This is a genomic window from Mesorhizobium atlanticum, from assembly GCF_003289965.1.
Taxonomy (GTDB): domain Bacteria; phylum Pseudomonadota; class Alphaproteobacteria; order Rhizobiales; family Rhizobiaceae; genus Mesorhizobium; species Mesorhizobium atlanticum.
In genome coordinates this window covers 1-56,677 of record NZ_QMBQ01000002.1, presented here as the reverse complement: position 1 = coordinate 56,677, position 56,677 = coordinate 1, and the positions used below count along the sequence as shown (strand labels likewise).

The following is a 56,677-nucleotide window of genomic DNA, read 5'->3' as shown; positions in this document are numbered from 1 at the left end:
CAAAGCGCACGGCCTGTTCGATCGCAACATCGGTCCTGGCCGGCACGGTGGCGCGCAGCATGGTATCGCCGACCCTGAGCGTCAGGATCTTTTCCACGCCATGGTTCTCGACATCGTGGACCCGCGCCTCGACCGGCGCGCCGCTCTCCAGATGGACATCCTCCGGGCGGATGCCGAAGACGAGTGGCCGACCATCGGTCGCGCCACTCGTCCTGCCCCCGCCAAAAGTGTTGCCCGCAGTTGAAAGCGGCAGTTCGAAATTCATCGGCGCCATCACCGCGCGATCGTTGACCAGTTTGCCGTCGATCAGGTTCATCGGCGGTGAGCCGACGAAGCTCGCGACATAGGTGTCGCGCGGATTGTTGTATATCTCCTGAGGCGTGCCGGTCTGGACGATGCGGCCATGGTTGAGCACGCCGACCTTGTCGCCCATCGACATGGCCTCGATCTGGTCATGCGTGACGAACAGGAAAGTGGCGCCGAGCTGCATCTGCAAATTCTTCAGCTCCGTGCGCAGCGCCTCGCGCAGCTTGGCATCGAGCGCCGACAACGGCTCGTCCATAAGGAAGACGCGCGGCTTGCGCACGATGGCACGACCGATCGAGACGCGCTGCATCTCGCCGCCGGAAAGCCGGTCGGTCTTGCGGTCGAGCAGATGCTCGATACGAAGCGTTCGAGCGGCGCGCGCGACACGATCCTTGATCTCGGCATCCGGCAACCGGCGGATCTTCGGCTTCAGTGGGAATTCGAGGTTCTCGCGCACCGTGTAGCGCGGATAGAGCGAATATTGCTGCAGCACCAGCGCCACGTCGCGCTCCGCAGCACCCCAGCCGGCAACGTCGACGCCGTCGATCAGAACCTGACCCTCGGTCGGCTTGTCCAGCCCGGCGATCAGGCGCAGCGTCGTCGTTTTACCGGCGCCGGTTTCGCCGAGCAGCACGAAGAACTCGCCGTCGGCAATGTCGAGGTTGAGGCCGGTCAGCGCGGTGTGGCCGCCGAACTTTTTGGTGATGTTCTTGAGTTCGATATGGGCCATTACAGCCTTACTCCGAGTGACTTGCCGCTTGCCGTGTCGAAGAAATGCGCCTGCTCCGGATCGATGCGGACATGAACCCTCTCGCCGGGACCCGAGACGTAGCCGGCCTTGGTGCGCGCCCGCAGCATCGTGGAGCCGACCTTGAGGTCGACGATGTCGAAGGATCCCAACGGCTCGATGATGCTCGCCTCGACCGGCATGTAGCCGGGCGCCGCATCGTGCCGGACGAGCACGCCCTCCGGCCGGATGCCAAGCGTCAGGCCACCGCTGGAATGCCCATTGAGCTTGGACAGGAGTTGGTGGGGGAACTCGAAGCCCGCCGGCGCCTCGCCGACCGTCACCGAAGCGGCGCCGGCCTGATCCGCGACGCGGGCCTCGGCGATGTTCATCACCGGGCTGCCGACGAACTGCGCCACGAACAAGTTCGCCGGGTGCGAATAGACCTCGTCCGGCGTGCCGACCTGCTGAATGAAGCCCTCGTGCATGATGACGATGCGGTCGGCGAGGCTCATCGCCTCGATCTGGTCGTGGGTGACGTATATCGTTGTCGACCCCTGCTTCACATGCAGGCGCTTGATCTCGGCCCGCATCTCCTCGCGCAGCTTGGCGTCCAGGGCGCCGATCGGCTCGTCCATCAGCATCGCCTTCGGCCGCCGCACCAGCGCCCGGCCGATCGCCACCCGCTGCATGTCGCCGCCCGAAAGCGCCGACGGCCGCTTGTCGAGCAGGTCGGTGATACGCAGGACCCGGGCGACCTCGCGCACGGACTTGTCGACCTCGCCGCTGCTCATGCGCGTGGCGCGCAGCGGAAAGGCGACGTTCTCGAACACCGTCATATGCGGGTAGAGCGAGAAGGACTGGAACACCATGGCGATGTCGCGGTCGGCGGCCTTGAGGTGCTGCACCGGCTTGCCGTCGATCAGGATGTCGCCCTTGTCGATCGTCTCCAGCCCCGCGACCGCGCGCAGCGTGGTTGTCTTGCCGCAGCCGGACTGGCCGAGCAGCACGATGAACTCGTTGTCTGCGATGGCGAGGTTCAAATTGTGGATGACCTGGACGGCACCGAAGAATTTCTCGATGCCGCGAAGTTCGATCTGCGTCACTGCCGGGCTCCCTCATGCGTCGCGGCGCCGGTTTCCTCGCTCTGCTCAGGCGCGATCTTGGACGTGATGTTGAAGCCGATCAGCCCGATTAGGATGATCGTCACGCCGTAGGAATGCAGGTTGAGGCTCCATGGCTGGCAGAGCGCGACGATGCCGAGCACCATCAGGATCTGCGAGGCCGGCAATAGGTACTTCTCGTTGACCGCTCGAAAACTCATTTGCGGATCGCCCCGAACGTCACGCCGCGAAGCAGATGGTTGCGCAGCAGGAAGGTGAAGATCGCGACGGGCAGCAGGAACAGGAAGGTGCCGGCTGCGATCGTGGTCCAATCCGGCAGACCGGAGCCGATCTGCGACGGGATGAAGGGCGGCGCCGTCTGGGCGCGCCGGTTGGTCATGATCAGCGCGAAGGCGTACTCGTTCCAGGCGGTGATGAAGCAGAACACGGCTGTCGCCGCGATGCCGGTCGCCGCCTCCGGCAGCACGATCTTGAAGAAGGCCTGCATGCGCGTGTAGCCGTCGACGAGCGCCGCTTCCTCATATTCCTTCGGGATCTCGTCCATGAAGCCTTTCATCAGCCAGACCGAGAAGGACAGGTTGAAGGCGACGTAGAGGATGATCAGCCCGATATGCGAGTCGTTGAGGCCGACCATCCGGTACATCAGGAACATCGGGATGGCGACCACGACCGGCGGCAGCATGCGCGTCGACAGAATGAAGAACAAAAGATCCGCCTCGCCGGCGATCTTGAAGCGGGAGAAGCCATAGGCGGTGAAGGTTCCCATGCCGACCGCCAGCACCGTGCTGATCACCGCCACGATCAGGCTGTTCATGAACCGGTCGGGATATTGCGAGAGCTGAACGTCCTTGCCGACCTTCAGCACCCGCTCGCCACCGTCATAGATGCGTTTTTCCCACCACGGCGCGGCCTCGTAGACTTGCGGGTCGACGGCCTTCTGCATCTGCACGCGCTTGGTGAAGAGACGCACGAACGGCGTCACCTCCGGCTCGAACAGCACGGTCGGCGGCACGCTGACGGCGAGCTCCTTCGGCTTGAAGGCCGTCGAGGCGATCCAGTAGATCGGCGCCAGGAAGATCAGCGTCGCGACCAGCACCGCGGCAATGGCGATACGGTTGAAAGCGACCTCGGAAGAAGTGCGGACGGCGGCCATGTCAGCGCTCCTTCACCTTGTTGAGATACTTCACGTAGAGGTTGGTGATGGCCAGCACCATGATCAGCACGATGTAGGCCAGCGCGCAGGACTTGCCCGTATCCCACTGCTGGAAGGCCTGCTTGTAGAGCCGGATCGCGATCAGTTCGGCGGTCGGCTGGGTCGTCATCGTGTAGGCGATGTCGAAGGTCTTGAAGGCTTCCATGGTGCGGAAGATCAGCGCGATCAGAAGGATCGGCGAGACCAGCGGCAAGGTGATGCGCGTGAAGGTATACCACCATCCGGCGCGGTCGATCGCGGCGGCCTCGTAGAGATGCTGCGGCACCGCCGACAGGCCGGCGAGCGACAAAAGCATCACGAAGGGCGACCACATCCATATGTCGGTGATCGCGACCGCGTAGAGCGCGCTGTCGGGATTGGACAGCCAGGCGAAGTCGCCAAGCCCGAAGACATAGTTGATCGGGCCCCAGGACGGGCTGTAGAGCAGCTGCCAGAACAGGCCGACGACCGCCGCCGACATCATCATCGGCAACAAAAGCAGCGTGGTGATCAGGCCCTTCATCGGAAAGGAGCGGTTGAGCAGAAGCGCAAGGCCGAAGCCGACGACCATCTGCCCCGCCACCGAAACGATGACGTATTTCGCCGTGATGACGAAGTTGGACCAGATGTGGTCGTCGCTGAGCAGCTCGCGATAATTCTGCAGGCCGACGAATTGCCAGGGCTCCGCGCGGTTCGCGGCAAAATTGGTGAAGGAATAGCCGAGCGAATAGATCAGCGGGAAAATGTTGAAGACGATCAGAAAGACCAGCGTCGGGATGATGAACAGGTTGCGGATGGTGAGATCCGACCAGCCGCGAGCGGCAGCCCTGGACGCGGGATCGAGATTGGTGAGGGCTACCGAAGCCAACTTTGTCTCCTGAAAACAGGAATGCCGGAGGGGAAACCCTCCTCCGGCATTCTGACTGCGATACTTTACTTGTAGCGGTTGTACTTGGTGAAGGTCGCCTTCCAGTCGGCGGCGGTCTTGTCGAGCGCCTCCTGGGCGGTGCCCTTTCCGCCGACCACGAACGGATAGATGTTCTGGTTCAGCTGATCGAGCACTTCGGCGTATTCAGGCGTCGCCCAGAAGTCCTTGACCATGAACATCGTGTCGTAGAACGCCTTGTTGTAGGGCGTTGCGTTCTGGAAGGCTTCCGACTTCAGCACGGCCTGGCTGCAGGTATAGCCGCCGAGCTCGGCCCACTTCTTCTGGGTCTCGTCCTTGATGAACCACTCCAGGAACTTCATCGCCTCGTCCTTGTTCTTCGAGTACGAGATGACGGAGATGCCCTGGCCGCCGAGAGCGGCGAAGCGCTTGCCGTCCGGGCCGGCCGGGTTGGCGAAGAAGCCGGTGACGTCGGCATAGGGGTTGGTGGCCTTGTTCACCAGCGGCGGGAAGAAGGCGAAGAAGTTCATGCTCATCGCGGCGAGACCGCCGGTGATCGCCTGGTTGTCTTCCACGAAGAAGGTCTTGCCCCAGCCTGGAGGGGTGAACTTGTAGAGCTGCTTGTACATGTCGAGGCCGGCGGCGGCCTCCTTGGAGTTGGTGATGCCGTCGACCTTGTAGGTTGCGTAATCGCCGAGATCGCCGCCATAGCTGAAGATGGCGCTTTCGACGCCCATCGCCATCGCGTCATAGGAATTGTCGGTGTAGATGGCGATGCCGTATTTCTTCTGGTCTGGCCGGTGGAAGAACTCCGCTATGTCGCGCAGTTGCGCATAGGTCGTCGGCACGGCGAGATCGTAGCCATACTTCGCCTTGAAGGCTTCCTTTTCCTTCGGGTCCTCGAACCAGTCCTTGCGGTAGGACCAGCCGATCGCGTCGCCCTCGAGCGGGATCGCCCAGTACTTGCCGGACCCGCCGGGGTATTCGGCATAGTATTTGATGGTCGCCGGCGCCATCACGTCATTAAGCTTGTGCTGGTTGAAGAAGTCGGTGAGGTCGACATAGTGACCCTGCGTCGAACCGGCGCCCAGCCATTGCGAGTCGCCGACGACCAGATCGTAGGCGTCGCCATGCGCGTTGAATTCAGTGAAAGCCTTGGTCTGGAAGTCGGGCCACGGCGTTGTCTGAACCGTGACCTTCACGCCGGTCTCGGCCGTGTAGTCGTTGACGAGTTCCTGCAGGTAGTTTGCCGGATCCCATTCCGCCCAGAAGATGGTGAGTTCCTTGTCCTGCGCGCGGACGGATGTCCCGCAGGCAAGTGCCAGCCCGATACCAGCGATCACGCTGGTCACTATCTTGCGCATAGTTTTCCTCCCTTGTGCGCATTCCACCGTGTCATGCGAGCCGGCCGCGCGGCCGACCCTGGTAGTTCCTCCTGTGATGCGCCTCCCCGGTTCCGGGCCCTCCTCGCCCTGCCGGAAATGGATCGCAGCATTGACTTTTGATCCGCGTCGTCGGTCTTAATCTGGTATTACCAATTTCAGCTTGGCGTCAAGCGCTTTCTTAAGCGTCCGATATCAGCCAAACAAGCGGACCGTTGCGATATCTGACTGTTTTCCCTTGTTTTTCCTACTCTGCGATACGTGGAGCCCTTGTCGCAGGCCGCCCATCACAACTAACATTCGAAACTGACTACGCAATCTGGTCGAACCAGATAAAGCGGCTGTCGCCTTTGACGCCGCCGATATTCCTGCTCGTTACGCTCCTGATTCCGCCATCGCGGCGCGCACCAGCGCCCCCGCCGCCCATTGCGCGACAGCCATCATCTCGGCGCTTTCCAGCCCCCAGATGTCCTTCAGGACCGTGACCACCTCGACGCCGAACACCAGCGACAGCGCCTGCGCCAGGCGCCTGAACTGGCGCGGCTTCAGGCGGCCCTTGAGCGGCGCGATCGCATCCTTCAGCAGGTCGACGCGATGGCCGCGCGTGAAGGCGGGCTCCGATCCAAGCGTGCCGGCCTGGCGCCGCGCCCATTGGTCGAGGGACAGCTTCAGCGCTGCCTTGAACGTTGCCTCGAAGGCCTCGATGCGCGGCATCGCGGTGGCGAACAGATCCGCCACGCGCCGCTCGGCATCGTTGGACGCCGACTTCCAGGTGAGGATCGGGCCGAGCCCTTCGTCGACCACGGCCTGCACCAGCGCCGCCTGGCTCGGGAAATACCGGTAGGCGGTTGCGCGTGACACCTCCGCCGCCTCCGCGACCTCGCTGACCGAGGGCGTCATGCCGGACTGCATCAGCCGCGTCGCCGTTTCCAGCATCAGCCGCCTGGTGCGGGCGCGCGCCCCCTTCTCGACGGCCGGCGCCTGGGCGACCTCATCCTTGGTGACGGCTAGTTGACGTGAGACATCCATATCAATACGATACGCGCGTCTCAAAAATTTGCAATGGCGCAACGTCAGGCAATTGGGGCCCCACCAGCAACGAGGCTTTTGCCGAGGAGCTTAAGGGTGGGGCAAAAAAGAATCGGTCCCCACCAGCGACGAGGCTTTTGCCGAGGAGCTTAAGGGTGGGGCAAAAAATGAGGCCCCCACCTGCGACGAGGCTTTTGCCAAGAAGCTTGAGCGTGGGGCAAAAAAGCAGGCAGGCGGCAAGCCGACCATGCCGGATGACGGGGAAACGCGCATGAAGCGCATCTATGTGGTCGGCACCGCCGACACCAAAGGTGAGGAGCTTGCCTTCCTCGCCGATGCCGTCACTGCTGCCGGCGGCGCGGTCGTGCAGGTCGATATCGGCACGCGCCGCGCCACCGTCCCGATCGACATCCCCGCGAGCGAGGTCGCAGCGCATCACCCCAAGGGAGTCCACGCGGTTCTCGGCCTCGATGACCGCGGCGCCGCCGTTGCCGGCATGGGGGCCGCTTTCGCCAGTTTCATCCAGTCGCGCGCCGACATAGCCGGGGTAATCGGCATCGGCGGTGGCGGCGGCACCTCGATCGTCACTGCCGGCATGCGCGCGCTGCCGCTCGGCCTGCCGAAGCTCATGGTCTCGACGCTGGCCTCCGGCGATACCGCGCCTTATGTCGACGTGTCCGACATCATCATGATGCCGTCAGTGACCGACATGGCGGGACTGAACAGGCTCTCCCGCACGGTGCTGCACAATGCCGCCCAGGCGATCGCCGGCATGGCCGCGAAACCGGCGCCGATCGCCGCCGGCAAGCCGGCGCTGGGGCTCACCATGTTCGGCGTCACCACGCCTTGCGTGACCGCGATCGTCGAGCGCTTGCGCGCCGACTACGACTGCATGGTTTTTCACGCCACCGGCACCGGCGGCCGTTCGATGGAGAAGCTTGCCGATTCCGGCCTGCTGGCCGGTGTTCTCGACATCACCACGACCGAGGTCTGCGATTTGCTATTCGGCGGCGTTTTGCCGGCGACCGAGGATCGCTTCGGCGCGATCGCCCGCACCAAGCGTCCCTATATCGGCTCGGTCGGCGCGCTCGACATGGTGAATTTCTGGGCACCGCCGACAATTCCGGAGCGCTATCGCGGCCGTCTATTCTACGAGCACAATCCCAATGTCACGCTGATGCGCACCACGGCCGACGAATGCCGCAAGATCGGTGAATGGATCGGCGGGCGGCTCGCGCGCTGCGAAGGTCCGGTCCGCTTCCTGATCCCGGAAAAAGGCGTCTCGGCGCTCGACATAGAGGGCGGCGCCTTCTTCGACCCTGAAGCCGATGCGGCACTGTTCGACGCCGTGGAGCGCGCGATCGAGCCGACGAAGGACCGCACCGTGACGCGCCTGCCTCTGCACATCAACGATCCCGCCTTCGCCAAGGCCGCGGCCGAGGCTTTTCTAGACATTGCCAGCAAGTGAGAGACGACAAGCATGGCCGCCATTTCGCGCAAAACGATCCTGGAGAAATTCCGCAAGATGATCGCAGACGGCGTGCCGATCGTCGGCGGCGGCGCCGGCACCGGCCTGTCGGCCAAGGCCGAGGAAGCCGGCGGCATCGACCTGATCATCATCTACAATTCCGGCCGCTACCGCATGGCCGGGCGCGGCTCGGCCGCCGGCCTGCTGGCCTATGGCAACGCCAACGAGATCGTCAAGGAAATGGCCTATGAGGTGCTGCCGGTGGTGAAGAAGACGCCGGTGCTGGCCGGCGTCAACGGCACCGACCCCTTCGTCATCATGCCGCTGCTGCTCTCCGAGCTGAAGACGATGGGCTTTTCCGGCGTGCAGAATTTTCCGACCGTCGGCCTGTTCGACGGCACCATGCGCCAGAGCTTCGAGGAGACCGGCATGGGTTTTGGGCTCGAGGTCGACATGATCGCCGAGGCGCACAAGCTCGATCTTCTGACCACGCCCTACGTCTTCAATCCGGACGAAGCGCGCGCCATGACCAAAGCCGGCGCCGACATCGTCGTCGCCCATATGGGTGTGACGACCGGCGGCTCGATCGGCGCCACCTCGGCGAAGACGCTCGACGCCTGCGTGAACGAGATCGACTCCATCGCCGATGCGGCGCGGTCGGTGCGCAAGGATGTCATCCTGCTTTGCCATGGCGGGCCAATCTCGATACCCGACGATGCGCGCTACATCCTCGAGCGCTGCGAGGGTCTGCACGGCTTCTACGGCGCAAGCTCGATGGAACGGCTGCCGGCCGAGGCGGCAATCGCGAGGCAGACCGCGGATTTCAAGGCGGTCGCTCTAGGGCATCGGACCTAAAAGTGGAAGCCGGTTTTGGGAACATCCGGTGCCCCGACAGAAAATGAAAACGAAGGGATGAGGCAATGGCCGACAAGAGCAAGGTATTCGTCTACCCGAAGGACGTCAGCGCCTTCGGCTTCGACTGGGGCAGACTGTCGCTGACCGTCGCGCCGGAAGTGAACGGCGCTGAGCGCTTTTCTGGCGGCGTCGTCGACCTGCCGCCCGGCCAAGGCCACACCCGCCACAATCATCCCGGCGCCGAAGAGATCATCTTCGTCATCTCCGGCCATGGCGAGCAGATGGTCGAGGACGAGAAGGGCAATCCGGTGGTGGCGAAGGTCGGCCCCGGCTGCACCATCTACGTGCCGGAAAGCCGCTTCCACTCGACGCTCAACACCGGCGACCAGCCGATGCAGCTCTTCGTCGTCTATTCGCCCGCCGGGCCCGAGCTCGCGTTGCGCGACCTGCCGGATTTCAGGCTGTTGCCGGCTGGCAAATAATCTTCAGCGTCGCAGCCCCTCATCCGGCCGCTTCTCCCCGGCGGGGAGAAGAGGTGGCGCTGGCGCCGACAGGCTCCTCTCCCCTTGGGGAGAGGTCGGATTGCCCCGAATTGCCCTTCGCAATTCGGCTGGCAATCCGGGTGAGGGGGAGCGATCTCGAGGCTAGGCTGCCGCACCACCCCTGTTCCACCCGCGCCCGCGATCGCCGAACATCACATAACCGCTGTCCGTCACCGCGACCGTATCCTCCAGCTTGATGAAACCGCGCGTCGGATGAAGCATGGTGGTCTCGACCGAAAGCACCATGTTCCTTTCCAGCGGCTTTGCCGCATAGGTACCCTCATAGGCGACCGGATGGTTGGTCATCAGGAACGGCGCCTCATGCGTGATCAGCCCCATGCCATGGGCGAAGAAATCCGTGTAGGCCGCGACCTTGGAGGCCTTCAGCACGCTTTCCGCATGCGCGATCATGTCGCCGCCCAGCGTGCCCGCCTTGACCCTTGAGAACGCCGCCTGCTGCACCGCTTCGACCTCGGCCAGCAGATCCTCCAGTTCGGCATCCGGCTCGCCGAGCACGCCCATGCGGCAAAGGTCGCCGATATAGCCATGATAGTTGCCGCCGGAATCGATCGACAGCACCTCGCCCTTCTTCCAGGCTTGGCTGGACGAAGCGCGGTTGTGGCTGGGGCCAAGCGTCAGCAGGCAATATTCGAAATGCGCGCCGCGATTGGTCTCCTCGCGCCTCAGCCGCTCGATGATGTCGGCCTTGGTCGTGCCTTCGCGCGCCCAGGCGATCGTCGCCAGCATCGAGTCGGTGATCAGTTCGGAGGCGATGCGCAGCTGTTCCAGCTCCGCCTCGGTCTTGATGGCGCGCATGCTCTCAAGCATGCTGGTCGCATCGACCAGCTTCGCCTCCGGCAACGCCTTGCGGACCAGCATATAGGCGTCGGACGGCAGGAAGCCCGGCTCGATGCCGATGCGGGCGGCCTCCTTGCCGATCTTGCGTAGGTGCTCCACCGCGAGGTTGGCGGCATCGAGCGTGCCCCAGCAGGCCGCATGGAGAGTCGGCGTCCAGAATGGATGGTTCTGATGCTCGCCGCCTTCCATCTTGTTGCCGATATAGGCCGCATGCTCCGGCCCGCCCTTCTCGTAAAGCACGATCGGCAAATAGCGGCTGTGGCCGATCGCATCCATTGCGGCAAAGAAGATGAACTTGTAGCCGCCGAGCAGATATTGCGTGTTGTGCTTGGAGGTGGCGAAGAGCACGTCGATGCCGGCCTCTTCCATCAGCCGGTCCACCCGCGCCTGATCGAACGGAATACTGCCAACCTCGGTCTTGCCCGGAGCGATGTTCATCTGCCTCTCCCTGTTTTCATCGGCCGCAGGAGCGCCGAACGTCATGATTGTGGCTGTGGGCCAAATCTGCATCATTTTGGCCACTCTGGTCCAGCCAGAATCGATCGCCTTCGCGCTAAAGTCGACTTCCGTTCGTATCCCGATACTACTTCACTACAATCTGGTCCTACCAGATTAGGAGATCCGAACTCCTTCTGCCCGGCTGGTCCAGCGGACGGAAATTTCAAAGCCAAGCCATGATGCGCCAAATCCGTCTCTGGCGAAACCTTTGCCAAGGGCCATAATCACCGCATTGGCGCGCCTGCCACGGTGCGGAGAGGGGAGTTTGAACGATGTCCGAATTGACGATTTCACGCCGCGGCCTGCTGGCCGGCTCGGCGCTGCTGCTGGCTTCGACCGCGCTGCCCACCATCGGCTTTGCGCAGACGCCGAAGAAGGGTGGCCGACTGGTGCTGGCCGCCGATTCCGAACCGCGCAACCTCAACCCGGCGATCGTTGCCTCCAACGGCGTCTTCTTCCTCTCCAGCAAGATCGTCGAGACGCTGGCCGAGGCCTCCTTCGACGGCAAGGACGGGCTTCAGCCGCGGCTCGCGCTTTCCTGGGAGGGTGCTGCCGACGGCCTGTCGGTTACCTTCCAATTGCGCGACGGCGTCAAATGGCATGACGGCAAGCCCTTCACCTCCGCCGACGTCGCCTTCTCGGCGCTGCAGATCTGGAAGCCGCTGCAGAATCTCGGCCGCACGGTGTTCAAGGACCTTGCTGCCGTCGACACGCCGGACGAGCTGACCGCGATCTTCAAATTCGCCAAGCCGACGCCGTTCCAGCTCATCCGCAACGCGCTGCCAGCGCTGTCGAGCGTCGTGCCGAAGCACCTTTATGAGGTGGGCAAGATCGAGGAGAATCCTGCCAACAACGCGCCGGTCGGCACCGGTCCGTTCAAATTCGCCGAATACAAGGCCGGGCAATATTACCGGCTGACGAGGAACGACGCGTACTGGGGCAAGGACGAGCCCTATCTCGACGAGATCGTCTACCAGGTGCTCCCCGATCGCACATCTGCGGCCGCCGCGCTGGAAGCGGAAGAGATCCAGCTCGCCGCCTTCTCCGCCGTGCCGCTCGCCGATCTCGACCGGATCTCCAAGGTGCCGGGCCTGAAGGTCATTACCAAGGGTTATGAGGGGCTGACCTATCAGCTCGTCGTCGAGGTCAACCACCGCCGCAAGGAACTGGCCGATCTGAAAGTGCGGCAGGCCATCGCCCATGCCATCGACAAGGATTTCGTCGTCAAGACGGTCTTCCTCGGCTACGCCGCGACCGCCACGGGACCGGTGCCCAAGAACGACCCGCAATTCTACACCGCCGACGTGCCGACCTATCCGTTCGACGTCGCCAAGGCCAACGCGCTGCTGGACGAAGCCGGCTACAAGCGCGCCGACGACGGCAAACGCTTTGCGCTGAAGCTGTTGCCGGCGCCCTACTTCAACGAAACGAAGCAGTTCGGCGATTACCTGCGCCAGGCGCTGGCGGCGATCGGCATCGACGCCGAGATCGTCAACAACGACTCGGCCGCGCACATCAAGGCCGTCTACACCGACCACGCCTTCGACCTCGCCGTCGGACCGCCGGTGTTCCGCGGCGACCCAGCGATCTCGACCACCATCCTGGTGCAGAGCGGTATTCCCGACGGCGTGCCCTTCTCCAACCAGGGCGGCTACAAGAACGCCGAGCTCGACGCGCTGATCGTCAAGGCGTCCGAGACCCTCGACACCTCGGCCCGCACCGAGCTCTATAAGGAGTTCCAGAAGAAGGTGGCCGCCGACCTACCGCTGATCAATGTCGCCGAATGGAGTTTTATCAGCGTCGCCCGCGATACCGTCGGCAACATCGCCAACAACCCGCGCTGGGCGGTGTCGAACTGGGCGGACACTTATTTGGAATCGTGACACATTCGCGCGGATGAGAGTTCGCGAAGAAATCGGAATTTGGTCGGAGGCCGCGTTCCGTCACCCCCCTCTCTCTCCTGCCGGACAGAGAGGGGGGCCTGGGCTCGGCATATCCTATTGCCATCAGCGGGCCACCACATCGAGGCGCGTATGACCCGCGCCCTCATCCTCCTCCGCCGCCGCCTCGTCGGCAGCGTTTTCGTGCTGCTTATCGTCGTCATCGGCAGCTTCCTGCTGCTCGAAGCCGCACCCGGCGATGCGGTCGACGCCTATATTGTCTCGACTGGCGGCGATGCCGGCATGATCGAATTGCTGCGCCACCGCTGGGGCCTCGACCAGTCGGAGCTGACGCGGCTGGCAAACTACCTTTGGGCATTGCTGCGTCTCGATCTCGGCCAGTCAGTCACCTTCTCGCGGCCGATCCGCGAAATCATCCTCGAACGCCTGCCGACCACGCTGATCCTGATGGGCAGCGCCACCGCGCTTTCTTTCGGCCTCGGCTCGGCGCTCGGCATCTATGCCGGTGCGCGGCCCGGCAGCCTCCGCGACCGCTTCCTGTCGATCGGCTCGCTGGCGCTCTATGCCGTGCCCGGCTTCTGGCTTGGCTTGGTGCTCATCGTCGTCTTCGCCGTCGATTTGCGCTGGCTGCCGATCGGCGGCATCGAGACCATCGCCTCCGGCAAAACCGGGTTTTCCCGCGCCGCCGACATTGCCGTCCATCTCGTGCTGCCGGTCTCGGCGCTGGGCTTCATCTATCTCGCGCTCTATCTGCGCATGATGCGCGCCGGCATGGCCGAAGCCTGGCGGCAGGATTTTGTCCTCGCAGCCCGCGCCAGGGGCCTGCCGCGCCGGCGCATTGTGCTTGCCCATGTCGCCCGCAACGCACTTCTGCCTCTGGTCACCATGCTCGGCCTGCAATCGGCACAGATGCTGGGCGGCAGCGTCGTCATCGAAAGCGTCTTTGCCGTGCCCGGTCTCGGCCGGCTGGCGCAGGAAGCTGTCGCCGGGCGCGACACGCCGCTGCTGCTCGGCATCATCCTGTTCAGTGCCGTCCTGGTCGTCGTCATCAACCTTCTGGTCGACCTCGCCTACGCTGTCCTCGATCCGCGCGTAGGTGCCGGCGAGGCAAGCGCATGAACCGGCTGCGCCGTTTCTTCCGCACGCCGGAAGCGATCGCCGGCGCACTTATCCTCGCCCTGCTGGCCGCGATGGCGCTGGCGGCGCCGCTGCTCTTTCCCGGCGACCCGCAGGCCATCGCCGGCCCGGCGCTGCAGCCGCCGTTCCAGGACTGGTCGGTGCCGCTCGGTACCGACCGGCTCGGCCGCAACGTGCTGGCCGAGCTTTTTCACGGTGCCCGGACCTCGCTTGCCGTCGGGCTGGCAGCCGCCGCCGCGGCGCTCTTGATCGGTGCCGTTGTCGGCACTTTGGCCGGCTTTGCCGGCGGCCTGATCGACGAAGCGCTGATGCGCGTCACCGACGCCTTCCAGACCGTGCCGAGCTTCCTGCTTGCGCTCGCCTTCGTCAGCATCGTCGGCCCCTCGCTGGGCGTCGTCGTCGCGGCGATCGCGCTCAGCGCCTGGACCGGACCCGCGCGCGTCGCCCGCGCGGAAGTGCTATCGATCCGTGAGCGCGACTACGTTGCCGGCGCCCGCGTCATCGGCATGCATCCGCTGGAGATCGCTTTTCGCGAGGTTTTGCCCAACGCCTTGCCCCCGGTACTGGCGCTGTCTTCCGTGATCGTCGCGGCGGCGATCCTCACCGAAGCGGCACTCTCCTTCCTCGGCCTCGGCGACCCCAACCGCGTCACCTGGGGCGGCATGATCGCCGAAGGCCGCACGGTGCTGCGCACCGCGCCGTTCCTGTCGGTCGTACCCGGCGTCGCGCTGGTGCTGACCGTTCTCGGCATCTACCTCACCGGCGAGGGCGTGGTGGAAAGCACTGCAGTGAGCAGGAGCCTGTCGTGACGGTGTTGCTTTCTATTCGGAATCTGAAGGTGGCCTATCGGCGCGACGGCGTCGCGGTGCAGGCGCTCAAGGGCGTCAGCCTGGATGTGGAGGCTGGAGAGCGCCTGGCGATCATCGGCGAAAGCGGCTCGGGAAAAAGCACGCTGGCACTGGCGGCTGCCGGGTTGTTGGCGAGGGGTGCCGAGATTGGCGGGCGCGTGGACTGGTTCCTGCCGGCAAGCGCTGGCGCCAAGGCGGAGGATCGCCAACCGTCCGTACTTGCCACAAGCCACCCCCTCCTCGGCCGCGAGATCGGCTTCGTCTTCCAGGACCCCTCTTCCAGCCTCGACCCGGTGATGCCGATCGGCAAACAAATCGCCGAAGTCACGCGGACCCATCTCGGCCTCGGCTGGAAAGACGCCTGCGCCAAAGCCAAAACCCTCCTCGAACGGGTCCGCCTCCCCGACCCGAGCTCAGCCCTGCATGCCTACCCCCACCAGCTCTCCGGCGGCCAGAAGCAGCGCGTCGCCATCGCCGCGGCAATTGCCGCCGGACCAACGCTCCTGATCGCCGACGAGGCGACCAGCGCCCTCGACACCATCGTCCAGGCCGAGATCGTCGCCCTGATCCGCAGGCTGGTCAGCGAGGACGGCATGACGCTCATCTTCATCAGCCACGACATCGCGCTTGCCGCCGCGCTTGCCGATCGCATCGCGGTGCTGCGCCATGGCGAACTGATCGAGCTCGGCGGGACCGACCAGATCCTCAACGCACCGCGCCATGCCTATACGCGCGCCCTGCTCGACGCTCATCTCGGCCTCGACGCCAACCCGTTGCTAGACCGACAGGGCGTTTCGGCATGAGCCTGCTTGCCGTCTCCAACCTAACCAAGCGCTACCATCGCGGCGGCAAGCCTTTCGCCGCGGTCGACGAGGTGTCCTTCGAAGTCGGCCCGGGGGAGACGCTGGCGCTCGCCGGCCCGTCCGGCAGCGGCAAATCCACCATCGCGCGGCTGGTGCTGCGGCTGATCGAGCCCGATGCCGGCCGCATCGGCTTCGAAGGCGCCGACTTCCTCGCTTTGTCGGGCGCCGCTTTGCGCGCGCGCCGCGCCCGCCTGCAAATGGTGTTCCAGGATCCGCTCGCCGCCTTCAATCCCCGCGCCACCGTGGCGCGCGTGCTGGACGATCCCTTGCGCATTCACAACATCGCTTCCCGCGCCGAGCGCCCGCGCCGGATTGCGGCGTTATTGGAGCGCGTCGGCCTCGACGCCGGCCTTGCCGCGCGCGCCATCCACGAGATTTCCGGCGGCCAGCGCCAGCGCGTTGCGATCGCGCGCGCCATCGCCACGCGACCATCACTGATCGTGCTCGATGAAGCCGTGTCGGCGCTCGACGTATCGGTGCGTGGGCAGATCCTGGAATTGCTGCTCGACCTGCAACGGCGGGAACGGATCGCCTATCTGTTCATTTCGCATGACCTCGGCGTCATCCGCGCCGTGGCGCATCGCGTCGTCATCCTCGATGCCGGCCGGATCGCCGAGAGCGGCGATGCCCGCGCCGTCATCGCCAACCCGCAATCGCCGGTCGGCAAGGCCCTTGTCGAGGCGGCGCCAAGATTGACCAGGAACCGGCCATGATCCCGCAAAGTGGCAACCGATTTGCGGGCAAGATCATGGTCAAACAAAAAATCAGGACGCACCATGACCGATCCCGAAACAGCCAGAGCCGAGAAACTGTCGCGCGAGCTTGATTCCGCCTTTCGCAACCGCGCCGATCTCTATCGCCTCTTCCTCGACGAGTTGACCGCCGAGCTCGGCGCCGAGCAGGCCGAGGCGGTGATGATCCGGACCATCGAGAAACGCGGCCGGGAAGTCGCGGCTGCGGCCTTCGCCAGCTTCGGTCCCAACGACGCGCCGGCGATCGGCGAGGCGTTCCTCGCCGTCAGTCCGGATGGCGGGCGCATGTATCCGACCCATGTCGAGCGCGGGCCGGACCGCATCGCCTTCAAGGTCAAGCGCTGCCCGCTGAAGGACGCCTGGGTCGAGGCCGGTGTCGGCGAGGAGAAACTCGCCACGCTCTGCCGCATCGCCGGCGCCTTCGACCGTGGCCTGTTCGAGGCGACCGGCGTTCGTTTCGACAATGTCACATGGACGCCGGGCCACGGCTCCGGCTGCTGCCACATTGCGCTGACCAATCGCGACGCTTAGTCGATTACCTACTCGGCAAAGACGTGCAACTCGCCGCCCGCCTCATGTATCGCGGCGCGCAGTTCGGCTGCCGGCTCGCTGTCGGTGACGATGTCTGAAATCTCGCTCAGCGCGCAGACGCGCTCCAGGCCGCTGCGGCCGAACTTGTCGTTGGTAACGACAAGCATCGTCGACAGCGACCGCCTCATCATCGCCCGCTTCACCGCCGCCGCGCCCGAGATCATGTCGCTCGGCCCCTCGGCGTTCAGCGCCGAGGCGCCGATGACGGCAACGTCGGCATTGTAGCGGCGCACGAATTCGACCGTGTCCTCGCCAAGCACCGCGGCCTCGCGGCTGTCATAGGTGCCGGGGCAGAGGATGACGCGGAAGCCGGGATTGGCACCGGCCACCGAGGCGACGCCGATTGAGTTGGTGATGATCGTCAGATCCCGGCCGAGCTGCGACAGGCTGCGCGCCACCTCGTAGGTGGTCGACCCGCCATCGATCATCACGATTGAGCCCTTCTCGATCAGCCCGGCCGCGCCACGCCCGACGCGGGCCCGCTCCTCGACCATTGTGAGGCCGCGTTCGGCAATCACCGGCTCCGAGGTCACCAGCGAGATGGTGGCGCCGCCATAGGTGCGGTTGATGAGCCCCGCCTCGCCGAGTTCGATGAGATCGCGGCGGATGGTCTCGCCGGCGACGCCGATGCGGCGCGCGAGCTTCGAGATGCGGATCGACGCCGAGCGCCGCACCTCCGACAGGATCAGCTCATGTCGCTCCTTCTTCGTCAGTCGGCCCGGCTCGATGTTCATCGCCCCTCCTTCTCGCTCCCCGGCGTTGGCGACATTAGCCACGCCGGAGAAAGGAAACCAGCGTCAGTGTCTAAGCCGGTCGCGCATCGCGTACCACAGCATGCCAAGCACGTAGAGCGGGCCGCGCAGCGCCGTGCCGCCGGGAAACGGCAGCGGCGTCAGCGTCGAGAACAGGTCGAGCCGCGAGGCATCGCCCGTGATCGCTTCCGCCAGGAGCTTGCCCGAGAGCGTCGACAGGATGACGCCCTTGCCGGAATAGCCATGCGCGAAATAGACCTCGCCATAGTGCCCGACATGCGGCAGGCGCGACGTCGTCACCGACACCAGCCCGCCCCAGGCGTGGTCGATGCGGCAGCCCTTGAGCTGCGGAAAGGTCTTTTCCATATGCGGCCGCACGAAACCGGCAATGTCGGCGGGCGGCGACGGCGTGTAGCGCTCGCCGCCGCCGAACAGCAGGCGGCCGTCGGCCGACATGCGGTAATAGTTGACCACGAACAGCGTGTCCGAGACCGCGACATTGGCCGGGATGACATTGCGCTCGCCCAGGGGCTCGGTGGCGACGATGTAGTTGCCGACCGGCATGATGCGGCTGTTGACGCGCGGCTCCAGTCCTTTCAGCAGCGCATCGCCGGCCAGCACCACATGCCTGGCACGGACCGAGCCCTTGTCGGTGAACACCCGGATGGAAGGCTCGCGCTCCAGCCGGACGGCAACCGAGTTTTCATGGATGACGACGCCGGCGCCAACCGCGGCGCGCGCAAGCCCCAGCGTGTAGTTGAGCGGATGCATGTGGCCACCGAGCCTTTCATAGACCGCGCCCTGATAGTGTGTGTCGACCATCTGCCGCGCCTCAGCCGCCGAGAGGATCTCGACATCGGTGAAGTTCATCACCTTGGCGAGGCATTCGGCTTCGTCCTCAAAGTCGCGCACGTCGGAGCCGTTGACCGCGCCGACCAGATGGCCGGTCAGGCGCAGATCGCAGTCGATGCCGTGGCGCTCGATGATGTCGAGCACCAGCCCGCGTGCCTCGAAGGCGAGGTCGAACAGCGCCTTCGCTCGCTCCGGCCCGAAGGACTTGACCAGGCCCCGGGCGCCCTTGCGCAGGCCGGGGATCATCTGGCCGCCATTGCGGCCCGAAGCGCCCCAGCCGATCTTGCCGCCTTCGAGCAGGACCACTTTAAGACCGCGCTCGGCCGCATGCAGCGCCGCCGAAAGGCCGGTGCAGCCGCCGCCCACCACCACCAGGTCGGCCTCGACATCGCCGGCAAGTGCCGGATGGTCAGGCGCCGGATTGGCAGTGGCGACATAATAGGATTTGCCGATATCGAGACCGGAATTGAACCCTGTCGAACGCGAAGCCATGGTCACACCTTGAGCAACAGGTGGTCGCGTTCCCAGGACGTCACGACGCTCTGGAACAGGTCGAGTTCAACGCTCTTCACGCGAAGATAGGTCTGGAAGAAATCCTCGCCGAGCAACGCCCGGACGGGCTCGCAGGCGGCGAAACGATCGAGCGCTTCCTCCATCGTCTTGGGGAGTGTGCTCTTGCTTTTATAGGCATTGCCAAAGGCCTCTTCCGAGCGCGCAAGCTTCTCCTCGATGCCGAGATAGCCGGCGATCAGCGAGCCCGCCATGGCAAGGTAGGGATTGGCGTCAGCCCCCGGCAACCGGTTCTCGATGCGGCGGGCAGCGCGCCCACCCATCGGCACGCGCAGGCCGCAGGAGCGATTGTCGTGCGACCACTCGATGTTGGCCGGAGCGCTGTGGTTCGGCCGGATGCGCCTGTAGGAGTTCACGTTGGGCGCGAACAACGGCATGATTTCGGGGATGTATTTCTGCAGGCCGCCGATGAAATGCGCGAACATCGCGCTGTCCTCGCCGTCCGTGCCGGCAAACAAAGGCTCGCCCTTCCGGTCCACGATCGACATGTGCAGATGCATCGAGCTGCCGGCCTGCGCGGCGATCGGCTTGGCCATGAAGGTGGCGTGCATCCCGTTCGCCTGCGCTGCCTGCCGCGCCAGGCGCTTGAACAAGAGCACCTTGTCGGCGAGCGCCAGCGGATCGCCATGCAGGAAGTTGATCTCGAGCTGCGCCGTGCCGGATTCATGGATCAACGTCTCGAGCGGCAGGCCTGCGGCCGCCGCATGAGCGTAGATGCGCTGGATCACCGGTTCGAATTCCTCCAGTGCCTGCATGTCGTAAGGATGCTGCACGCTTTCCGGCCGGCCGTTGCGCCCCACCGGCGCGGTCAGAGGCTGGTCCGGGTTGGGATTGGGGGCCGTGAGATAGAACTCGAGCTCCGGCGCCATCACCGCGCGCCAGCCGCGCTGCTCATAGAGGTCGAGCACCGCCCTCAGCACATGGCGCGGCGAAACCATCCAGGGCCGGTCGTCCATATGGAACGTGTCGGCGAAAACATAGGCTCTGCCGGCGCTGCCGGGCGCAAGGCATAGGCTCGAAACGTCCGGCACCATGCGCATGTCCGGATCGGAATAGGCAAAGCCCTCGTCGATGGAGCCGGAATAGCGGCCATCGATCGCGACCAGGAAGGCACTGCTCGGCAAATAGAGCGCGCGGTCGTCGAGCGACTTCAGGAATTTGGCTACCGGCAAGGTCTTGCCGCGCAACACGCCGTTGACGTCCGGTACGAAGCATTCGACTTCGTTGATCGCGTGCGTCCTCAGCCAGCTTTGCGTGTCCGCGCCGGGGAATGTGGTGTTCAGATTGTCAGGCATTGGTCATGTCCGTACGAAGGAGAGATCGCTTCGGCGGGCATGTCCGTTCCGGGTGGGGCGTTATCTAAGCTGCGTTATCCGAGGACGGACGCCCGCCTGATGGCCGGCCTATGGGCCGGGGTCAGCGCGTCCTGCACTCCTTCGGTCCAGCCGTCGCGAACGACATGCGAGCCCACCTTGGTCTCCTCCGCGCGCTGCAGGTTTTCGTGGCGGCAGCAGCGCATGGTCAGTGATGTCCCGCGCGCGCAAAAGAAATACCGCAGGCAACAAAATGCCTGGCGCGGTATTGCTGTTTTGCGGGTTGCATGACGGGTCCTATTAGAGCAATTCCAGGAAAAGTGTGAGCGGTTTTCCGTCCGGAATTGCGTAAAAACAAAATGGCGGAGTTTATGATTTGACTGATCATAGCCGCTGGCGCAAGTCCGCTTTGCTGGGCCAGATCAGCCGATGCTCTCGCCGCCGTCGACGACCAGCGCCTGTCCGGTCATGAAGGACGAGCGGTCGGAGACCAGGAACAGGATCGCTTCCGCGATCTCCTCCGCGCTCGCCCAGCGCCCCATCGGAATCTTCGTGCGGACATAGTTTTCGATTGCATCGCGTCCGCCCATCTGGGCGATGAACGGCGCGTTGAACGGCGTGTCGACCCAGCCTGGGCAGAGCGCGTTGATGCGTACATTGTGCTTTGCATAGTCGAGCGACATCTGCCGGGTCATCGCCACCACGGCGTGTTTCGACGTGGCGTAGGCGATCATCTCGCGGTCGTAGAAGACGCCGGAATTGGAGGCCGTGTTGAGGATGACGCCGCCGCCCTGCGCGATCATCGCCGGCATGACGGTCTTGGCCGCCAGGAACTGCGCCCGCACATTGATCCGCCACGAAGCGTCCATGCCATCCGTGCCGACTTCCGTCAGCGTGCCACCGACCTGGATGCCGGCATGGCTATGCAAGATATCGATCCGGCCGTACCTGCCGAGCGTTCCCTCGATGAGCCCCTCGACGGCCGTATCGTCGCCGACATCGGTGGCGACCGCCTCGGCGCGGCCGCCGGCGTCGCGGATATCGGAAGCGGTGGCTGCGCCGGCAGCCGGATCACGGTCGGCGATGACCACGAGCGCCCCTTCCCGCGCCATGATCATGGCGCCGGCGCGCCCGATGCCCGATCCGGCGCCCGTCACCACGGCGATACGGTCTTTCAGGATCATGGATTGGTCTTTCAAGGCGATGGCTTTCGACGGCCGAGCTGCCATTGCGCCAGCAGCACCAGCAGGACCGAGGCGCAGAGCACGATCGTCGCGATGGCGTTGATCTCCGGCGTCACGCCGCGCCGGATCGAGGCGAAGACGTAGATCGGCAGCGTCGTCTGCGCGCCGGCGACGAAGAAGGCGATGATGAAGTCGTCGAAGGAGAAGGTGAAGGCGAGCAGGAAGCCCGCGATCACCGCCGGCATGATCTGCGGCAGCACGATCGAGCGGAACGTCGTCAGCGGCGTAGCGTAGAGGTCGCTCGATGCCTCGACCAGATTGCGGTCGAGGCTCGAGAGCCGCGTGCCGACAATCATCGTCACCAGCGCCATGGAGAACAGGCCGTGCGCGGCGATGATCGAGCCATAGCCGAGCGAAAGGCGCGGCGGCTGGTCGGTGGGCCACAGCGAAGCGAGGAACGGATTGACGACCGCGAAGAGCTGCACCAGCGCCACCAGCGTCGAGATGCCGATGACGACGCCCGGCACGACGATCGCCGCGCCCAGCAGCGCGTCGAAGAGCGCCCGGGTGCGCGCGCCGACGCGCTGCAGCCCGAGCGCCGCGGCCGTGCCGCAAAAGGCCGCAAGCAGCGCGCTGGTGGTGGCGATGAACAGGCTGTTCTTCAGCGCCTCGACCAGGAACGGGTTCGACAGCGCCTTGCCGTACCATTGCACCGAAAAGCCGGTGAACTCGCTGGCATGATGGCCGGCATTGAAGGAGAACAGCACGACCAGCGCGATCGGCAGATAGAGGAAGGCAAAGACGGCAACGACGAAGGCGCGCATCAGATCAGATCCACCCGGCGCGCGCCCGAAAGCCGGGTCGAGATGCGGTTGGCGACGATCAGCACCACCACCGAGACCAGCACCAGCGTGATGGCGATGGCCGATCCGAACGGCCAGTTGCGCGACTGCAGGAACAGGTCGACCAGCGCGTTGCCGATGAAGAAGACCTTGCCGCCGCCGAGCAGCGTCGGGATCAGATATTCGCCGAGCAAAAGGATCATCACCAGCGAGAAGCCGGTCATCACGCCGGGCAGCGACAGCCGCAGCGTCACGCCGAGGAAGGTCGACAGCGGCGTAGCACCGAGATCGGCGGAGGCTTCCAGCAGCCGGCGGTCGAGCCGTTCCAGGCTGACATAGATCGGCAGGATCATCAGCGGCAGGTAGCCATAGACTATGCCGAGCAGCACCGCGCCCGGCGTGTTGATCAGCCGCAGATCCTCGATACCGACATAGGCAAGCAGGGCCGGGATGCCGCGCCCGCCGAGGATATACATCCAGGCATAGGTGCGCATCAGAAGGCTGGTCCAGAACGGGATGACGATCATCGCAAGCAGGATCAGCCGCCAGCGCTGCGGCGCCCGCAGCGCAAGATAGTAGGCGACGGGGTAGGCGACGAGCAGGCAGGCGAGCGCGCCGATGGGCGCCAGCACCATCGTGTTCCAGAAGGCGGTCGCCCGCGCCGGTAAATTGGCGTATTGCGCGAAAGTCAGCGCTGCCTGGTAGCCTCCCTCCGGCGCCCTCTCGCCAACGCTGAAGATGGCGATAGCAATGAAGGGCAGCACCAGGAAGACGACCAGCCACAGCGCCGCCGGAGCGAGCAGCAGCGTCGTCACGAGGTTTTTGCGAAAGAGACTGCCGCGCATCGGGAAAGCCGGTTGGGAACCGGCGGACGACAGTCCGCCGGTCGCATTGTCTGGTTTGGGTTTGTAGCCGGTCTCGCTCAAGCCGACTTGAAGCGCGCCATCAACTCGGCGCGGCCCGGATCGGTCAGCGTCGCGGCGGCGCCGAACTCGAGCGGCTTCAACAGGTCGGCCGCCGGATAGAGGATCGGATTGTCGAGCACCTCCTTCGGCAGCAGCGCGTTGACGCGCGCGTCGGTCGAGGGCGCGCCATTGGCCAGATGCTCCTTCACCGCGACTTTCGGGTTCATCAGATAGTTGAGCAGCGCATAGCCGGCCGGCTTGTTCGGCGCATCCTTCGGGATGGCGTAGAAGTCGGTCCAGATCTCGCCGCCCTCCTTGCCGAGCACATAGGCGATCTCGGGAATGTCGCGGTGAAGCTGCGCGCCGTCATTGGTCCAGCACATCGTCATCCAGGCATCACCGGCGCGCATTCCGGGCTGATAGTCGCTCGACACCGCGAACAGATGCGGCTTGACCTTGAGCAGCAGTTCCTCGGCCTTGGCGAGCTCGTCCTGCTTCAGCGAGTTGAAGGAATAGCCGTAATATTTGAGCGCGTTGCCGATGGTGGTGAGCTGGTAGTCATGCACCATGGTGCGGCCGTCACCCTCGGCCATCGCCGTGTCCCAGAACTCCTTCCAGCTCGACATCGGCTTGGAAAGCTTCTTGGTGTTGACGGCGAAACCGGTCGTGCCCCAGTTCTTCGGCACGGCGTAGATCGTCCCGTCGATCGTGCCCTCTGCCGTGAAGCGAGCGTCTTCCGACTTGCCGTCGAAATTGCCGAGCTTGGCCATGTCGAGCGCTTCGATGATGCCGAGCTTCTTGTAGGTCGAGATGGTGTAGTTGGTCGGCACGAACAGGCTCCAGCCCGAGCCGCCGGCCTGCAGCTTGGCCAGCATTTCTTCATTCGAGCCGAAGACATTGACCTCGACGGCCACACCCGTGTCCGCCTTGAAGTTCTCGAAGGTCTGCGGGTCGTGGTAGTTCGGCCAGGTGGCGATCGACATGCGGTCGCCGAGGTTCTCGGCGGCGAAGGCCGGCGTCGGCGTGATGCCGAGCTCGCGCGCCATCACCGCGGTGGCGACGCCGAGGCCGGTGAGGCCGAGGAAGTCGCGCCGGCTGATCGAGCCGCGCTTCAGGCGCATCAACTGGTCGACGAATTTATCGGGGGTTATCGGCAGTCCGTCACGGTAAGATTTCGGCATTTTGGTCTTCCCTCTGGTTGGTCCCGTTGTTCTTGGCGTGCGGAAACGCCAGCGGCGCTCCGGCGGCAAAGCCGATGGCGACGGGTTCGCCCGGCTTGAAGAGATTGCCCTGGCCGATCACGTGGTCGGCCTTGGCGAGCAGTGATCCGATACCCTGGACCTCGATCGCGTACTCCGCCGTCGAGCCCAGGAAAATCCGGTTGCGGACGATGCCTTTCAGGGCGCCGCTTCCGGGCGCCGACAAGCTGAGCGATTCCGGCCGCAGGCTGACCGATACCGCCTCGCCGCGGCTGAGCGGCACCCGCTTGCGCGCCGCAATCACCGTGCCGTCGGCGAGCGCGACATTGACTAGGTCGCCGGAAAGCCCCGCCACCTTGCCGCTCAAGAGATTGGTCTTGCCGACGAAATCGGCGACGAACAGGTCGGCCGGCTCGTCATAGATCTCGCTCGGCTGCCCGAGCTGGACGACGCGACCGCCATTCATGACGCAGACGAAGTCGCTCATCGACAGCGCTTCTTCCTGGTCGTGGGTAACCAGCACGAAGGTGATGCCGATCTCGCGCTGCAAATTCTGCAGCTCGATCTGCATATCGGTGCGCAGCTTCTTGTCGAGCGCCGCCAATGGCTCGTCGAGCAACAGCACCGCCGGCTTGTTGACCAGCGCGCGGGCGAGCGCGACGCGCTGCTGCTGGCCGCCGGAAAGCTCGTGGATCTTGCGGCGTCCGTAGCCGGCGAGCTGCACCATGGCCAGCGCCTCGCCTGCCCTCTGGCTGATCTCACGCGACGACAGCCGCGGCCTTGCCTGGCGCAGGCCATAGGAGATGTTCTCCTCGACATCGAGATGCGGGAACAGCGCATATTGCTGGAACACCATGTTGACCGGCCGCCGGTAAGGCGGCGTGCCGGCCATGTCGCGGCCGCGGATCAGCACCTGGCCCTCGCTCGGCTGCTCGAAGCCGCCGATCATGCGCAGGCAGGTCGTCTTGCCGCAGCCGGACGGACCGAGCAGCGCGACGAAGGCGGAAGGTGGGATGGCAAGGTCGATGCCGCTTACCGCTGTGACCGCGCCGTAGCGCTTGGTGACCGCGCGAAATTCGATATCGGGCACTGCAGTCAAGCCACGGGCTCCAGCGACAGCGTGAGGCAATGTCGCGACGCTAGCAGAGCCAATAGCATCTAGTATATACCTCGCGGGTGGTATATTTAGCTGATTTTATCGTTTAGAGGGGTATGAGTTGGTCGCCTCCCGCAGTGACGACTACAACGCCTTGGCCGCCGTGATCGCCGCGTCGCGCGAAACGGCGGGCGACCATTTCGGCAAGGCGATCGTCGGCTGGCTGCGCGGGCAAGTGCGCTTCGATCACTGCGTGATCTTCGGCTATCGCGGCGCCGCGCGGCCCCCGCTGCTGTTCGAGACCTTCTCGCCGGCCGAAAGCCACATCTTCGTCGCGCTCTATCAGGAAGGGCCTTATCTGCTCGACCCGTTCCACCACGCTGCGGTCGAGCGCAAGGAAGGTTTCTGGCGCATGCGCGAGCTGGCGCCCGACCGCTTCTATGCCAGCGAATACTACCGCTCCTATTACAGCCAGACCCGGCTCGCCGAGGAAGTCGGCTTCTTCGTGCCTTTAGCCGGCAAGGACGCGCTCGTGCTGTCGCTGATGCGGCTGCGCGCCACCGGCCCGTTCGGAACGGCGGATGCCAGGCTGCTGCGCGACATGGCGCCGGCGGTGATCGGCTTCTGCAGGCAGCGCTGGCCGTCTCTGCCCACCGAAGAGGTTGCGATCCAACCCTCCGGCGACACCATCGCGACGACCAACGAGCTCGACCGCGCCCATATCTGGAAAAGCCTGTCGCTGACCTCACGCGAAAAGCAGGTCGTCGACCTCGTGCTTCAGGGCCATTCCACGGAATCGATCGCCAGGGCGCTGCGTATCGTGCCGGGGACGGTCAAGGTCCACCGCCGCAACATCTATCGCAAGCTGAAGATCAAGTCGCAGGCGGGTCTCTTCGCGCGCTTCGTCGAGATCATCGACGCGCGGATCGGCTGAGCCTCGACTCCATCGGATCGACGGTCGCGAACACCGCGCTCGCCTCGCTGACGATCGAGACATGATCCCGGGCCGCCTTGCCCGCCGCCGCCGCATCGCCGCGCATGATCGCGGTGACAATCACATCATGCTCCTGCCAGGACTTGGCCAGCCGGCCCGGCAGCATGAACTGTGCGCGACGGAACGGCGCCAGCCGGCTGCGGGTCGCCACCGTCAGATCGTGGATATGCGTGTTGTGGGCGCCGCGATAAAGCCTGCTGTGGAATTCAGTGTTGAAATACTCGTAGTCCTCCTCGGCGCCGAGCTGCACTAGACGCGCCGACGCCTGATGCTCGAGCTCCAGCGAGCGGCGCTCGGCGCCGGTCATGCGCTCGGCGGAGAAGCGGGCACAGATCGCCTCCAGCTCGGCCATGCTCTCGAACATCGAGGCCAGATGCTCCTGCGTGATCACAGCGACGATGGCGCCCCTATTGGGTCGCCTTTCTACGAGACCCATGGCGCTCAACTGGCCGAGCGCCTCCCGGACCGGCGTGCGCGAAACGTCGAAGCGGGCGGCAAGCGAGCCCTCGTCGAGCCTTTCACCGGGACGCAGATAGCCGGTGACGATGCGGTCGGCGATCGCCCGCACCATCTGATCCACGGTCGTTCCCGACCTGACCAAGCTGCGCTTTCCCGACACGTCTCCTCCCGCCCAGTTTATTGCAGGCGGCCCGCAAGGTGGACGGCCCACGGGCTGTTTCGACTCAAGGCTGCATCCCTGTATGCCTAGATTTTGACCTCAATGTCAAATTGACTGTTTTTCAGGCAAAAAGTGCATGCACTTGCCTTTGGTTTATGCATGCCTTCTAAATTCATTCATTGATTTTATTACAGAAAATCAGAAAAAGGAACTGGCACAGCGATTGCATGCACTTTCTTGACGAGGCGTTAAACCGACCCACCAGGGTCCAAGAAAGGGGAGCATTCGATATGACCGGGAAATTCATGCTTAGCCGCCGCGACCTGCTCAAGACCTCCGCCGCCGGAGCGGCGTTCGGACTGGCCTCGGCGGCCTTTCCGATCCGCGCAGCGCGCGCCGCCGCCGCAACCGTCGGCTTCATCTATGTCGGCCCGAAGGATGACTATGGCTACAACCAGGCGCATGCTGAAGGCGCAGCATCGCTGAAGGGCGTCGAAGGCATCTCCATCGTCGAGGAAGAGAACGTCCCGGAGACGGTCGACGTCCAGAAGACGATGGAATCGATGATCAATCTCGACGGCGCCTCGCTGATCTTCCCGACCTCCTTCGGTTATTTCGATCCGCATATGCTGGCCATGTGCGCCAAATTCCCCGACGTGCAGTTCCGCCATTGCGGCGGCATGTGGAACAAGGACAAGCACCCGATGAACGCCGGCTCCTATTTCGGCTATATCGGCATGGGCCAGTACCTGAACGGCGTCGTCGCCGGCCACACCACCAAGTCGAAGAAGCTCGGTTTCGTCGCCGCCAAGCCGATCCCGCAGGTCCTGCTCAACGTCAACTCGTTCCTGCTCGGCGCGCGCTCGGTCGATCCCGCGATCACCTGCCAGGTGATCTTCACCGGCGAATGGTCCCTGGCGGTGAAGGAGGCCGAGGCAACCAATGCGCTGATCGACCAGGGCGCCGATGTCGTCACCTGCCATGTCGACAGCCCCAAGGTGGTGGTCGAGACGGCCGCCGGACGCGGCGCCTTCATCTGCGGCTACCACGCCAACCAGAGCCCGCTGGCGCCGGAAAAATACCTGACCGGCGCGGAGTGGAACTGGGCCAAGGTCTACAAGATGTTCGTCGACGACCTCATCGCCGGCAAGCCGCTGCCCAATTTCACGCGCGGCGGCCTTGCCGACGGCTTCGTCAAGATGAGCCCGCTCGGCCCCGCCGTCGGCGAAGCCGCGCGCAAGCAGTTCGACGCCACGCTGGCCGAAATGATGAAGGGCGGCTTCTCCGTCATCAAGGGACCATTGAAGAGCAACAAGGGCGCTGTCGTCGCGACCGAAGGCCAGGCCTTCGTCGAGACCGCCATCGAGCTCGAAAGCATGGATTATCTCGTCGAGGGCGTCGTCGGCTCGACGGCCTGAGGCTTTGCGTGTCGCCCAAAAATGCGCAGCGGTTTTGGGATAACGACACGCATCCGAACAAGGCCTTGAAGCACGCTTCAAGCGCGAGCCGAGGGGAGACGGGAATATGGCGGACACTGTGAGCAGCCCGGACGTGCGGACCATCCTCGATGCCAGGGGATACCGGGCGGCGCTCGAATGGATCGCCAGGCGGGCGGAGGCCTTCGTCATTCCGCTCGCGGCGCTGGTCGTCGGCATGGTGCTGTTCAGCCTGTTCATCCTGGCTGTGGGCAAGTCGCCGGTCCAGCTCTACGAGACGATGTGGCGAGGCGGTTTCGGCTCCTGGTTCTCGATCCAGAATTCGCTGTCGCGCGGCGCGCCGCTCCTGCTTGCGGCGCTCTGCGTGGCGCTGCCGGCGCGCCTTGGCCTGGTCGTCATCGGCGGTGAAGGCGCCATCGTGCTGGGCGGCGTCGCCGCGGCGGCCATCGGCGTGGCGCTGAACGGCGCTCCGTCTTTTCTCGTTATCCTTCTCATGGGCGCGGGGGGCGCAGCCGCCGGCGGCATCTGGATAGGTGTCGTCGGCGCGCTGCGCCATTATCGGGCCGTCAACGAGACCATCTCCAGCCTGCTGATGGCCTACATCGCCATCGCGCTGATGAACCATCTGGTGGAAGGGCCGCTGCGTGACCCGGCCTCGCTCAACAAACCCTCGACCCAGCCGCTGGCCGACATCTACCGCGTCGGCAACATACCGGGCATGGAAGTGCATTGGGGCCTGGTCGTCGGCATCCTCGCCTGCGTGCTCTCCTGGCTGCTGATCGAGAAGACCCGTTGGGGCTTTGCCGCTCGCATCGCCGGCGGCAATGTCAGGGCAGCGCAGGTCCAGGGACTGGCCGTCGGTCCGCTGATCGTCGGCTTCACCGCGCTGGCCGGCGGCTTCGCCGGCCTTGCCGGCATGCTGGAGGTCGCGGCCGTGCAGGGCAGCGCCAACGGCTCGCTCGCCGCCGGCTACGGCTATACCGGCATCCTCGTCGCCTTCCTCGCCCGCCACAACCCGCTTGCCATCATCCCCGTCGCCATCTTGCTTGGCGGCATCGACGCGTCCGGCGGCCTGATCCAGCGCCGCATGGACCTGCCCGACGCGACCGTTCTGGTGCTGCAGGGCATGCTCTTCATCGTCATCCTGTTCAGCGAGACCTTCTACGGCCGCTTCAAGCTCTTCAACCCGGACCTCTGGCAGAGGAGCACCTGATGGAAACGACCGACATCGGGCTATGGGGCGTGCCGCTCGCCATGCTCGGCGGCGCCATCCGCGTCTCCACGCCCTTCATCTTCGTCTCGCTCGGCGAAGCCATCACCGAGCGCTCCGGCCGCATCAATCTCGGCCTGGAAGGCACGCTGGTGTTCGGCGCCATGAGCGCCTACGCGGTCGCTGTGATGACCGGCTCGCCATGGCTCGGCCTTCTGGCCGCGGCGGTCGCGGGCCTCTGCTTCGGTCTCTTCCATGGCTGGATCTGCAAGTTCCCGAAAGTCAACGACATCGCCATCGGAATCGCTCTGATGCTGTTCGGCACCGGGCTCGCCTTCTTCTTCGGCAAGCCCTTCATCCAGCCTTCGGCGCCCGACCTGCCTGCGATCCCCTTCGGCGCCTGGTCCGATATCCCGCAGGTGCAGGCAGCGCTCAACGTCAACGTGCTGTTCCTGATCGGTGCCGCACTTGCCGTCTTCCTCTGGTGGGCCTTCCGCAACACGCGCGTCGGCCTGATCGTGCGCGTGGTCGGCGACAGCGCCGATGCGGCGCGCGCCATGGGCCTCAACCCGAACACAGTGCGGCTGCTGGCCACCGGCGTCGGCGGCGCGCTGGCCGGCATCGGCGGCGCCTATCTGTCGCTCTATTATCCCGGCAGCTGGACCGAGCGCATCTCGTCGGGCCAGGGGCTGATGGCGGTGGCGCTGGTCATCTTCGCGCGCTGGAACCCGCTCGGCTGCTTTGCCGCGGCACTCCTGTTCGGCGGCGCGGGCGCGCTCGGCCCGGCGCTGCAGTCGGTGGGCGTCACGCAAGGCTACTACCTCTTCTACGCCGCGCCCTACATCCTCACCCTCATCATCATGATCGCCACCTCGTCGCCGAGCCGCACGCTCGCCGGCGCGCCGGGCGAACTGTCGATCACCAAATGACCGCGCACCACGAACCGCTCGCGAGACCGGAGTTTTTGCCATGAACGCCAGAGCCGAGATCACCCAGCGCTACATCGACGCCGATCCCTATCCCTGGCCCTACAATGGCGATCTGAGGCCCGACAACACGGCGCTGATCATCATCGACATGCAGACGGATTTCTGCGGGCCTGGCGGCTATGTCGACCATATGGGCTATGACCTGTCGCTGGTCCGGGCGCCGATCGAGCCGATCAAGGCGGTCCTGTCGGCCATGCGGGCCAAGGGCTACACCATCATCCACACCCGCGAGGGCCATCGCCCCGACCTCGCCGACCTGCCGGCCAACAAGCGCTGGCGCTCGCGCCGCATCAATGCCGGCATCGGCGATCCAGGCCCGTGCGGGCGCATCCTGGTGCGCGGCGAGCCGGGCTGGGACATCATCCCCGATCTCTATCCGGCCGAGGGCGAGCCGATCATCGACAAGCCGGGCAAGGGTTCGTTCTGCGCCACCGACCTGGAGCTGATCCTCAACCAGCGCGGCATCGAAAACATCGTGCTCACCGGCATCACCACCGATGTCTGCGTGCACACCACCATGCGCGAGGCCAACGACCGCGGCTTCGAATGCGTTATGCTGGAGGATTGCTGCGGGGCGACCGACTACGGCAACCACTTGGCGGCGATCAAGATGATCAAGATGCAGGGCGGCGTTTTCGGCGCGGTGTCGAACTCCGCCGCGCTCGTCGCCCAGTTGCCGTGAGGAGCCGGCGATGAGCGAAACGCATAACAAAGCGATCGGCGTCGAGACCATCGGCATGACCATGCGTTTCGGCGCTTTCATCGCGCTGGACGATGTCTCGATCAGGGTGCCGGCAGGCTCCTTCCATGCCTTGCTCGGCGAGAACGGCGCCGGCAAGTCGACGCTGGTCAAATGCATGATGGGCTTCTATCACCCGACATCGGGCGAGATATTGGTCGATGGGCGCCAGGTCGCGATCGCCAGCCCCAGGGACGCCTCGGCGCTCGGCCTCGGCATGGTCTACCAGCATTTCACGCTGGTGCCTTCGCTGACGGGCGCCGAGAACCTGGTCATCTCGCGCGAGAAAGTGCCGGGCGTCATCGACTGGCGCAAGGAACGCACGGCACTTGCCCAATTCATGGAACGCATGCCCTTCAAGCTGCCGCTCGACGTCAAGGTGGCCGAGCTCGCCGCCGGCGAGAAGCAGAAGCTGGAGATCATCAAGCAGCTTTATCTCGGTCGCAATTTCCTGGTGCTGGACGAGCCGACATCCGTGCTCACCCCGGGCGAGGCGCAGGAAGTGCTTGGCCTGGTGCGCGGCATGACCAAGGCCGGCGACCTCACGGTGCTGATGATCTCGCACAAGTTCCATGAGGTCACGGCATTCGCCGACGACATCACCGTGCTGCGCAAGGGCAGGCTCACCGGAACCGGCAAGGTCTCCGATCTCACCCACAAGGCCATGGCCGCGATGATGATCGGCGACCAACCGATCGCAGCGCTCGACAGCCGCGCGGCGCCGAAGCCGGACGCCGAGATCGTGCTCAAGGTGAAGGCGCTGAAGGCGCCGGACCGCACCGGGCTGAAGTCGATCGACATCGCCGATCTCGGCGTGCGCTCCGGCGAGATCGTCGGCATCGCCGGCATCTCCGGCAACGGCCAGAAGGAGTTCCTGGAAGTGCTGGCCGGGCAGCGCCCGCGCAATAACGGCGAGGTGATGGTGCGCGGCGCCGCCTATGCGGCAACGCGCGCCGAGGCACGCGCGCTCAATGTCCGCCTGATCCCGGAGGAGCCGCTGAAGAACGCCTGCGCGCCAAGGATGACGGTGGCCGAGAACATCGCCTTCCGCACCTTCGACGTGGACGGTAGCGGCAAGCCGGTGAGTTGGATCAGCGCCGGCGCCATCAAGGCGTTCAGCGCCCGCCTGGTCGAGCAGTTCAAGGTCAAGACGGCATCGCTGTCTTCGCCGATCGCTTCACTGTCGGGCGGCAATGTGCAGCGCGCGGTGCTTGCCCGCGAGCTCACCGGCGAGGTCGACCTTTTGATCGTCTCCAACCCCTGCTTCGGCCTCGATTTCTCCGCCGTCGCCGAAATCCGTGCCCGCATCATGAAGGCGCGCAACGCGGGCGCCGCGGTGCTCCTGATGTCGGAAGACCTCGACGAGCTGCTGGAGCTTTCGGACCGCATCCTCGTCATGTCCGACGGCGCGCTGGTCTATGAGACGCCGATCGCGCAGGCGAGCGTGCAAACGATCGGCGAGCACATGGCGGGGCACCACTGATGGCGGAAATCGCAGCGCAGCCCTTTGCCTTTGCCTTCAGACCCGAGACGACGGCGCTCATCGTCATCGACATGCAGCGCGACTTCGCCGAGCCGGGCGGCTTCGGTGCCAGCCTTGGCAACGATGTCAGTCGGGTCACGGCGATCGTGCCGACTGTGAAGCGGCTGATCGAGGGTTTTCGCGCCGCCGGCCTGCCGGTGATCCATACCATGGAGTGCCACAGGCCGGATCTTTCGGACCTGCCACCCGCCAAGCGCGACCGCGGCAACCCGTCGATCCGCATCGGCGATGTCGGCCCGATGGGCCGCGTCCTGATCGCCGGCGAGCCTGGCACCGCGATCCTCGAGGAGCTGGCTCCCTTGCCCGGCGAGATCGTCATCGAGAAGCCCGGCAAGGGCGCCTTCTACGCCACCGGCCTCGGCGACGACCTGAAACGGCTCGGCGCCCGGCAACTAGTCTTTGCCGGCGTGACGACCGAGGTCTGCGTGCAGACGACGATGCGCGAGGCCAACGACCGCGGCTACGAATGCCTGGTCGCCGAGGATGCAACGGAAAGCTACTTTCCCGAATTCAAGGCGGCCGCGCTCGCCATGATCAGGGCGCAGGGCGCGATCGTCGGCTGGACGGCGACCACCGATCAGGTGCTCGAGGGAATTGCGAATGCCTAATCTTGCCTTTGCCGGCCTCGTCGGCGGCGGCTGGCGCGATCTGGCGTTCGAGCCCTTCCGCGACGGGGTCACCGCGCACTGGCTGCTCAAGGGCGGGCCGGTCGAACCGTCGGTCGCGATCCTCAAATACCAGCCGGGCGCCGGCGTGCCGCGCCACCGCCATGCCGGGCTGGAAACCATCGTCGTGCTGGAAGGCACACAGAGCGACGAGAACGGCGACTATCCGGCGGGCAGCGTCATCCTCAATCCGGTCGGCACCGAGCATTCGGTGTGGACCGACGGAGGCTGCGTGGTGCTGATCCAGTGGGACCTGCCGGTGATCATTCTGGGGGAGACGAAATGAGCGACATCCGCTTCGACATCGCCAGCCTGCACGAGGCCTACCAAAGCGGGCTTAGCATCGCCGAGGTGATCGACACGGTGCTGGCCCGCATCGCGGCGGCGGCCGACCCAGGCATCTTCATCCATCTCGCGACCAGAGCCGAGATGCTGGCCGACGCCGAAGCGCTCGGCTCGTTTGACCCCGTGGCGAAGCCGCTCTGGGGCATCCCTTTCGCCGTCAAGGACAATCTCGACGTCGCCGGCATGCCAACCACGGCGGCCTGCGCCGAATATGCCTACACGCCGGACAAAGACGCGACGGTTGTGGCGAAGCTCAAGGCCGCGGGCGCTTTTGTCGTCGGCAAGACCAATCTCGACCAGTTCGCCACCGGTCTTGTCGGCGTGCGCACGCCCTGGCCGATCCCAAGGAATGCGATCGATCCCGAACTGGTGCCGGGCGGCTCTTCATCGGGCTCGGCTGTGGCGACGGCGCGCGGCATCGTCTCCTTCGCGCTCGGCACCGACACCGCCGGCTCTGGGCGTATCCCGGCCGGCCTCAACAACATCGTCGGGCTGAAGCCGACGGTCGGCGCGCTGTCCACGACCGGCGTCGTACCGGCCTGCCGGACACTCGACTGCGTCTCGGTGTTCGCACTGACGATCGACGACGCCTATGCCGTGTTCTCGCTCGCCGTGGCGCACGATGCCGTCGATCCCTATTCGCGCGTCGTCGCTGTCCAGCCGCTCGCCGCGCGTCCGCCGGTGCTCACCATCGGCATCCCGGCAAAGGCCGATCTGAAGTTCTTCGGCGACGCGTCGATGCAGGCCAGCTTCGAGTCCTCGCTCGCCGCCCTGGAAACGCTCGGCGCCAGGCTTATCGAAATCCCGTTCGGCGACTTCTATGCCACCGCCGACCTTCTCTACGAAGGCGCCTGGGTGGCGGAGCGCTATGCGGCGATCCGCGATTTCTTCGAGGCGAACGAAGCAGCTCTTCATCCGGTGACGCGCAGGATCATCGGCGGCGCCAGGAACCTGTCGGCCGCCGACGCCTTCCGCGGGTTCTACGCCTTGCAGGCCTACAAGGCGCGGCTTGCCCCGGTCATCGCCTCCGTCGACCTCTTCTGCGTGCCGACGGCGCCGACGCACTACAGCGTCGATGCCGTGCTTGCCGATCCGATCGTCACCAACAGTCGGCTGGGCACCTACACCAATTTCGTCAACTTGCTCGACATGTGCGGCATCGCCGTGCCGGCCGGCACGCGCGACGACGGCCTGCCGATGAGCGTTACCCTGCTTGCCGCCGCAGGACGCGACGGCCTCGTCGCCGCGGTGGCGCGCGATCTCCATGCCGCGAGCGGCCTCACTCTCGGTGCGACCGGATGGCGGCCATCGGGCGCGCAGGCCGTCGACGCATCGGCCGAGGATGGCATGATCGAGCTGGTGGTAGTCGGCGCGCATCTTTCGGGAATGCCGCTCAACGGCCAATTGAAAGAGGCCGGCGCCCGTTTCTGCAGGTCTGCTCGGACGGCCGCTTCCTACAAGCTCTATGAGCTCGCCGGCCAGACCCCGCCCAAGCCCGGGCTTGTCCGGGTCGGCCACGGCGGCACCGCCATCGAGATCGAGGTCTGGCGCCTTGGCGCCGACGCCTTCGGCCGTTTCGTCGCGGCCATCCCGCCGCCGCTCGGCATCGGCACCATCGAACTCGACGACGGCACGTCGGCAAAGGGTTTCCTGGCCGAGACCGCCGGCCTGGCGGCGGCGACGGACATCTCTGCCTATGGCGGCTGGCGCAGCTACATTGCCAGGACGAACGGGATTCGACGCCGATTGGAGGGCGTTCCCTCCAACTGAGCGGCGGCCCGGTTCAGCGGCTACCTCGTCGGGTCAGGCCGCCATGCCAAACGCTTCGGCGTCCGCCTCTCAGGCCAGCTCGAACCGCTCCACGGCGCGCATGATGCCGCGCAGCTCGGCAAGGCCTTTCAGCCTGCCGATCAGCGAATAACCGGGATTGATCTTCGTCTTGCCGATATCGTCGGCGAGCAGATGGCCATGGTCGGGCCGCATCGGGATGCGCCAGTCGGACCGCCCTTCCTTGCGCCGCCGCGCCTCTTCCTTCATCAGCGCCAGGATGGCCGCGGCCATGTCGGTCGAGCCCTCCAGATGCTCGGCCTCGTAGAACGAGCCATCCGCCTCGCGCGTCACGTTGCGCAGATGCGCGAAATGGATCTTCGGTCCGAACTCCTCGATCATCGCGACGAGGTCGTTGTCGCCGCGCACGCCGTAGGAGCCGGTGCAGAAGGTCAGCCCGTTCGACGGGCTGTCGACCGCTCCCACGATGAAGCGCGCGTCGTCCGCCGTGGAAACCACGCGCGGCAGGCCGTAAAGCGAGAAAGGCGGATCGTCGGGATGGATGCACATGCGTGCGCCGACTTCCTCGGCGGCCGGGATGATCTCCTTCAGGAACCAGGCGAGGTTGGCGCGCAGTTCGGCCGGCCCGATCGCGGCATAGTCGGCAAGCGCCTGGCGCATCGTCTCGCGATTGTAGGTGCGCTCGGTGGCCGGCAGGCCGGCGATCAGGTTGCGCTCTATTCTGTCGATGTCCTCGCTGCTCAGCGTCGTCAGCCGCGCTTCTGCTTCTTTGAGGCGCGCCGGGCTGTAGCTCGCCTCAGCGTTCGGCCGCTTCAGCACGAAGACGTCGTAGGCGGCGAAGTCGAGCGCATCGAAGCGTAGCGCATAGCCGGTGGTCGGCAGCCGGTACATCAGATCGGTACGGGTCCAGTCGACGACCGGCATGAAATTGTAGCAGATCGTCGAGATGCCGGCCTTGGCCAACGCCCGGATCGTGTCCCTGTACCAGCCGGCGTAACGCTCTCGTTCCGGCGTGCCGGTCTTGATCGAGTTGTGGACGGGAATGCTCTCCACCACCGACCATGTCAGGCCCGCCGCCTCGATGATGCGCTTGCGCTCGAGGATGGCGTCGAGCGGCCAAGCGCTGCCGTCATAGATGTTGTGCAGCGCCGTCACGATACCGGTCGCCCCGGCCTGCTTGATATGATCGAGCGTGACCGGATCGTTCGGGCCGTACCAACGCCAGCATTGTTCCATGACTTCCTCTCAAAGCATGCGTTTTCATGCATGTCGGTTCTGATGGCCGCCATGCATCAAAACAAAGACGTAAAGCGCGAGCGCTTCAGGGTGATTGCGGTCGACCATATTGTCGGATGACAATGGCCGTCAAATCAGTGGATTTCGTCGCCTTGCGACGAACCACAGACTGGCGCTTTCGTCCATCATTGCAGGAGTTTTGTCCATGAACGATTTCGACGGCAAGGTCGCCCTGGTGACGGGAACGACCGGCATCGCCGAGGCAACCGCGCGACGCCTTGCCGAGGGCGGCGCCGCGATCATCGCGCTGGGCATCGACCAGGCCGCCAACGCGATGCTGCAGGCCGAGCTCACTCGCGCGGGTGCGGCCGCGCTCGTCCTCGCCACGGACGTTGCCGTTCCCGACCAGGTGGAGAAGGCAATCGCGGCGGGCGTCGCGAAATTCGGCGGGCTGGACGTCATCGTCAACTCGGCAGCCGTGCATCCTTACGGCACGGCCACGACGACGGATTTCGAGACCTGGAACCGGGCAATGTCCGTCAATATCGGGTCGATCTACCTCACCGCCCGTTTCGGCATACCCGAAATGATCAAGCGCGGCGGCGGCGCCATCGTCAACGTTGCCTCGGTGCAAGGCACCGCCTGCCAGGAGAATGTCGCCGCCTACGCCACCACCAAGGGCGCGATCCACACGCTGACACGCTCGCTGGCGCTCGACTACGCCCGAAAAGGCATCCGCGTGAACTCCGTTAGCCCGGGATCCGTCCGAACCCCGATCCTCGAACGCGCCGCCCGCGCCGACGATCCCAATGCGGATGTCGAAGCGGCCTTCAAACGCTTTGGCGAAGCGCATCCGCTCGGCCGCATCGGCGAGCCGGAGGAAGTGGCGGAACTGATCGCGTTCCTGTGCTCGTCCAAAGCGAGCTTCTGCACCGGGGCGGACTACAGGATAGACGGCGGCCTTTTGGCGGGCATCGGGGTTCGATAAGCCGCAGTCCCAATGGCGCCGTTGGGGACGGACGCTCCCTTGCGACGGCGCGCGTTAACCGTCTATCGTGCGCCCCCAATGCTATCGGAACCTGTCCCCGCGGCGGATAGAGCGACGAGCAGCTTTCAGGACGACGAAGTAACGCAGAGCCAATGGCCGACAAATCGCGAATCGGACTGACCGCCGTCGATACCGTTCCGCTGCATGAGAAAGTCTATCTGGAGCTCGTGCGGGCCCTCATGTCGGGCCAGTTGCAGCCGGGCCAGAAGCTGACCTCGCGCAAGCTCGCCAAGGAGCTCGGCACCAGCGACATGCCGGTGCGCAGCGCCTTCACCCGGCTGCAGGCGCTGAGGGCGCTGAGCCCGATGCCGAACGGCAGCGTCGAGGTGCCTTTGATCTCCGCCGATCGCTTCTCGCAATTGACCGCGGTTCGCACCATCCTGGAGGGCACCGCGACCGAGCTCGCGACAAAACGCATCAACGGCAACAATCTGCGCGCGATCCGGCGCCACTGCGCCGAGCTCACTGAGGCCGCCCGCAATGGCGGGATCGAAAACTATCTGCGCAAGAACCACGACTTCAAATTCTCGATCTACCGCCATTGCGGCAACGAACAGATGATCTTCCTCATCGAGACGGTGTGGATGCAGGTTGGGCCTTTCCTGCGGAACCTGCATATCGGCTTCGAGGATGATCTCGCCGGCATTCTGGGCATCGACTACCATGAGGAGGTCGTCGCGGCGATCGAGGCCGGCGACGGCGAGCGGGCGCGCCGGGCGATCGTGCGCGACATCGACGAGGGCGCCAAGCACATCCTCGGCCAGGTGAAATTTCCGGAGATGCGGCATTAGGGAAAAGCCTTCGAGGTTGGCCGAAAGCGCTCCAAGCCTCGTCATCCCAGGCCGAAGCAGGAGCGAAGCTCCATCGCGGAGACCGCGGGATCCATTCCGTGACCTCGACCGAAGGATGCAGCGGTGCTGCATTCTGCACGCCCGCAAAGCTCCGAAGTCACTGGATGGATTCTCGGGTCTGCGCCGCGTCGCTTCGCTCCTTGCTCCGCCCGAGGATGACGAGAAATCTCGACTTGGCTTTCCCTCACCGTCCGGCTATTGTGCGATCGCAGATCGCGAAATGGACCTGAAAATGCCGCCCGATATCCCAGCTAGTGAATTGAAAAAATGAAGAAAAGCCATTCGGCTTCAGCCGATACGGCCTTCATAAACTCACAAGCTGAAAATTGGATATCGTAGCCCGCAAGGGCTACAGCACCTAAAAAGGGGCTGGAAATTGAGCGATGCGATCGCGGACGTTTTGAACTGGCTCGAAAGCAGGAACGACATCCAGAGCCTTAGGGCGGCGGTGTGCGACCTGAACGGCATCATGCGCGGCAAGCGCATTCCGGTCGAGCAAGCGCGCAAGGCGCTCGAAGGCAAGCTGCGCATGCCCTATTCGGCCATCGGCCTCGACATCTGGGGCGAGGACATCGAAGGCAACGCCCAGGTGTTCTCGACCGGCGACGCCGACGGGCTTTGCCACTGGACCGGACGCGGCATATTGCCGGTCAACTGGACGGCCCATCCGACCGCGCTTCTGCCGCTCTGGCTGGCGGATGACAGCGGCGCGCCCTATCTCGGCGATCCGCGCCGCGCGCTCGCCCGCATCCTCGACCGCTACGCGGCGCTTGGCCTGACGCCGGTCACCGCGACCGAGCTCGAATTCTACCTCGTCGATCCGACCTCGCAGCGGCCTGTCGGTCCCGTATCCCCGGTCACGGGCAGGCGCCTCGATTCCGACGCGGCGCTCTCGATCGACGAGGTCGACGATTTCGAAGCCTTCATCCACGATATCTACGAAGCCTGCCGCATGCAGGACATTCCGGTCGATACCGCGATCGCCGAGAACGGCGTCGGCCAGTTCGAGATCAATTTGAACCATGTGCCCGATGCCTTGCGCGCTGCGGACGACGCGGTGCTGTTCAAGCGCACCGTCAAGGGGATCGCCCGCAAGCATGGCTTCGCCGCCTGCTTCATGGCCAAGCCCTATGGCGAGCGCGCCGGCAACGGTTTCCACGTGCATTTCTCCGTTCTCGACAAGGACGGCCGCAACATCTTCGACGACGGCTCCGACCAGGGTTCCGACACCATGCGTCACGCGGTCGGCGGCCTGCTGGCCGCGATGGCGCAGAGCACGCTGGTGTTTGCGCCGCATTTCAATTCATACCGCCGGCTGCGGCCGAGATCCTACGCGCCGACCGCCGTCGCCTGGGGCTACGAGAACCGCATGGTGGCAATCCGCATTCCGGGCGGCCCGTCGGCTGCGCGCCGCATCGAGCATCGCGTCTCCGGCGCCGACGCCAATCCCTATCTGGTGCTGGCGGCGATCCTCGGCGCGGCGCTGATCGGCATCGAGCGCCAGCTCTCGCCCGGCGAGCCGACCGGCGGCGAGGGCCAGGGGCTGACGCTCGCCAAGCTGCCGCCGGACTGGGCCTCGGCCATCGCCGCCTTCGAGGCCGGCCCGCGCGTAGCCGAGATCTTCCCGGACATGCTGCGCGACGCCTTCGTCGCCTGCAAGCGCCAGGAACTGAACACGTTCGCGCTGAATGTCAGCGACTTCGAGATCGAGACCTATCTCGAGAGCGTTTAGGCTCCCGAACTTTCCGCCCTGTGACCCCGCGCATTTCATTGCCACCCGAAACTGAATGCGCGCTTCGGCGTTCAGTGCAGATGGAAGATCCCGGAATTTACGCTCGCGGCGAACATGGCTTCCCTCTGCCTTTGGACACGCCGCCGATGGAAGCACGCACCGCAGAGGCGTTGCCGCGCAACGACGGGGCCTGGCAATACGAACCGAAATGGGATGGCTTTCGCTGCCTCGCCTTCAAAGGCAAACAGGCTGTCGACCTGCGCGCTAAATCGGGCAAACCGCTCGGCCGCTACTTCCCAGAATTGAAGGCTTTGCTGCAGGGTCTGAAAGCTCGGGATTTCGTCGTCGACGGCGAGATCGTCATCGAGATCGACGGCCGCGCTTCCTTTGACGCGCTGCAGATGCGGCTTCATCCGGCCGAAAGCCGCATCCGAAAGCTGAGCGTGGAGACGCCGGTGCAGCTGATTCTCTTTGATATGCTCGCGGCGCCAGGCGGCGAGCTCATGCTTGAGCTTCCCCTGTCCGAGCGGCGCCCTTTGTTGGAAGATTTCGTTGCCCGGTTCGGCAACGCCGCGCTGCGGCTTTCGCCGCGCACCACAAGTTTCGCCAATGCCAGCAAATGGCTGCGAGGCGCCGGCCATGGTTCGACCGACGGCGTTGTCGCAAAGCGGCTCGACGGACCCTACCAGCCAGGCGAGCGGGTGATGGTGAAGGTCAAAAAACTGCGTACGGCCGATTGTGTCGTCGGCGGCTTTCGCTATCTCAACGGCAAACGGCAAGTCGGCTCGCTACTGCTTGGCCTCTATGACGGTCAAGGCCTGCTCAATCATGTCGGCTTCACCTCGACCATCGCCGACAACGAGCGCGCTATGTTGACCAAGAGGCTTGAGGCGTTGCGCGGCGGGCCGGGCTTCACCGGCAAGGCGCCGGGCGGTCCGAGCCGATGGAGCACGGAACGCAGCGGGGAATGGGAGCCGTTGCGCCCGGAACTGGTCGTCGAAGTCCGCTTCGACCATGTCACCGGCGACCGCTTCCGGCACGGCACCAAGCTCCTGCGTTGGCGGCCGGACAAGGCTCCCAAGCAATGCACCTTCGAGCAGATCGGGTAGCTCTGGTTTTTCGGTTGGGAAACGCCCGTTGGCCGTCACGTGTTGAAGGAGAAGAGTTCCGCGTTCGCGTCCTTTGCCCTGGTTATCGCTGCCTAGACGATCTCAGATGCAATCTGCGAGTATGTGATGCCGCTCTAGAAGCGTTTAGCCAGCTTTGAGCCGATCGCTTAGCGCGCGGCCCATGCCAGTCCGCGGCGCAGGATGGTGCGCATCTGCGGCACCTGGAATTCCGATGCTGCGTGACCGAGCGAGGAATAGAACACCCGCCCCTTGCCGTGTCTGCGCTTCCAGACCACCGGCATGACGACGCCGTCGATCCATGGCGCATGTTCGCCCGAGAAGGTTGTCGTCGCCAACACTTCGTTCGAAGGGTCGACATGCATGTAATATTGTTCGGAGCGGTAAGGAAAATCCTCGATGCCCTGCATGATCGGATCGTCGCGCCGCGTCACGTTCACATGATAGTCGATGATGTTGCCCGGATGCGCGACCCATTGCCCGCCGCACATGAACTGGTATTCGGGCGATTCGCGAAACGCGTCGCCCATGCCGCCGTGATAGCCGCCAAGGCCAACCCCGTTCTCGACGGCCCTGGTCAGGTTGGCCACCTCGTCCTTGGCAATTTTGGACATGGTGTAGATCGGCACGATCAGGCTGAGCTCGGCGATGGCCGGGTCGGCGAAGACCGCGGTCGTGTTCTCGACACGCACGGCAAAGCCTTCTTCCTCGAGCATCGCCTTGACGGCACGTGCCCCTGCTTCGGGCTCGTGGCCCTCCCAGCCGCCCCATACGATCAGCGCCTGCCGCATTTTCCTCTCCTCATGCTTTGCGCCGGCGGCCGGATTTGCGGCAGCGCGGCGTCAGGCGACCATCGCCGCAAAGTTCTGGCAAGTCGAGTTGGAAAGAAGCGCGGGGCCAAAAACAAAACGCCCGCTTTCGCGGGCGTTTGTTTGTTTGGTTGCGGGGACAGGATTTTGAGCCTGTCGAGCCTGCTTGCGAAGTCCGGTAACAGACGAAATCGGTTGCAGAGGTGTATTGGCGCTAGCCTTCTACTGACTCGCCCCCCAGAATGGAAATTCGATCACGTTTGCACCATTGCGGATCGAGACCCCGTTGTGCACGCGCAATTCGAGCGGAGGTCGGAATGCAGCATGGGAACTCCCAGTCGGCCTCTGATTGTGGAACGGCGTGGTTAGGGCTTTGGGGCCCGACGCAGGTCGTCAGCTTCCAGATAATCGGGCCGACCCTTGCGTCCAGCCTGGATAATGTCCGCCATAAAGTCACCGGTTGCTGAAGCCCGCATAGGGCTTCAGCGGTACAATGTCGAAATCAAGCATTCCCGCTCGCGCCAGCGGGAGCGTCGCCAATTTCTCGTGAACTTCACTCGCATCCTTTGCCTCGACGATCTGGCAGGCGCCGGGAACGTCACCGCGGTGCCAGATTTGCCTCGTAAAGCCGAGGCTGTAGAGATAGCGGGCCTGCGCACCCTCGCCGGGCACCAGTTGTTCGAAGTCCACGTCACTGAACTGATCAGTCCGGCGGCGAGACAGAACGAGGAATTGCACGGATCGGTCCCCAGCTCAGGCGACTGCCGCCATTGCGGGATGAGAGCGGGCGAACCGAACGCCTCTTATGAAATCCGCGCCCTTCTCTCCAATCATCATCGTCGGCCCATTCGTGTTGCCGCTGATGAGCACCGGCATGATCGAGGAATCGATCACCCGCAATCTTTCTATCCCGCGCAGCCGCAATTGCGGATCGACGACCGACATTTCGTCGATGCCCATCTTGCAGGTGCCTACGGGATGGTAGTCGCAGCAGGCATACTGCCTGATATAGGACATGATCTCCTCATCGCTTTTCGCGGAAGGCCCTGGCAGCCGCTCGACCTTGATGAATTTGGCGATCTCGCTCTGCGCCAACACTTCGCGAATGATGCGGACCGACTTCAGCGCCATGGCTCGATCGTATGGGTCCGAAAGATAGTTAGGATCGACCAGCGGCTCCTCCTCGGGGTTGGCCGAGCGAAGCTTGACTGAACCTATGCTGCGCGGCCGCAGAAACGTCGAGTTGATCGTGAAGCCGTGCCCATCAAGCCTCGTCTGACCGCCGCGCACCACCATGGCCGGCGCGATATGGATCTGCAGGTCGGGTCGGGTCGCACCCTCTGTCCGAAAGAAACCGCCGCCTTCGACAATGACCGAAGCGGCCGGGCCGTCGCGATAGAGCAGCCAGCGCATGCCGTGCAGAAGTGCCTTGGGATAGCGGTCCTGACCGTCATAGCTGATCGGGTCCTTCAGCGTCAGATGGACGTTGGTGCATAGATGATCCTGCAGGTTGCGGCCAACGCCCGGAAGATCGCACACCGGAGAAATCCCAAGCGCTTTCAGCTCATCGGCCGGCCCGATGCCGGACAGGAGCAGCAGGCGCGGCGAGTTGATTGCGCCTGCGGAGACGATCACTTCCCGACCAGCGCGCAGGACTTGCCGCGACCGCCCCTGCGCCAGTTCGACACCAACCGCGCGTCCGGCCTCGACCACCACGCGAGTGACCCTGGCATGTGTTCTGACCGTTAGGTTGGCGCGCTTGCTGACGGGATGCAGATAGGAGACGGCGGACGAACGCCGGCGTCCATCCCGGCAAGTAACTTGATAGAAGCCGGCGCCATACATCGTATCGCCGTTGAAATCCGGATTGTACGGCAGGCCATACTGCTGCACCGCGCGCACGAAGGCCCGGGTCAGCGGGTGCGGGCCGACCTGATCGGAAACACATAGCGGACCACCCTGACCGTGATAGCGATTGACCAGCCGGTCATTGTCCTCAGACTTCCGGAAATAGGGTAGGACATCCTCGTAGGCCCACCCTTCGTTGCCGAGAACCGCCCAGTTGTCATAGTCCTCCCTCTGGCAGCGGATGTAGATCATGGCGTTGATCGAGCTCGAGCCGCCAAGCGTCTTGCCCTGCGGATACCAGATGGAGCGGTTGTCGAGATTCGTCTGAGGGACGGTATGAAAACGCCAGTTGACGCCGGGACCAAACAACTTGCCGATGCCGCCGGGAATGTGGATCATCGGATTCCAGTCACGACTGCCAGCCTCCAAAAGCAGCACCTTGACCTCAGGATCTTCCGACAAGCGGTTGGCCAGCACGCAACCCGCCGAGCCGGCGCCGACGATGATGTAATCCCACATAGACTTCTCCACCCTAGTTCGCACCAGATCGCAAGGGCCTACCTGCCCTTGAACACAGGCGGCCGTTTCTCGGCGAAGGCTCGCAAGCCCTCGATGCGGTCCTCCTTCGCGAATGCCTCGACCGTCAGCCGGTGCTCGATCTCCAGCCCGGATTTCAGATCGGTCTCGAACGCCGCCAGCACTGCCCTTTTGGCATAGGGGGTGATGGCGACCGACTTGGCAGCGATCGCGGCAGCGATTTCCAGCGCCCTGGGCAACAGCCTTTCAGGCGCGACCACCTCGCTGACCAGCCCTTTGCGTTCCGCCAGCGCCGCGTCGACCATCTCTCCAGTCAGCACCATTTGCATGGCGAAGGACTTGCCAACCAGACGAGGCAGGCGCTGCGTGCCCCCGTCACCAGGGAAGGAGCCGATCTTGATTTCCGGCGTGGCAAATTTCGCCGCATCGGAAGCGATGACGATGTCGCACAGCAGAGCAAGTTCGAGACCGCCGCCCAGAGCGTAGCCGTTGACGGCGGCGATGGTCGGCTTGGAAAAGCCCTCGATCGCACGCCAACAAACCAGTCGCTCCGGATCGCTGTAGGAGGCAACTCCTCGTTCCAGCATGTCTGAAATGTCCGCCCCCGCCGCAAAGGCGCGTCCTGCACCGGTCAAGACCACGCAGCCAACGCTCGCATCGGCATCATAGATCGCGAGCAAATCGCGCAATTCGCCGAGTAATTCCTTTGATAGCGCGTTCAGCTTTTCGGGCCGATTGAGTGTCAGCAGGCGGATGCCGGGAGATGGTTCCTCGGTCCGCACGAGGGCGTCGGTCATCGATCAGGCGACCTTTCTGTATCCCGCGCTGAGACCAGCTTTAGCCAGCAGTCCGCGGATCTTTTCGATTTCGGCAACACCAGGCTTCATCAGTGGTGGCCTGACGTGGGCTTCGTCCAATCGACCGAGGATCACAAGTGCCTCTTTCATGCGATTGTGCATATCGAGAAGTGGCGCGTCATAGAAAGCCCTGACTGTCGGATAAATGCGATCGTTGATCGCCCTGGCAGTCTTCAGGTCGTTCGCCTGCACGGCGCGAAATAGCGCAACCTGCAGATCGGCGATGACACTTCCGGCCCCCGACAGGAGCCCGTCACATCCGAGAGCCAGCGACCCAAGCAGCCAGGCACTGTGGGTGGTCAGCGTATTCACTGGCCGATCGAGCGCCTTCAATTCCCGTATCTGACGTTCGTGCAGGTTGCCGTCACCGCATTGGTCCTTGATGGCGACAATGGATGGGAAGCGACGGCAAAGCTCCAGCAGAGTCGGCAACGGATAGGCAAGATTTGAGGCGAGCGGATACTGGAAAAGAATGATCGGCAGCCCCGATGCATCCGTAATGCGCCGCAGATGCTCGTAGATCATCTCAGGCCTGAGATGCCCGCCAAGCGTCATGAAGTCAGGGGGAAACACCAGCAGAGCATCGGCGCCTTCATGCTCCGCATAGGCAGCGATGCGGGCGGCCTCCAGGCTCGAATTGGTATAGATGCCGACGATGGTCGGGACCCTGTCTTGCAGGACATCCTTGGTCACGACGATCGCACGGAATTGTTCCTCGATCGTGAGCGCGTGCACTTCGGCGGCATGTCCGTTGATGGTGATACCCGAGATACCTTCCACGGACCCGACGTCGCCAAGATGCCGGCGATAGGCGCCCTCGTCGACGGCCAGGTCGGCGCTGAACGGCATCAGGCAGGCTGGGATGACGCCTTTGGCAACAAATTGTCTCTTCTCGCTCATCATCGGATTCCCTTCAGAAATGGCAGGACGCCGCAAGTCGCGGCGTCCCAATGAATCGTGGCCTCAGAAGCCCTTTCCGATCATCTGCGCGATATTGTCCGCGGTGACGGAAACTGTGGGCAGCGTGATGGTCGGCGGGACCTGTTCTCCTTTGGCGACCTTGTAGGCGGTCTCGATGCCTTCCGGGGCCACGAATGGGTAGACGAAGGTCGCCGCCAGCTTGCCCTGCTTGACGGCTTCGAACGCGGTTTCCTGGCCGTCGATGCCGACGACAGACACCTCGTTCAGCCTGCCGGCTGCCTCAAGCACCTGTATGGCGCCGAGCGCCATCTCGTCATTGTGCGCGTAAACGGCCTGGATCTGGCCCGGCCCGAAGCGCTGAACCATGTCCTCCATGAACTTGACCGCCTTGTCACGCGTATAGTCGCAGTTCTGCGAGGCGACGACCTTCATGTCCGGAAACTTCGCGATCGCTTCGGCGAAGCCCTTGTTGCGGTCTATGGTGGCGGAAGCCCCCGCGGTGCCCTGAAGCTCGATGATGTTGCCCTTCCCATTCAACTTCTTGGCGAGGAACTCGCCCGCTCCGACGCCGAGCGGAAGATTTTCACCGCCGACATGGACCGTCACCGGCGTATTCACCTTGCGGTCGAGCGTGACGACCTTGATGCCTGCATCCATGGCCTCCTTGACGACGGGCGTGAGCGCCTGCTCGGTCAGCGGCGAGATCATCAGCACCTTGATGCCCTGAGCGATCAGGTTTTCGACGTCGGCCACCTGCTTGGAGGCATCGTTGTTGCCGTCGGTGATGATGAGATCGACGTCCGGATAATGTTCGGCTGCGTACTTCTTGTTGCCTTCCACCATGGCCACGCGCCACGGGTGGTTCATCGTACCTTGGCTGAAACCGATCTTGATCTTCTCCTCGGCGAAGGCGGCGCCGGACAGCATGCCCCCTGCCAGCAGCGTCGCGGCCAGTGCGGTCGTGCGTAGGAAATGTCTGCGATTTGTCATTGTTAACTCCTCCGTTGGACTTCAAGTTAAGGTGTTCCAAGCGCCCCAACCGGTCTGCCGCGGCGGGACCGGACACGCTTGGATGTCAGGACCGCACGCGGTGGCGGTAGACCTCGAACATCACCGCTGCGATGATGATGGCGCCCTTGACGATTTGTTGCGTGAAGGGCGAAATACCGAGCAGGTTCAGGATGTTAGCCATCACGGCAATGATCGCGGCACCGATAACCGTGCCGATCACGCCGCCCTCCCCGCCGAACAGGCTGGTCCCGCCGATGACGACGATCGAGATTGCCTCCAACTCAAGATTGGTTCCTGCCGTCGGCTCGCCGACGGTCAACCTCGACACGAAAACCAGGGCGGTCAGCGCCGACAGCAGGCCAGAAATCACATAGACCGACATCAAGGTGCGAGACACGCTTATCCCTGCCAGCCGCGCGGCCTCGGTGTTGGAGCCGACAGCATAGACCTGGCGCCCGAACGGCGTATGGCGAAGGACGACGAAGGCTATCGCCGCGATGGCGGCAAAGAGCCAGATCGGAACCGGGATGCCGAGCAGAAATCCGCTGCCCAGATACGCGAAGGCGTCCGCGGATTCGCCAAGCGCCTTCGGTTCGCCATTGGCGATCGTCATGGCTATGCCACGGCCCATAACCAATGTGCCCAAGGTCATGATGAAAGGCGGCATGCCGAAGAAGACAACGCCGGCGCCATTTACTGCGCCGAACAAGGCGCCGATGGCGAGCGCGACGATCATGGCCAGCGGTATTGAGATGCCGTTCGAAATCATCAGCGCCGTCGAGACAGCCACGACACCGACGATCGAGCCGACCGAAAGGTCAATGCCGCGTGTCAGAATGACGAAGGTCATGCCGACGCTGACAATGCCGAACAGGGCGATCTGACGACCGACGTTCAGCACATTGCCCATGTGAACGAAGCTCGGCGACAGGTATATGGCGAACGCACACAGCACGATCAGAACCCAGAGCAGCCCGAGGCTCTGCGCCCATCCGCGCAGGCGTCCGATCGACCCCGGCTGAAGCGCGGCCGATGCTTGTCTTGTCGTCATCTCAACCATCCCTTCCTCCCATTGATTGCGCGGCAGTGGATTTCGGCTGCTGGCTCCGCATCAGCCAGGCTATGGCATCGGCCAGCCCGCCTTCGTCACAGGACGGTCCGACGAAATGCGCAAGCTCGATGACCGGCGGCACGGCATTTGCGACGGTCATGGCGGTTCCCGCCCAAGCCAGCATTTCGAGGTCGTTTTCCGCGTCGCCAGCGGCCGCACACTCAGCGGGTGCAAAGCCGAGCCGCGCAGTGACGAGGCTTATCGCGGTCTTCTTCGATACCCCGGGTGGCCCGATCTCGAGCAAGCGCGGGTGTGACCGCGACACGGAGAGCCGTTCGCCAAGCGTTTCGCGGAGCATTGCGAAGGCTTCCCGGTCGGGGGGGCCCCCGGCAACACACATGATCTTGCCGGGTTCGCCCGGGAGCGCTTCAATCGTTTCGGCTACGAACAGAGGCTCCCTCGTCACCGCGGCTTCGCGTGCGATGAGCGGGTCGTTCATCAGTGCGAAAACAGCATCGCCGGTGAACCACATAGGCCGCACGCCCGCTGCTTGCGCGGTCGCCATGGCGTGCAGCGCGTCGGAGCGTGAGATCCGCTGCTGCGAGAGCGCGGACCCGGTTGCGACATTGCCGATCCAGCCGCCGTTGAACGCGACGACGAGATCGGCGATTCCCAGCCGTTCGGCAAAGGGCCTGACCCCGAGCGGAGAACGTGCGGTCGCCAAAACGACCACGGTTCCCCTGTCCTGAGCCACGCGCACGGCATCGGCGACTCGCTGCGGCAGCACGTAGTCGTGGGTGAGCAGGGTCCGGTCGACGTCGGAAACAATGAGGCGTGGCATGGTCATTGACCGCCTCGGATCGGAAACACCGAGGCACGAGGACCGGTCTGGATGAGAAGCGTCTTAAGCTGCGTGAATTCCTCGAAGCCGGCCTGGCCCATTTCGTAACCGAAACCGGATCCCTTGACACCGGTGAGCGGAAGCTGTGGCGCGCCATCGATGATCGTATTGGCCTGGACCCAGCCGCTCCTCAGGCGTTTGGCGACCGTCAGCACGGTGTCGATGTTCTTCGACCAGATGTAGTTCGACAGGCCATAGACGGTATCGTTGGCCAGCCTTACCGCGTCGTCTGCCGTATTGAACCGGGTGATACTGAGAACGGGGCCGAAAATTTCTTCGCGGAAGATCGCCATGCGCGGCTCGACGCGATCGAAGATGGTTGCCTCGTGGAAGTGTCCGGGCATTCCGGCTGCAATGTTGCCGCCTAGGACAAGCTCCGCGCCGTCCTCGATCCCATCCCTGATGAACCCCGCCACCTTTTCCAGATGGTTGCCGTCGATCAGCGCCCCGATGTCGGTGTCTTCGTCGAACGGGTTGCCCACCTTCATCGTGCGCGCCCGCGCGACGACTTTGGCGATGAACTCGTCAGCGACGGACGATTGAACGAACAGCCGTGAACCTGAGACGCAGCATTCGCCATTGTTGAAGAAGACACCCATCAGCGCGCCGTCAGTGGCGGCATCGAGATCGGCATCGGCAAAGACGATATTGGCCGACTTGCCGCCAAGCTCGACCGAGGACTTGACCAGGTGGCGCGATGTGTTGGCGACGACGCGGCTGCCGGTGCGGGTCGACCCAGTGAAGGAAACGAAGTCGATGCCAGGATGCGCGGTCAGGTGATCACCGACCGCGGCGCCATAACCGCTGACGACATTGAAGGCGCCGGCCGGCAGCCCCGCCTCGCTCGCCAGCGCCGCGATCTCGAACGCCGAGCCGGATGTGAACTCGGACGGCTTCAGCACGACCGTGCAGCCTGCGGCAAGCGCGAACGGCACCTTTTGTGACAGGATGAGAGCCGGAAAGTTCCATGGCGTTATCAGCGCCACGACCCCGGCAGGCTCGCGCGTGACCAGCGCCGTCTTGCCCTCACCAATGTTGGTGTAGGATAGACCCGCCATCTGCATTGCAAAGGAAGCGGCGTAGCGCGTCAGGCCGATCGCGCCGTCGATGTCGCCACGAGCAAACCTTATCGGCTTGCCGACCTCCTCCACCTCTATCCTCACCAGCCGCTCCCGATTGGCGCTGATGAGTTCGGCGAACCGGTTGAGCACTTCGGCTCGCTCGATGCCGCTCAAGCGCGGCCAGGGCCCTTCCTCGAAAGCGATCCGCGCCGACTCGACAGCCAGATCGACATCTGTCGGCGAGCCTTCCGCATAAGTGGCGACCCGCTCGCCACTTGCTGGCGCTCTGCGTTCAATTGATCCTGTGCCCGTGCCGGCGACGAACCGCCCGCCGATGAATTGTTGGTAGCTCCGCATGCCCATCTCGCTCCTACTGCCAGACCGCATGGGCCATGATGGTTTCCTCGGTCGCGCCCTCCCCATCCAGGACCGCGGAGACGGCGCCTTCCCGCATCACGACGATGCGGTTGCAGAGGCCTAGAATTTCCGGGAGTTCGGACGAAACCATCACGATGGCCGCACCGCGCGTGGAGGTCAGCCCAACAAGCAGGTCGTAGATCTCGCGCTTGGCGGCGACGTCAACGCCGCGCGTCGGCTCATCCACCAGAAGGATCTCGGTCCCGGCATGCAACTGCCGGGCTATGCCGCACTTCTGCTGATTGCCACCCGAGAGCGTTCGCACCTTGGCGCTGGCGCTCGGCGTCTTGATGCGCATCTGCCGAATGAAGCGGGAAACCTGCTCCTGCTCGCGTCTGCGGCTGATCAGTCCGCCTTGGACGATGGCTGCAAGTTCGGAAACGGTGACGTTGAAGGCAACCGATTGTTCGAGGAAAAGGCCCTCGGTCTTGCGGTCCTCGGGCAACAGGCCGATCCCATGCGCGAGCGCTGCACGCGGCCCATCGACCGCGATCGCCTTGCCATCGATCCTGATCTCGCCGCTGTCAATCGCGTCGGCGCCGGCGATTGCCCGCAGCACCTCCGTCCGACCGGCCCCGGCGAGACCGCAGATGCCGACGATCTCACCTTGCCTGACATCGAAAGAAATGTCCCTTAAAACGCCTGCTCGCGAGATACTGCGCACTTCAAGGCGCACATCCGGGCCCGGTTTCGGACGGGGTGGGAACACGTCCTTCAACTCGCGTCCGACCATGTGGCGAATGAGGTCGGCGGTTGTCGTCTGCGCCAGCGGCATGGACGCGACAACCTGCCCGTCGCGCAGCACGGTGACTTCGTCGCAGATCTCGTAGAGCTCCTTGAGACGATGCGTAATGTAGATGAAGGACACGCCCTGTTCGGCGCTGAGCCGCCGGATCGTCGTGAACAGGTGTTCCAACTCGGCGTCGCCCAGGACAGCGGACGGCTCGTCGAGGACCACGATGCGCGCTTCGCGTGCAATCGCCTTGGCGATCTCCACCATTTGACGCTGGGCTACGCTTATCGCATCGATCCGGGCGGCCGGATCAACCCGGAAACCCAACCTGTCCAACACCTCGCGAGCCGCAGCTTGGGTTTTGCGCCAGTCGACGGTGCCGAGCACAGTCTTCGGCAATCGGCCAAGAAAGATGTTTTCGGCGACCGTCAGATGGGGCGCCTGAGCCAGTTCCTGGTAGATGACCGCAATACCCAGTTCGAGCATCCGCTCCGGCGTCGGCGTCGGCACGACAGTGCCATCGATGACCACCTCGCCCTCATTGGCAAGGAAGGCGCCGGAGAGGACGCGCATCAACGTCGACTTGCCAGCCCCGTTTTCGCCGATAACGCCATGGACGCTGCCTTTGCTGACGGCAAAGCTGACGTCATTCAGTGCGTACACACCGGGAAAGCGCTTGTGGATGCCGCGCATCTCGAGAACTGCGTCTTTCATCCTGAGCCTCAAGAAATCGTTTTCACGCTATGCTCAAAAAAGCTCACAAGCGGTGGATCTGCATGCCGCCACCGATGTGGTAGATGTCTCCGGTGCTGAACGGCAGGCCGCCTGCGGCCAAGGTCGCGACTGCGCGAGCAATGTCGTCCGGCTGGCCCCATCGCCGGATCGCCGACAACTCACCTGCCTCGACCTGCGACGAATACTTCTCGTAGACGTCTGCGGTCATGTCGGTCTGGATCAAGCCGGGGCGAATCTCATGTACCCGGATGCCGGCGTCCGCTAGGCGGATCGCAAACTGTTGCGACGCCATCGAGAGCCCGGCCTTCGATATGCAATATGGGCCCTTCTCCGGCGAGACGAGGCCGGCATTGGCGGAGGTGATCGTCACGACCGATCGCTCCGACGCGGTTTGCGGCCTTGAAAGCATCGCGCGCGCGACGGCTTGGGTGAGGAAGAATGTGCCACGCAGGTTGACACCGATCAGCCGGTCGAAGCTTTCCTCGGTGACATCGAGAAGGTCGCCGCGCACGCTCACCTGCACGCCGGCATTGTTCACCAGGCACGTGATCTCGCCCAGGTCGCGTTCAAGGCCTTCGACAAAGGTCGCGTTGCCCGACGTCTCGGAGATGTCCCTGCGGTAGAAAGCGCTGTTGCGCCCGAGCCTGCTCACAAGATCGACAGTCTCGCTGGCATTCTCGTCATCGACAATATCGACGATCGCTATATCGAAGCCCACCCGTGCAAGCTCGCAACAGATGGCGCGGCCAATGCCGCGTCGGCCGCCTGTGACAACCGCAAGACCGCGGTCGCCGGGGGACTGCCGTTCAGCCATGTCCCGGACCGCTGGAGCAGTCTGGTTCAGCATCATGATGCCTTCCTTTCCACGGCAGCGCCGACACCGCTCGCAGCGACCACTGCCTTCGAGGCCAACAGGCTCTTGACCTCGCCCTCGGCATAACCGAGCTCGTGCAGGATCTCGCGGGTGTGCTCGCCAATCTCGAGGGCTAGGCAGCGCAGCGCCGGCACCTCGCCGTCATAGCGGTTGGGATGATTGACCAGATAGATGGTGCGGCCCCGCACGGTGACCTGACGGAACACCTGAGCGTGGCTTAGCTGCGGATCAGCCAGCAGATCGTCATAGTAGTTGATCGGCGCCCACCAGATGCCGTGGCGATCGAAGCGGTCAGCAAGTTCCGCTACAGAAAAGATCGCCGTAGCCTCGGCCAGGTGGCGAGCGTATTCATCCCGATTCGCGTATCGGTCGACGTCCGCCACTTCGCGCAGACCATCGCTGCCTAGCGCTTCGGCCAGCACCGAGGAGTCGCAAAGTGAGATTACAACATGGCCGTCGGTGGCGGGATAGACGCCGTAGGGCGCAGCGTGGAACCACGTAGCCAGGTTCTTCTCGCGCTTCAGGACTTCGCGGCTCATTCCACCCGCGAAGTAGTTGACGAGAGGCTCCCCCTGCAGATCGATCGCCGAGTTGATCAGGCTGGCTTCAACGCGCGTGCCTTTGCCATCACGAAGTCGGCGCACCAGCGCGCCCAGGATGCCCATCGCCAGCAGCGCGCCGCCATGCTGATCGACGATCGCCGCCCCAACGGGCGTCGGGCCCCGATCGGGCGTGCCGGTGACACTCATGAGACCTGACCGCGCTTGGGCGAGAAGGTCCTGACCAGGCTTCAGCGCCATCGGTCCGGTGGAGCCGAACCCGCTTGCCGAGGCGAAGATCAGTGTAGGATTGATCGCGCGAAGCGCTTGGTCGTCGAAACCCAGCTTGGCGAACACGCCAGGCCGGAAATTTTCCATGACCACGTCGGCCTCGGCGATCAGGCGGCGCGCGACTTCCTTGCCCTCAGGGCTTTTCAGATCGATGCCGATGGAGCGTTTGTTGCGGTTGGCGCAGAGATAGAAGCCGCTGACGCCGTCGACATACACATCCGCGCCGGACCACCGACGCTCATGAGCCCCATCTATCGGTTCGACCTTGATGACGTCGGCACCCATGTCGGCCAGATACTGGGCGCCTGCGGGACCTTGCAGGAAATGGCAAAAGCTGACGACCTTGATCCCGCTGAGCATGTCTCTTCCCTTGATGTAGCGCTTTCATTTACGCTCTTTGTGAAATCGTTTTCACAACTTTTCAGAGCGCTGTCAATCCTGTTTTCTGGACTTTTCGTCGAAAAAGACATGTGGCGACTTGAAAGAATTTGTGCGATCTAGAAAACGGTTTCTCAAATTTGGCAATGGCCATACTCAATGGATATCGAAGACGGCAGCGCCAAACTGATTGACGTGGCCCGGCTTGCGAACTGCTCGCCGGCTACCGTTTCGCGCGTCCTCAATGGCAACCCGAACGTCAATGAGATCGTCCGAGATCGCGTGGTGCGAGCCGCACGGGAACTTGGCTACGTCCCCAACGGTTCCGCCAGGGCGCTGCGATCCACGCGAACAAGGCTGGTCGGCGCCATCATTCCGACCTTGGACCACGCGATCTACGCCACAATGGTCGACGCGCTTCAGGCCAGGCTGTCCGAAAAGGACGTTTCGCTGATCATCAACACCTCGGGCTACGACATCGATCTCGAATACGAGCAAGCGCGCCTGCTGGTCGAGCGCGGCGTCGAGTCGGTGGTGCTGGTAGGGTCCACGCACCTGCCGGCGACGCTTGCGATGCTTGAGCAAAAACGTATCGACTATGTCTATACCTACACGTCGAAAGCGATGGAGTCGGGCGCCGCGGTGGGGTTCGACAATGAGAAGGCTGGGCGCACGGCGGCGCGCTACCTGCTCGACCTCGGCCACGCCCAATTCGGGATGATTGCAGGCATAACCCAGGACAATGATCGCGCGGCTGGCCGCCGCGACGGTTTCCTGAATGAACTCGAGCGGTCAGGCATCGACCGCGCAACCGTTACGGTTGTCGAAGGGGCCTACAGGCTGGATGACGGACGGCGGTGCATGCAGCGGCTGATGGAAGAAGGCACAAGGCCGACGGCGGTGTTTTGCGGCAGCGATATCCTGGCGGCCGGCGCCATCAAATACTGTCACGCCGCCGGGATCGCTGTCCCCGGGGAGGTCTCGATCGTTGGCTTCGACAATCTCGAAATTGCTGAGCTCACCTCACCTGAATTGACCACGTTGGAAGTGCCGGCACGCGACATGGGCCGAATTGCTGCCGACTACATCCTGGCATCGCCGTCGCAGCGGCTGCATTTAAGGCAACGCGAACTGGCAATCCGGCTGATCGTCAGGGAAAGCACGGCTCCAGTGGGGCGCTAGACACTTCGACGTCCTAGTACCACGGTAGGGCCCCCTGTTGCCGAAAGCTGATCCGAGTGGCTGCGATGGGGGCATAGCTGCTTTTGCGCCATCGGCCTTGGTGCTCTATCTTAAGCTTACGTCTAGAGGCGCGCTACACCGCGCCTAGGGGGCGCTAGGTTGCCCGCGCTCCCGTTTAGCGCCACTCCTCGGCGCAATGATGCGCCGTCCGGTTCGCCGCGACGATTGCGTGCCTTTCTAAACGCAAAAAACCGCCCCGGTTAGAGCGGGACGGTAATTGATTTATGATAGAATTGGTTGCGGGGACAGGATTTGAACCTGTGACCTTCAGGTTATGAGCCTGACGAGCTACCGGGCTGCTCCACCCCGCGTCACCTACGAGCAAGCGTTTGCTTGCGTTCTTGGACGTAAGCCTAGGCCTACGGATAGGCTGGCCTACAGATAGGTAGATGGCTCGCCAAATGAAAGGGCCGCTTGCGCGGCCTTGGATCCCGTTCGGCGGGCCTGGAACGTAGAGAGAAGATTTGAGTTGAACATG

53 protein-coding genes and 1 tRNA gene (1 of these 54 cut by a window edge) are annotated in these 56,677 nt (G+C 64.1%); 23 read left to right on the top strand and 31 right to left on the bottom strand.

The features are described from left to right. From DPM35_RS05300 to DPM35_RS05270, 7 genes are all read right to left on the bottom strand, one after another. Positions 1–1,036, bottom strand: partial view of an ABC transporter ATP-binding protein gene (locus DPM35_RS05300; RefSeq protein ID WP_112126302.1) — the 5' portion only. The gene continues 68 nt to the left of window position 1, outside the view; the window shows 1,036 of its 1,104 coding nt (coding positions 1–1,036); its start codon is at positions 1,034–1,036; its stop codon lies beyond the left edge, outside the window. Then, positions 1,036–2,139, bottom strand: coding sequence for an ABC transporter ATP-binding protein (locus DPM35_RS05295; protein WP_112126301.1), 1,104 nt, complete (start codon positions 2,137–2,139; stop codon positions 1,036–1,038). Before DPM35_RS05295 ends, DPM35_RS05300 begins: the two co-directional genes overlap by 1 nt. Then, complete coding sequence (locus DPM35_RS05290) at positions 2,136–2,357, bottom strand: hypothetical protein (protein WP_112126300.1); 222 nt, start codon at positions 2,355–2,357, stop codon at positions 2,136–2,138. Before DPM35_RS05290 ends, DPM35_RS05295 begins: the two co-directional genes overlap by 4 nt. Then, the gene (locus DPM35_RS05285) at positions 2,354–3,310 is read right to left on the bottom strand and encodes a carbohydrate ABC transporter permease (RefSeq protein ID WP_112126299.1); all 957 of its coding nucleotides are present in this window, start codon (positions 3,308–3,310) and stop codon (positions 2,354–2,356) included. The genes DPM35_RS05290 and DPM35_RS05285 overlap by 4 nt, the downstream gene beginning before the upstream one ends. Before the next feature lies 1 nt (position 3,311). Further along, a complete protein-coding gene (locus DPM35_RS05280; protein WP_112126298.1) occupies positions 3,312–4,217 on the bottom strand; it encodes a carbohydrate ABC transporter permease in 906 nt (301 codons plus the stop codon). A gap of 65 nt (positions 4,218–4,282) precedes the next feature. Beyond that, on the bottom strand, positions 4,283–5,599 hold the full coding sequence (locus DPM35_RS05275; protein WP_112126297.1) for an ABC transporter substrate-binding protein: 1,317 nt from the start codon (positions 5,597–5,599) through the stop codon (positions 4,283–4,285). Positions 5,600–5,992: 393 nt separating this feature from the next. Beyond that, the gene (locus tag DPM35_RS05270; RefSeq protein WP_112126296.1) at positions 5,993–6,646 is read right to left on the bottom strand and encodes a TetR/AcrR family transcriptional regulator; all 654 of its coding nucleotides are present in this window, start codon (positions 6,644–6,646) and stop codon (positions 5,993–5,995) included. Between the two features lie 271 nt (positions 6,647–6,917). On the opposite strand from DPM35_RS05270, the gene DPM35_RS05265 reads away from it, so the two are divergent. From DPM35_RS05265 to DPM35_RS05255, 3 genes are all read left to right on the top strand, one after another. Next, positions 6,918–8,114 carry a Tm-1-like ATP-binding domain-containing protein gene (locus DPM35_RS05265; protein ID WP_112127050.1) on the top strand — a complete coding sequence of 399 codons (1,197 nt, stop codon included), beginning with the start codon at positions 6,918–6,920 and terminating at the stop codon, positions 8,112–8,114. 12 nt (positions 8,115–8,126) lie between these two features. Then, positions 8,127–8,969 carry a phosphoenolpyruvate hydrolase family protein gene (locus tag DPM35_RS05260; RefSeq protein WP_112126295.1) on the top strand — a complete coding sequence of 281 codons (843 nt, stop codon included), beginning with the start codon at positions 8,127–8,129 and terminating at the stop codon, positions 8,967–8,969. A 65-nt stretch (positions 8,970–9,034) separates the two neighbouring features. After that, complete coding sequence (locus tag DPM35_RS05255) at positions 9,035–9,451, top strand: cupin domain-containing protein (RefSeq protein WP_112126294.1); 417 nt, start codon at positions 9,035–9,037, stop codon at positions 9,449–9,451. A 162-nt stretch (positions 9,452–9,613) separates the two neighbouring features. Here the strand turns inward: DPM35_RS05255 and DPM35_RS05250 are convergent, their stop codons facing one another. Beyond that, entirely contained in the window at positions 9,614–10,807 is a 1,194-nt protein-coding gene (locus DPM35_RS05250; protein WP_112127049.1) for a M24 family metallopeptidase, read from the bottom strand. A 332-nt stretch (positions 10,808–11,139) separates the two neighbouring features. Here DPM35_RS05250 and DPM35_RS05245 point away from each other — a divergent pair, with 332 nt between their 5' ends. The 6 genes from DPM35_RS05245 to DPM35_RS05220 all read left to right on the top strand — a co-directional run bounded on the left by DPM35_RS05245 (position 11,140) and on the right by DPM35_RS05220 (position 16,899). Next, positions 11,140–12,750 carry an ABC transporter substrate-binding protein gene (locus DPM35_RS05245; RefSeq protein WP_112126293.1) on the top strand — a complete coding sequence of 537 codons (1,611 nt, stop codon included), beginning with the start codon at positions 11,140–11,142 and terminating at the stop codon, positions 12,748–12,750. A gap of 150 nt (positions 12,751–12,900) precedes the next feature. Continuing rightward, positions 12,901–13,887, top strand: coding sequence for an ABC transporter permease (locus DPM35_RS05240; RefSeq protein ID WP_112126292.1), 987 nt, complete (start codon positions 12,901–12,903; stop codon positions 13,885–13,887). Continuing rightward, positions 13,884–14,714, top strand: coding sequence for an ABC transporter permease (locus DPM35_RS05235; protein ID WP_112126291.1), 831 nt, complete (start codon positions 13,884–13,886; stop codon positions 14,712–14,714). Before DPM35_RS05240 ends, DPM35_RS05235 begins: the two co-directional genes overlap by 4 nt. Next, positions 14,711–15,556 (top strand): ATP-binding cassette domain-containing protein, encoded by an 846-nt coding sequence (locus DPM35_RS05230; RefSeq protein WP_181591935.1) that lies wholly within the window; start codon positions 14,711–14,713, stop codon positions 15,554–15,556. Before DPM35_RS05235 ends, DPM35_RS05230 begins: the two co-directional genes overlap by 4 nt. Next, on the top strand, positions 15,553–16,329 hold the full coding sequence (locus tag DPM35_RS05225; RefSeq protein WP_112126290.1) for an ABC transporter ATP-binding protein: 777 nt from the start codon (positions 15,553–15,555) through the stop codon (positions 16,327–16,329). Before DPM35_RS05230 ends, DPM35_RS05225 begins: the two co-directional genes overlap by 4 nt. Before the next feature lie 63 nt (positions 16,330–16,392). Beyond that, positions 16,393–16,899, top strand: coding sequence for an L-2-amino-thiazoline-4-carboxylic acid hydrolase (locus tag DPM35_RS05220; RefSeq protein WP_112126289.1), 507 nt, complete (start codon positions 16,393–16,395; stop codon positions 16,897–16,899). An 8-nt stretch (positions 16,900–16,907) separates the two neighbouring features. On the opposite strand, the gene DPM35_RS05215 is transcribed toward DPM35_RS05220, so the two are convergent. The 8 genes from DPM35_RS05215 to DPM35_RS05180 form a co-directional block, all read right to left on the bottom strand. Then, on the bottom strand, positions 16,908–17,693 hold the full coding sequence (locus DPM35_RS05215) for a DeoR/GlpR family DNA-binding transcription regulator (protein ID WP_245431447.1): 786 nt from the start codon (positions 17,691–17,693) through the stop codon (positions 16,908–16,910). 63 nt (positions 17,694–17,756) lie between these two features. Next, a complete protein-coding gene (locus DPM35_RS05210; RefSeq protein ID WP_112126288.1) occupies positions 17,757–19,055 on the bottom strand; it encodes an NAD(P)/FAD-dependent oxidoreductase in 1,299 nt (432 codons plus the stop codon). A gap of 2 nt (positions 19,056–19,057) precedes the next feature. Next, positions 19,058–20,428: a glutamine synthetase family protein gene (locus DPM35_RS05205; RefSeq protein ID WP_112126287.1), complete on the bottom strand. Its 1,371-nt coding sequence runs from the start codon at positions 20,426–20,428 to the stop codon at positions 19,058–19,060. A 440-nt stretch (positions 20,429–20,868) separates the two neighbouring features. Beyond that, on the bottom strand, positions 20,869–21,630 hold the full coding sequence (locus tag DPM35_RS05200) for an SDR family NAD(P)-dependent oxidoreductase (RefSeq protein WP_112127046.1): 762 nt from the start codon (positions 21,628–21,630) through the stop codon (positions 20,869–20,871). Between the two features lie 11 nt (positions 21,631–21,641). After that, complete coding sequence (locus tag DPM35_RS05195) at positions 21,642–22,454, bottom strand: ABC transporter permease (RefSeq protein ID WP_041010367.1); 813 nt, start codon at positions 22,452–22,454, stop codon at positions 21,642–21,644. Next, positions 22,454–23,317, bottom strand: a complete 864-nt coding sequence (locus DPM35_RS05190; protein ID WP_112127045.1) for an ABC transporter permease — start codon at positions 23,315–23,317, stop codon at positions 22,454–22,456. The genes DPM35_RS05195 and DPM35_RS05190 overlap by 1 nt, the downstream gene beginning before the upstream one ends. 77 nt (positions 23,318–23,394) lie before the next feature. Beyond that, positions 23,395–24,558: an ABC transporter substrate-binding protein gene (locus DPM35_RS05185; RefSeq protein WP_112126286.1), complete on the bottom strand. Its 1,164-nt coding sequence runs from the start codon at positions 24,556–24,558 to the stop codon at positions 23,395–23,397. After that, positions 24,539–25,675 (bottom strand): ABC transporter ATP-binding protein, encoded by a 1,137-nt coding sequence (locus DPM35_RS05180; RefSeq protein ID WP_112126285.1) that lies wholly within the window; start codon positions 25,673–25,675, stop codon positions 24,539–24,541. Before DPM35_RS05180 ends, DPM35_RS05185 begins: the two co-directional genes overlap by 20 nt. Positions 25,676–25,793: 118 nt before the next feature. Here DPM35_RS05180 and DPM35_RS05175 point away from each other — a divergent pair, with 118 nt between their 5' ends. Further along, positions 25,794–26,606, top strand: a complete 813-nt coding sequence (locus DPM35_RS05175; RefSeq protein ID WP_112126284.1) for a helix-turn-helix transcriptional regulator — start codon at positions 25,794–25,796, stop codon at positions 26,604–26,606. Here DPM35_RS05175 and DPM35_RS05170 read toward each other — a convergent pair. Further along, positions 26,584–27,267 (bottom strand): GntR family transcriptional regulator, encoded by a 684-nt coding sequence (locus DPM35_RS05170; RefSeq protein WP_112126283.1) that lies wholly within the window; start codon positions 27,265–27,267, stop codon positions 26,584–26,586. The two genes, DPM35_RS05175 and DPM35_RS05170, sit on opposite strands and share 23 nt — an antisense overlap. Before the next feature lie 308 nt (positions 27,268–27,575). Between DPM35_RS05170 and DPM35_RS05165 the strand changes: the two genes are divergently transcribed. The 8 genes from DPM35_RS05165 (at position 27,576) to atzF (ending at position 35,982) form a co-directional block, all read left to right on the top strand. After that, a complete protein-coding gene (locus DPM35_RS05165; RefSeq protein ID WP_112126282.1) occupies positions 27,576–28,703 on the top strand; it encodes a BMP family ABC transporter substrate-binding protein in 1,128 nt (375 codons plus the stop codon). A gap of 106 nt (positions 28,704–28,809) precedes the next feature. Next, the gene (locus tag DPM35_RS05160) at positions 28,810–29,934 is read left to right on the top strand and encodes an ABC transporter permease (protein WP_112126281.1); all 1,125 of its coding nucleotides are present in this window, start codon (positions 28,810–28,812) and stop codon (positions 29,932–29,934) included. After that, complete coding sequence (locus DPM35_RS05155; RefSeq protein WP_112126280.1) at positions 29,934–30,860, top strand: ABC transporter permease; 927 nt, start codon at positions 29,934–29,936, stop codon at positions 30,858–30,860. The genes DPM35_RS05160 and DPM35_RS05155 overlap by 1 nt, the downstream gene beginning before the upstream one ends. Before the next feature lie 40 nt (positions 30,861–30,900). After that, complete coding sequence (gene biuH, locus DPM35_RS05150; protein ID WP_112126279.1) at positions 30,901–31,602, top strand: biuret amidohydrolase; 702 nt, start codon at positions 30,901–30,903, stop codon at positions 31,600–31,602. A 10-nt stretch (positions 31,603–31,612) separates the two neighbouring features. After that, complete coding sequence (locus DPM35_RS05145) at positions 31,613–33,142, top strand: ABC transporter ATP-binding protein (protein ID WP_112126278.1); 1,530 nt, start codon at positions 31,613–31,615, stop codon at positions 33,140–33,142. Then, the gene (locus DPM35_RS05140) at positions 33,142–33,810 is read left to right on the top strand and encodes a cysteine hydrolase family protein (RefSeq protein ID WP_112126277.1); all 669 of its coding nucleotides are present in this window, start codon (positions 33,142–33,144) and stop codon (positions 33,808–33,810) included. The genes DPM35_RS05145 and DPM35_RS05140 overlap by 1 nt, the downstream gene beginning before the upstream one ends. After that, entirely contained in the window at positions 33,803–34,153 is a 351-nt protein-coding gene (locus DPM35_RS05135; protein ID WP_112126276.1) for a cupin domain-containing protein, read from the top strand. The genes DPM35_RS05140 and DPM35_RS05135 overlap by 8 nt, the downstream gene beginning before the upstream one ends. After that, positions 34,150–35,982, top strand: a complete 1,833-nt coding sequence (gene atzF, locus DPM35_RS05130) for an allophanate hydrolase (protein ID WP_112126275.1) — start codon at positions 34,150–34,152, stop codon at positions 35,980–35,982. Before DPM35_RS05135 ends, atzF begins: the two co-directional genes overlap by 4 nt. A 69-nt stretch (positions 35,983–36,051) precedes the next feature. Here atzF and uxuA read toward each other — a convergent pair whose 3' ends face one another. Then, entirely contained in the window at positions 36,052–37,236 is a 1,185-nt protein-coding gene (gene uxuA / locus DPM35_RS05125) for a mannonate dehydratase (protein ID WP_112126274.1), read from the bottom strand. Between the two features lie 205 nt (positions 37,237–37,441). Here uxuA and DPM35_RS05120 point away from each other — a divergent pair, with 205 nt between their 5' ends. The 4 genes from DPM35_RS05120 (at position 37,442) to DPM35_RS05105 (ending at position 41,976) form a co-directional block, all read left to right on the top strand. After that, positions 37,442–38,224, top strand: a complete 783-nt coding sequence (locus tag DPM35_RS05120; protein WP_112126273.1) for an SDR family NAD(P)-dependent oxidoreductase — start codon at positions 37,442–37,444, stop codon at positions 38,222–38,224. Between the two features lie 152 nt (positions 38,225–38,376). After that, positions 38,377–39,075 (top strand): GntR family transcriptional regulator, encoded by a 699-nt coding sequence (locus DPM35_RS05115; protein ID WP_112126272.1) that lies wholly within the window; start codon positions 38,377–38,379, stop codon positions 39,073–39,075. Positions 39,076–39,511: 436 nt separating this feature from the next. Then, positions 39,512–40,867 (top strand): glutamine synthetase family protein, encoded by a 1,356-nt coding sequence (locus DPM35_RS05110; protein ID WP_112126271.1) that lies wholly within the window; start codon positions 39,512–39,514, stop codon positions 40,865–40,867. Between the two features lie 80 nt (positions 40,868–40,947). Next, complete coding sequence (locus DPM35_RS05105; protein ID WP_112126270.1) at positions 40,948–41,976, top strand: ATP-dependent DNA ligase; 1,029 nt, start codon at positions 40,948–40,950, stop codon at positions 41,974–41,976. A gap of 167 nt (positions 41,977–42,143) precedes the next feature. Here the strand turns inward: DPM35_RS05105 and DPM35_RS05100 are convergent, their stop codons facing one another. The 12 genes from DPM35_RS05100 to DPM35_RS05045 all read right to left on the bottom strand — a co-directional run bounded on the left by DPM35_RS05100 (position 42,144) and on the right by DPM35_RS05045 (position 54,939). Next, entirely contained in the window at positions 42,144–42,785 is a 642-nt protein-coding gene (locus DPM35_RS05100) for a ThuA domain-containing protein (protein ID WP_112126269.1), read from the bottom strand. A 471-nt stretch (positions 42,786–43,256) separates the two neighbouring features. Then, entirely contained in the window at positions 43,257–43,541 is a 285-nt protein-coding gene (locus DPM35_RS05095; RefSeq protein ID WP_112126268.1) for a muconolactone Delta-isomerase family protein, read from the bottom strand. Between the two features lie 15 nt (positions 43,542–43,556). Beyond that, complete coding sequence (locus DPM35_RS05090; protein WP_112126267.1) at positions 43,557–45,170, bottom strand: GMC family oxidoreductase; 1,614 nt, start codon at positions 45,168–45,170, stop codon at positions 43,557–43,559. A gap of 38 nt (positions 45,171–45,208) precedes the next feature. Further along, entirely contained in the window at positions 45,209–45,985 is a 777-nt protein-coding gene (locus DPM35_RS05085; RefSeq protein ID WP_112126266.1) for an enoyl-CoA hydratase-related protein, read from the bottom strand. A gap of 3 nt (positions 45,986–45,988) precedes the next feature. Next, the gene (locus DPM35_RS05080) at positions 45,989–46,948 is read right to left on the bottom strand and encodes a dihydrodipicolinate synthase family protein (protein WP_112126265.1); all 960 of its coding nucleotides are present in this window, start codon (positions 46,946–46,948) and stop codon (positions 45,989–45,991) included. 60 nt (positions 46,949–47,008) lie between these two features. Continuing rightward, the gene (locus DPM35_RS05075) at positions 47,009–47,956 is read right to left on the bottom strand and encodes a substrate-binding domain-containing protein (RefSeq protein WP_112126264.1); all 948 of its coding nucleotides are present in this window, start codon (positions 47,954–47,956) and stop codon (positions 47,009–47,011) included. Positions 47,957–48,041: 85 nt separating this feature from the next. Next, entirely contained in the window at positions 48,042–49,028 is a 987-nt protein-coding gene (locus DPM35_RS05070) for an ABC transporter permease (RefSeq protein ID WP_245431446.1), read from the bottom strand. Position 49,029: 1 nt separating this feature from the next. After that, positions 49,030–49,875: a Cof-type HAD-IIB family hydrolase gene (locus DPM35_RS05065; RefSeq protein WP_112126262.1), complete on the bottom strand. Its 846-nt coding sequence runs from the start codon at positions 49,873–49,875 to the stop codon at positions 49,030–49,032. Then, positions 49,872–51,347 (bottom strand): aldehyde dehydrogenase family protein, encoded by a 1,476-nt coding sequence (locus DPM35_RS05060; protein WP_245431445.1) that lies wholly within the window; start codon positions 51,345–51,347, stop codon positions 49,872–49,874. The genes DPM35_RS05065 and DPM35_RS05060 overlap by 4 nt, the downstream gene beginning before the upstream one ends. Before the next feature lie 13 nt (positions 51,348–51,360). Then, complete coding sequence (locus DPM35_RS05055) at positions 51,361–52,854, bottom strand: sugar ABC transporter ATP-binding protein (protein WP_112126260.1); 1,494 nt, start codon at positions 52,852–52,854, stop codon at positions 51,361–51,363. A 43-nt stretch (positions 52,855–52,897) separates the two neighbouring features. Next, positions 52,898–53,725, bottom strand: coding sequence for a 3-ketoacyl-ACP reductase (locus tag DPM35_RS05050; RefSeq protein WP_095766658.1), 828 nt, complete (start codon positions 53,723–53,725; stop codon positions 52,898–52,900). Beyond that, complete coding sequence (locus DPM35_RS05045) at positions 53,722–54,939, bottom strand: CaiB/BaiF CoA transferase family protein (protein ID WP_112126259.1); 1,218 nt, start codon at positions 54,937–54,939, stop codon at positions 53,722–53,724. The genes DPM35_RS05050 and DPM35_RS05045 overlap by 4 nt, the downstream gene beginning before the upstream one ends. A gap of 177 nt (positions 54,940–55,116) precedes the next feature. Between DPM35_RS05045 and DPM35_RS05040 the strand changes: the two genes are divergently transcribed. Beyond that, entirely contained in the window at positions 55,117–56,139 is a 1,023-nt protein-coding gene (locus DPM35_RS05040) for a LacI family DNA-binding transcriptional regulator (RefSeq protein ID WP_112126258.1), read from the top strand. Positions 56,140–56,433: 294 nt separating this feature from the next. On the opposite strand, the gene DPM35_RS05035 is transcribed toward DPM35_RS05040, so the two are convergent. Further along, positions 56,434–56,510 (bottom strand) — tRNA-Met (locus DPM35_RS05035). Positions 56,511–56,677 lie beyond the last annotated feature (167 nt).

Bases quoted from the DNA above. Each gene is read 5' to 3' on its own strand.
- DPM35_RS05290 (WP_112126300.1), bottom strand. From the start codon at position 2,357: ATGAGTTTTCGAGCGGTCAACGAGAAGTACCTATTGCCGGCCTCGCAG.
- DPM35_RS05285 (WP_112126299.1), bottom strand. From the start codon at position 3,310: ATGGCCGCCGTCCGCACTTCTTCCGAGGTCGCTTTCAACCGTATCGCC.
- DPM35_RS05275 (WP_112126297.1), bottom strand. From the start codon at position 5,599: ATGCGCAAGATAGTGACCAGCGTGATCGCTGGTATCGGGCTGGCACTT.
- DPM35_RS05270 (WP_112126296.1), bottom strand. From the start codon at position 6,646: ATGGATGTCTCACGTCAACTAGCCGTCACCAAGGATGAGGTCGCCCAG.
- DPM35_RS05265 (WP_112127050.1), top strand. From the start codon at position 6,918: ATGAAGCGCATCTATGTGGTCGGCACCGCCGACACCAAAGGTGAGGAG.
- DPM35_RS05260 (WP_112126295.1), top strand. From the start codon at position 8,127: ATGGCCGCCATTTCGCGCAAAACGATCCTGGAGAAATTCCGCAAGATG.
- DPM35_RS05255 (WP_112126294.1), top strand. From the start codon at position 9,035: ATGGCCGACAAGAGCAAGGTATTCGTCTACCCGAAGGACGTCAGCGCC.
- DPM35_RS05250 (WP_112127049.1), bottom strand. From the start codon at position 10,807: ATGAACATCGCTCCGGGCAAGACCGAGGTTGGCAGTATTCCGTTCGAT.
- DPM35_RS05245 (WP_112126293.1), top strand. From the start codon at position 11,140: ATGTCCGAATTGACGATTTCACGCCGCGGCCTGCTGGCCGGCTCGGCG.
- DPM35_RS05240 (WP_112126292.1), top strand. From the start codon at position 12,901: ATGACCCGCGCCCTCATCCTCCTCCGCCGCCGCCTCGTCGGCAGCGTT.
- DPM35_RS05235 (WP_112126291.1), top strand. From the start codon at position 13,884: ATGAACCGGCTGCGCCGTTTCTTCCGCACGCCGGAAGCGATCGCCGGC.
- DPM35_RS05225 (WP_112126290.1), top strand. From the start codon at position 15,553: ATGAGCCTGCTTGCCGTCTCCAACCTAACCAAGCGCTACCATCGCGGC.
- DPM35_RS05220 (WP_112126289.1), top strand. From the start codon at position 16,393: ATGACCGATCCCGAAACAGCCAGAGCCGAGAAACTGTCGCGCGAGCTT.
- DPM35_RS05215 (WP_245431447.1), bottom strand. From the start codon at position 17,693: ATGAACATCGAGCCGGGCCGACTGACGAAGAAGGAGCGACATGAGCTG.
- DPM35_RS05210 (WP_112126288.1), bottom strand. From the start codon at position 19,055: ATGGCTTCGCGTTCGACAGGGTTCAATTCCGGTCTCGATATCGGCAAA.
- DPM35_RS05205 (WP_112126287.1), bottom strand. From the start codon at position 20,428: ATGCCTGACAATCTGAACACCACATTCCCCGGCGCGGACACGCAAAGC.
- DPM35_RS05200 (WP_112127046.1), bottom strand. From the start codon at position 21,630: ATGATCCTGAAAGACCGTATCGCCGTGGTGACGGGCGCCGGATCGGGC.
- DPM35_RS05195 (WP_041010367.1), bottom strand. From the start codon at position 22,454: ATGCGCGCCTTCGTCGTTGCCGTCTTTGCCTTCCTCTATCTGCCGATC.
- DPM35_RS05190 (WP_112127045.1), bottom strand. From the start codon at position 23,317: ATGCGCGGCAGTCTCTTTCGCAAAAACCTCGTGACGACGCTGCTGCTC.
- DPM35_RS05185 (WP_112126286.1), bottom strand. From the start codon at position 24,558: ATGCCGAAATCTTACCGTGACGGACTGCCGATAACCCCCGATAAATTC.
- DPM35_RS05165 (WP_112126282.1), top strand. From the start codon at position 27,576: ATGACCGGGAAATTCATGCTTAGCCGCCGCGACCTGCTCAAGACCTCC.
- DPM35_RS05160 (WP_112126281.1), top strand. From the start codon at position 28,810: ATGGCGGACACTGTGAGCAGCCCGGACGTGCGGACCATCCTCGATGCC.
- DPM35_RS05155 (WP_112126280.1), top strand. From the start codon at position 29,934: ATGGAAACGACCGACATCGGGCTATGGGGCGTGCCGCTCGCCATGCTC.
- biuH (WP_112126279.1), top strand. From the start codon at position 30,901: ATGAACGCCAGAGCCGAGATCACCCAGCGCTACATCGACGCCGATCCC.
- DPM35_RS05145 (WP_112126278.1), top strand. From the start codon at position 31,613: ATGAGCGAAACGCATAACAAAGCGATCGGCGTCGAGACCATCGGCATG.
- DPM35_RS05140 (WP_112126277.1), top strand. From the start codon at position 33,142: ATGGCGGAAATCGCAGCGCAGCCCTTTGCCTTTGCCTTCAGACCCGAG.
- DPM35_RS05135 (WP_112126276.1), top strand. From the start codon at position 33,803: ATGCCTAATCTTGCCTTTGCCGGCCTCGTCGGCGGCGGCTGGCGCGAT.
- atzF (WP_112126275.1), top strand. From the start codon at position 34,150: ATGAGCGACATCCGCTTCGACATCGCCAGCCTGCACGAGGCCTACCAA.
- uxuA (WP_112126274.1), bottom strand. From the start codon at position 37,236: ATGGAACAATGCTGGCGTTGGTACGGCCCGAACGATCCGGTCACGCTC.
- DPM35_RS05120 (WP_112126273.1), top strand. From the start codon at position 37,442: ATGAACGATTTCGACGGCAAGGTCGCCCTGGTGACGGGAACGACCGGC.
- DPM35_RS05115 (WP_112126272.1), top strand. From the start codon at position 38,377: ATGGCCGACAAATCGCGAATCGGACTGACCGCCGTCGATACCGTTCCG.
- DPM35_RS05105 (WP_112126270.1), top strand. From the start codon at position 40,948: ATGGAAGATCCCGGAATTTACGCTCGCGGCGAACATGGCTTCCCTCTG.
- DPM35_RS05100 (WP_112126269.1), bottom strand. From the start codon at position 42,785: ATGCGGCAGGCGCTGATCGTATGGGGCGGCTGGGAGGGCCACGAGCCC.
- DPM35_RS05090 (WP_112126267.1), bottom strand. From the start codon at position 45,170: ATGTGGGATTACATCATCGTCGGCGCCGGCTCGGCGGGTTGCGTGCTG.
- DPM35_RS05085 (WP_112126266.1), bottom strand. From the start codon at position 45,985: ATGACCGACGCCCTCGTGCGGACCGAGGAACCATCTCCCGGCATCCGC.
- DPM35_RS05080 (WP_112126265.1), bottom strand. From the start codon at position 46,948: ATGATGAGCGAGAAGAGACAATTTGTTGCCAAAGGCGTCATCCCAGCC.
- DPM35_RS05075 (WP_112126264.1), bottom strand. From the start codon at position 47,956: ATGACAAATCGCAGACATTTCCTACGCACGACCGCACTGGCCGCGACG.
- DPM35_RS05070 (WP_245431446.1), bottom strand. From the start codon at position 49,028: ATGACGACAAGACAAGCATCGGCCGCGCTTCAGCCGGGGTCGATCGGA.
- DPM35_RS05065 (WP_112126262.1), bottom strand. From the start codon at position 49,875: ATGACCATGCCACGCCTCATTGTTTCCGACGTCGACCGGACCCTGCTC.
- DPM35_RS05060 (WP_245431445.1), bottom strand. From the start codon at position 51,347: ATGCGGAGCTACCAACAATTCATCGGCGGGCGGTTCGTCGCCGGCACG.
- DPM35_RS05055 (WP_112126260.1), bottom strand. From the start codon at position 52,854: ATGAAAGACGCAGTTCTCGAGATGCGCGGCATCCACAAGCGCTTTCCC.
- DPM35_RS05050 (WP_095766658.1), bottom strand. From the start codon at position 53,725: ATGATGCTGAACCAGACTGCTCCAGCGGTCCGGGACATGGCTGAACGG.
- DPM35_RS05045 (WP_112126259.1), bottom strand. From the start codon at position 54,939: ATGCTCAGCGGGATCAAGGTCGTCAGCTTTTGCCATTTCCTGCAAGGT.
- DPM35_RS05040 (WP_112126258.1), top strand. From the start codon at position 55,117: ATGGATATCGAAGACGGCAGCGCCAAACTGATTGACGTGGCCCGGCTT.